Origin of the sequence: Bradyrhizobium sp. HKCCYLRH3099 (genome assembly GCF_051167855.1) — a bacterium.
In the GTDB taxonomy this organism is placed as follows: domain Bacteria; phylum Pseudomonadota; class Alphaproteobacteria; order Rhizobiales; family Xanthobacteraceae; genus Bradyrhizobium.
This window is the reverse complement of the sequence record NZ_JBNPTW010000009.1, coordinates 55244-112761: the sequence shown is the minus strand read 5'-3', so window position 1 is coordinate 112761 and position 57518 is coordinate 55244. Positions and strand designations below refer to the sequence as shown.

General features: G+C 59.7%; 50 protein-coding genes and 3 pseudogenes (1 of these 53 cut by a window edge). 25 read left to right on the top strand and 28 right to left on the bottom strand.

Features of this window, described 5'->3' with window-relative positions:
- The first annotated feature begins 784 nt into the window (after positions 1-784).
- The 5 genes from ACQR1Y_RS18910 (at position 785) to dcd (ending at position 7253) form a co-directional block, all read left to right on the top strand.
- A complete protein-coding gene (locus ACQR1Y_RS18910; RefSeq protein ID WP_434877738.1) occupies positions 785-2506 on the top strand; it encodes a hypothetical protein in 1722 nt (573 codons plus the stop codon).
- Positions 2507-2516: 10 nt separating this feature from the next.
- Positions 2517-3989, top strand: a complete 1473-nt coding sequence (locus ACQR1Y_RS18905) for a lipase family alpha/beta hydrolase (RefSeq protein ID WP_434877739.1) — start codon at positions 2517-2519, stop codon at positions 3987-3989.
- A 390-nt stretch (positions 3990-4379) separates the two neighbouring features.
- Positions 4380-4778 carry a hypothetical protein gene (locus tag ACQR1Y_RS18900; RefSeq protein WP_434877740.1) on the top strand — a complete coding sequence of 133 codons (399 nt, stop codon included), beginning with the start codon at positions 4380-4382 and terminating at the stop codon, positions 4776-4778.
- Between the two features lie 161 nt (positions 4779-4939).
- Positions 4940-6262 (top strand): hypothetical protein, encoded by a 1323-nt coding sequence (locus ACQR1Y_RS18895; RefSeq protein ID WP_434877741.1) that lies wholly within the window; start codon positions 4940-4942, stop codon positions 6260-6262.
- Positions 6240-7253, top strand: a complete 1014-nt coding sequence (gene dcd / locus ACQR1Y_RS18890; RefSeq protein ID WP_434877742.1) for a dCTP deaminase — start codon at positions 6240-6242, stop codon at positions 7251-7253. Before ACQR1Y_RS18895 ends, dcd begins: the two co-directional genes overlap by 23 nt.
- Before the next feature lie 126 nt (positions 7254-7379).
- Here the strand turns inward: dcd and ACQR1Y_RS18885 are convergent.
- The 7 genes and pseudogenes from ACQR1Y_RS18885 to ACQR1Y_RS18855 form a co-directional block, all read right to left on the bottom strand.
- A pseudogene (locus tag ACQR1Y_RS18885) lies at positions 7380-7601 on the bottom strand (transposase domain-containing protein); the annotation flags it as partial.
- 14 nt (positions 7602-7615) lie between these two features.
- Positions 7616-8796: pseudogene (locus tag ACQR1Y_RS18880) on the bottom strand (IS3 family transposase).
- 436 nt (positions 8797-9232) lie between these two features.
- Entirely contained in the window at positions 9233-10423 is a 1191-nt protein-coding gene (locus ACQR1Y_RS18875; RefSeq protein ID WP_434877743.1) for a radical SAM protein, read from the bottom strand.
- Positions 10420-10755, bottom strand: a complete 336-nt coding sequence (locus ACQR1Y_RS18870) for a DUF1843 domain-containing protein (protein WP_434877744.1) — start codon at positions 10753-10755, stop codon at positions 10420-10422. The genes ACQR1Y_RS18875 and ACQR1Y_RS18870 overlap by 4 nt, the downstream gene beginning before the upstream one ends.
- Position 10756: 1 nt before the next feature.
- Positions 10757-12205, bottom strand: coding sequence for a S8 family peptidase (locus ACQR1Y_RS18865; RefSeq protein WP_434877745.1), 1449 nt, complete (start codon positions 12203-12205; stop codon positions 10757-10759).
- A 383-nt stretch (positions 12206-12588) separates the two neighbouring features.
- The gene (locus ACQR1Y_RS18860) at positions 12589-12789 is read right to left on the bottom strand and encodes a hypothetical protein (RefSeq protein WP_434877746.1); all 201 of its coding nucleotides are present in this window, start codon (positions 12787-12789) and stop codon (positions 12589-12591) included.
- A 1088-nt stretch (positions 12790-13877) separates the two neighbouring features.
- A complete protein-coding gene (locus ACQR1Y_RS18855) occupies positions 13878-16298 on the bottom strand; it encodes an SIR2 family protein (protein ID WP_434877747.1) in 2421 nt (806 codons plus the stop codon).
- 300 nt (positions 16299-16598) lie between these two features.
- Here ACQR1Y_RS18855 and ACQR1Y_RS18850 point away from each other — a divergent pair, with 300 nt between their 5' ends.
- The gene (locus tag ACQR1Y_RS18850; RefSeq protein ID WP_434877748.1) at positions 16599-17252 is read left to right on the top strand and encodes a recombinase family protein; all 654 of its coding nucleotides are present in this window, start codon (positions 16599-16601) and stop codon (positions 17250-17252) included.
- A 22-nt stretch (positions 17253-17274) separates the two neighbouring features.
- Here the strand turns inward: ACQR1Y_RS18850 and ACQR1Y_RS18845 are convergent, their stop codons facing one another.
- Positions 17275-17934, bottom strand: coding sequence for a hypothetical protein (locus ACQR1Y_RS18845; RefSeq protein ID WP_434877749.1), 660 nt, complete (start codon positions 17932-17934; stop codon positions 17275-17277).
- On the bottom strand, positions 17925-18662 hold the full coding sequence (locus tag ACQR1Y_RS18840) for a hypothetical protein (protein ID WP_434877750.1): 738 nt from the start codon (positions 18660-18662) through the stop codon (positions 17925-17927). Before ACQR1Y_RS18840 ends, ACQR1Y_RS18845 begins: the two co-directional genes overlap by 10 nt.
- Before the next feature lie 220 nt (positions 18663-18882).
- On the opposite strand from ACQR1Y_RS18840, the gene ACQR1Y_RS18835 reads away from it, so the two are divergent.
- Genes ACQR1Y_RS18835 through ACQR1Y_RS18825 form a run of 3 tightly spaced genes read left to right on the top strand, consistent with a single transcriptional unit; the run spans position 18883 to position 21719 of the window.
- On the top strand, positions 18883-19851 hold the full coding sequence (locus ACQR1Y_RS18835; RefSeq protein WP_434877751.1) for an HNH endonuclease: 969 nt from the start codon (positions 18883-18885) through the stop codon (positions 19849-19851).
- Positions 19852-19869: 18 nt separating this feature from the next.
- A complete protein-coding gene (locus ACQR1Y_RS18830) occupies positions 19870-20976 on the top strand; it encodes a restriction endonuclease (protein WP_434877752.1) in 1107 nt (368 codons plus the stop codon).
- Positions 20973-21719, top strand: coding sequence for a hypothetical protein (locus tag ACQR1Y_RS18825; protein ID WP_434877753.1), 747 nt, complete (start codon positions 20973-20975; stop codon positions 21717-21719). Before ACQR1Y_RS18830 ends, ACQR1Y_RS18825 begins: the two co-directional genes overlap by 4 nt.
- Positions 21720-21850: 131 nt before the next feature.
- On the opposite strand, the gene ACQR1Y_RS18820 is transcribed toward ACQR1Y_RS18825, so the two are convergent.
- Positions 21851-23551 (bottom strand): recombinase family protein, encoded by a 1701-nt coding sequence (locus tag ACQR1Y_RS18820; RefSeq protein ID WP_434877754.1) that lies wholly within the window; start codon positions 23549-23551, stop codon positions 21851-21853.
- Between the two features lie 77 nt (positions 23552-23628).
- Here ACQR1Y_RS18820 and ACQR1Y_RS18815 point away from each other — a divergent pair.
- A pseudogene (locus tag ACQR1Y_RS18815) lies at positions 23629-24537 on the top strand (YifB family Mg chelatase-like AAA ATPase); the annotation flags it as partial.
- Between the two features lie 13 nt (positions 24538-24550).
- Here ACQR1Y_RS18815 and ACQR1Y_RS18810 read toward each other — a convergent pair.
- Positions 24551-25570 carry a hypothetical protein gene (locus ACQR1Y_RS18810; RefSeq protein ID WP_434877755.1) on the bottom strand — a complete coding sequence of 340 codons (1020 nt, stop codon included), beginning with the start codon at positions 25568-25570 and terminating at the stop codon, positions 24551-24553.
- Between the two features lie 386 nt (positions 25571-25956).
- Here ACQR1Y_RS18810 and ACQR1Y_RS18805 point away from each other — a divergent pair, with 386 nt between their 5' ends.
- Together ACQR1Y_RS18805 and ACQR1Y_RS18800 are read left to right on the top strand one after the other, a co-directional pair.
- On the top strand, positions 25957-26436 hold the full coding sequence (locus ACQR1Y_RS18805; protein ID WP_434877756.1) for a hypothetical protein: 480 nt from the start codon (positions 25957-25959) through the stop codon (positions 26434-26436).
- A 135-nt stretch (positions 26437-26571) separates the two neighbouring features.
- Positions 26572-28812, top strand: coding sequence for an ATP-binding protein (locus ACQR1Y_RS18800; protein ID WP_434877757.1), 2241 nt, complete (start codon positions 26572-26574; stop codon positions 28810-28812).
- Between the two features lie 513 nt (positions 28813-29325).
- Here the strand turns inward: ACQR1Y_RS18800 and coaA are convergent.
- From coaA to hisB, 7 genes are all read right to left on the bottom strand, one after another.
- Complete coding sequence (coaA, locus tag ACQR1Y_RS18795; RefSeq protein ID WP_434857931.1) at positions 29326-30282, bottom strand: type I pantothenate kinase; 957 nt, start codon at positions 30280-30282, stop codon at positions 29326-29328.
- A gap of 34 nt (positions 30283-30316) precedes the next feature.
- A complete protein-coding gene (locus ACQR1Y_RS18790; RefSeq protein ID WP_434877758.1) occupies positions 30317-30640 on the bottom strand; it encodes a phosphoribosyl-ATP diphosphatase in 324 nt (107 codons plus the stop codon).
- 77 nt (positions 30641-30717) lie between these two features.
- Positions 30718-31494 carry an imidazole glycerol phosphate synthase subunit HisF gene (hisF, locus tag ACQR1Y_RS18785; RefSeq protein WP_434877759.1) on the bottom strand — a complete coding sequence of 259 codons (777 nt, stop codon included), beginning with the start codon at positions 31492-31494 and terminating at the stop codon, positions 30718-30720.
- Positions 31495-31505: 11 nt separating this feature from the next.
- Entirely contained in the window at positions 31506-32240 is a 735-nt protein-coding gene (hisA, locus tag ACQR1Y_RS18780; protein ID WP_434877760.1) for a 1-(5-phosphoribosyl)-5-[(5-phosphoribosylamino)methylideneamino]imidazole-4-carboxamide isomerase, read from the bottom strand.
- 60 nt (positions 32241-32300) lie between these two features.
- Entirely contained in the window at positions 32301-32951 is a 651-nt protein-coding gene (hisH, locus tag ACQR1Y_RS18775) for an imidazole glycerol phosphate synthase subunit HisH (protein ID WP_434877761.1), read from the bottom strand.
- Positions 32948-33472, bottom strand: a complete 525-nt coding sequence (locus tag ACQR1Y_RS18770) for a DUF2628 domain-containing protein (protein WP_434877762.1) — start codon at positions 33470-33472, stop codon at positions 32948-32950. The genes hisH and ACQR1Y_RS18770 overlap by 4 nt, the downstream gene beginning before the upstream one ends.
- Positions 33473-33499: 27 nt before the next feature.
- A complete protein-coding gene (gene hisB / locus ACQR1Y_RS18765) occupies positions 33500-34093 on the bottom strand; it encodes an imidazoleglycerol-phosphate dehydratase HisB (protein ID WP_434877763.1) in 594 nt (197 codons plus the stop codon).
- 195 nt (positions 34094-34288) lie between these two features.
- Between hisB and hslV the strand changes: the two genes are divergently transcribed.
- From hslV to ACQR1Y_RS18740, 5 genes are all read left to right on the top strand, one after another.
- Positions 34289-34849 (top strand): ATP-dependent protease subunit HslV, encoded by a 561-nt coding sequence (gene hslV, locus ACQR1Y_RS18760; RefSeq protein WP_006612664.1) that lies wholly within the window; start codon positions 34289-34291, stop codon positions 34847-34849.
- Between the two features lie 3 nt (positions 34850-34852).
- Positions 34853-35452, top strand: a complete 600-nt coding sequence (locus tag ACQR1Y_RS18755) for a DUF2585 domain-containing protein (RefSeq protein WP_434877764.1) — start codon at positions 34853-34855, stop codon at positions 35450-35452.
- Between the two features lie 13 nt (positions 35453-35465).
- On the top strand, positions 35466-35978 hold the full coding sequence (locus ACQR1Y_RS18750) for a GNAT family N-acetyltransferase (protein WP_434877765.1): 513 nt from the start codon (positions 35466-35468) through the stop codon (positions 35976-35978).
- A 6-nt stretch (positions 35979-35984) separates the two neighbouring features.
- The gene (hslU, locus tag ACQR1Y_RS18745) at positions 35985-37289 is read left to right on the top strand and encodes an ATP-dependent protease ATPase subunit HslU (protein WP_434857939.1); all 1305 of its coding nucleotides are present in this window, start codon (positions 35985-35987) and stop codon (positions 37287-37289) included.
- Positions 37290-37524: 235 nt separating this feature from the next.
- Entirely contained in the window at positions 37525-38646 is a 1122-nt protein-coding gene (locus ACQR1Y_RS18740; RefSeq protein WP_434877766.1) for a hypothetical protein, read from the top strand.
- A 3-nt stretch (positions 38647-38649) separates the two neighbouring features.
- Here the strand turns inward: ACQR1Y_RS18740 and ACQR1Y_RS18735 are convergent, their stop codons facing one another.
- The 3 genes from ACQR1Y_RS18735 to ACQR1Y_RS18725 all read right to left on the bottom strand — a co-directional run bounded on the left by ACQR1Y_RS18735 (position 38650) and on the right by ACQR1Y_RS18725 (position 41723).
- Positions 38650-39225, bottom strand: coding sequence for a Smr/MutS family protein (locus ACQR1Y_RS18735; protein WP_434877767.1), 576 nt, complete (start codon positions 39223-39225; stop codon positions 38650-38652).
- 12 nt (positions 39226-39237) lie between these two features.
- Positions 39238-40866 carry a murein transglycosylase A gene (mltA, locus tag ACQR1Y_RS18730; protein ID WP_434877768.1) on the bottom strand — a complete coding sequence of 543 codons (1629 nt, stop codon included), beginning with the start codon at positions 40864-40866 and terminating at the stop codon, positions 39238-39240.
- A gap of 155 nt (positions 40867-41021) precedes the next feature.
- On the bottom strand, positions 41022-41723 hold the full coding sequence (locus tag ACQR1Y_RS18725; protein WP_434877769.1) for a Tim44/TimA family putative adaptor protein: 702 nt from the start codon (positions 41721-41723) through the stop codon (positions 41022-41024).
- A 381-nt stretch (positions 41724-42104) separates the two neighbouring features.
- On the opposite strand from ACQR1Y_RS18725, the gene secB reads away from it, so the two are divergent.
- Positions 42105-42593, top strand: a complete 489-nt coding sequence (gene secB / locus ACQR1Y_RS18720; protein WP_434857944.1) for a protein-export chaperone SecB — start codon at positions 42105-42107, stop codon at positions 42591-42593.
- A gap of 63 nt (positions 42594-42656) precedes the next feature.
- On the opposite strand, the gene dnaQ is transcribed toward secB, so the two are convergent.
- Genes dnaQ through ACQR1Y_RS18700 form a run of 4 tightly spaced genes read right to left on the bottom strand, consistent with a single transcriptional unit; the run spans position 42657 to position 45491 of the window.
- Positions 42657-43355, bottom strand: coding sequence for a DNA polymerase III subunit epsilon (gene dnaQ / locus ACQR1Y_RS18715; RefSeq protein ID WP_434877770.1), 699 nt, complete (start codon positions 43353-43355; stop codon positions 42657-42659).
- Positions 43356-43399: 44 nt separating this feature from the next.
- Positions 43400-43999, bottom strand: coding sequence for a dephospho-CoA kinase (gene coaE / locus ACQR1Y_RS18710; RefSeq protein WP_434857946.1), 600 nt, complete (start codon positions 43997-43999; stop codon positions 43400-43402).
- A gap of 32 nt (positions 44000-44031) precedes the next feature.
- A complete protein-coding gene (locus tag ACQR1Y_RS18705; protein ID WP_434857947.1) occupies positions 44032-44640 on the bottom strand; it encodes a Maf family protein in 609 nt (202 codons plus the stop codon).
- A gap of 11 nt (positions 44641-44651) precedes the next feature.
- Positions 44652-45491, bottom strand: a complete 840-nt coding sequence (locus tag ACQR1Y_RS18700; RefSeq protein WP_434857948.1) for a pyruvate, water dikinase regulatory protein — start codon at positions 45489-45491, stop codon at positions 44652-44654.
- Positions 45492-45905: 414 nt separating this feature from the next.
- On the opposite strand from ACQR1Y_RS18700, the gene hemJ reads away from it, so the two are divergent.
- From hemJ to ACQR1Y_RS18665, 7 genes are all read left to right on the top strand, one after another.
- Complete coding sequence (gene hemJ / locus ACQR1Y_RS18695; RefSeq protein ID WP_434857949.1) at positions 45906-46328, top strand: protoporphyrinogen oxidase HemJ; 423 nt, start codon at positions 45906-45908, stop codon at positions 46326-46328.
- A 241-nt stretch (positions 46329-46569) separates the two neighbouring features.
- Complete coding sequence (rho, locus tag ACQR1Y_RS18690) at positions 46570-47835, top strand: transcription termination factor Rho (RefSeq protein WP_434857950.1); 1266 nt, start codon at positions 46570-46572, stop codon at positions 47833-47835.
- Between the two features lie 655 nt (positions 47836-48490).
- Positions 48491-49825, top strand: coding sequence for a tRNA uridine-5-carboxymethylaminomethyl(34) synthesis GTPase MnmE (gene mnmE, locus ACQR1Y_RS18685; RefSeq protein ID WP_434877814.1), 1335 nt, complete (start codon positions 48491-48493; stop codon positions 49823-49825).
- A 231-nt stretch (positions 49826-50056) separates the two neighbouring features.
- Positions 50057-51931 carry a tRNA uridine-5-carboxymethylaminomethyl(34) synthesis enzyme MnmG gene (gene mnmG, locus ACQR1Y_RS18680; RefSeq protein ID WP_434877815.1) on the top strand — a complete coding sequence of 625 codons (1875 nt, stop codon included), beginning with the start codon at positions 50057-50059 and terminating at the stop codon, positions 51929-51931.
- A 10-nt stretch (positions 51932-51941) separates the two neighbouring features.
- The gene (gene rsmG, locus ACQR1Y_RS18675) at positions 51942-52610 is read left to right on the top strand and encodes a 16S rRNA (guanine(527)-N(7))-methyltransferase RsmG (RefSeq protein ID WP_434857952.1); all 669 of its coding nucleotides are present in this window, start codon (positions 51942-51944) and stop codon (positions 52608-52610) included.
- Between the two features lie 30 nt (positions 52611-52640).
- Positions 52641-53492, top strand: a complete 852-nt coding sequence (locus ACQR1Y_RS18670) for a ParA family protein (RefSeq protein ID WP_434877771.1) — start codon at positions 52641-52643, stop codon at positions 53490-53492.
- A 161-nt stretch (positions 53493-53653) separates the two neighbouring features.
- Entirely contained in the window at positions 53654-54550 is an 897-nt protein-coding gene (locus tag ACQR1Y_RS18665) for a ParB/RepB/Spo0J family partition protein (protein ID WP_434877772.1), read from the top strand.
- Between the two features lie 457 nt (positions 54551-55007).
- Here ACQR1Y_RS18665 and holA read toward each other — a convergent pair whose 3' ends face one another.
- The 3 genes in view from holA to leuS are tightly spaced (at most 18 nt apart) and all read right to left on the bottom strand, a layout consistent with a single transcriptional unit that may run on beyond the window.
- On the bottom strand, positions 55008-56036 hold the full coding sequence (gene holA, locus ACQR1Y_RS18660) for a DNA polymerase III subunit delta (RefSeq protein WP_434857954.1): 1029 nt from the start codon (positions 56034-56036) through the stop codon (positions 55008-55010).
- Between the two features lie 18 nt (positions 56037-56054).
- Positions 56055-56606, bottom strand: coding sequence for an LPS assembly lipoprotein LptE (lptE, locus tag ACQR1Y_RS18655; RefSeq protein WP_434857955.1), 552 nt, complete (start codon positions 56604-56606; stop codon positions 56055-56057).
- A protein-coding gene (gene leuS, locus ACQR1Y_RS18650; protein ID WP_434877773.1) for a leucine--tRNA ligase crosses the window boundary here: on the bottom strand, positions 56593-57518 show its final stretch. Its footprint extends 1699 nt past the window's final position; the window shows 926 of its 2625 coding nt (coding positions 1700-2625); its start codon lies off the right edge, out of view; the stop codon is at positions 56593-56595. Before leuS ends, lptE begins: the two co-directional genes overlap by 14 nt.

Here is a 57518-nt window from a genome sequence, read left to right as displayed (position 1 = left end):
GGCGAACCTCGGTGCATGCCAAGATTACAACCTGATTGCGGTCATGCTCCGCTCTAGTGTAGGTTGATGGCTCTTCAAGCGCACTGCACTTGCATTGTTGTGCACGTGGGCAATCCATCATCGGATCTAGCACGTGTTGCAACGCACAATCTATGTTAAGACCAGCGATCCGGACATTTTCATCGCGTGGGACTTCAATCCGACCACGAACAAATACGATTTAAATCCCCGCGAAGTACCGCGCTCGCAGGTCCCAAAGCGATTTTTAGGTGGCTCATCGTCTGGCTCCTCAGAGGGCCGACACAGAACGCCTGCTAGTCGTTCATATTCAAAGCAGGTTGGATCGGCCAGCCGGACTCAGCCTAAAAAGAAGCCCACCGCGCGATCAGGAGTCGCCAGGCTGAAGCCCAATGAGCCGGCAAGCGAGTCGTCGGCAAAAAAAAAGTCCAAAGGCTCGACGCCGGGTCCCGTGAGGGTCCCCGCCCCGAGGACGAGGTCTTCAGAACATAACACGAGGATTTCTCGATCTAAGGGGTTCACGTCGCGAACTGAAGCGGGCTTTCGGAAAGGGCATGAAGCTGCCCAGCACTCCGGTGAATTTCTAGCCGAAGCATTTGAACGAATGCACGTGCCTCCGCCGCAGACTAACGCAGCTGAATTGGGTTCTAGATCTTTTGTGCCCCCAACGGAGCGACAAGTAAACATTTGGATCCCCGGCAACACCCAAAAGACGCCGCTAGAACTGGGTCAGGCCTATCCGCTATCTTTCATGGTCGGAAAACCTTTGAGCGATAGCATTACGCAAGGCATCGAAGCAGCTATAGGCTCGAACGACGTCCCAAAAGGCGGCTTACAAACCGAGTGGTTGGTGGTCGCCCGCGGCGCTGAACTTGCTCCAGGAACGCCCGGTACTCAGGTCGCTCTTTCAAATCCCGACAACATGCTCACTTGGAGCTGTCGGTTCAGGCTCCTGATTCCGGAAACTGGCGATAGTCATTCCGTTCAACTCAAAGTTACACCGACGGAAACCTCTCCAGCGATCGACGTCATCGTTTACGCACTCAACCAGCGCGGCAGTTCTGAACTTGCAGAGCTCTATCGACAGTTTAAGATTGTTTTGAATACACGCCAGACAATCGGCGCCACCGCTGTCGAACCAGCTCGAATTGTTGATGAGCAAATGCCTACGGCAACTGCTCACGTGGGCATCCGACCCGCCCACGAGTGGACTACTCCTGTAGAAGTTCTGGACATTGTAGTAATCGGCTCTCAAGCCGCGGTAATAGGCGTTGCTGGTAATAAGCACATTAATTCAATCGAGCCCTGGTGGGGCGTTCCAGCTCAAGTAGGCGGCTCGATCGATAACATTCGTAAAGCTGCGGAGGTCTTGCGTGCCAGATTTGAGCGTCACTTGGACGACATTGATCCAGGCGATCTAACTGATCGTCTCAAACGATGGGCAAAGCGCGAAGGTGGTCCAGAATATAATTGGTCGTTGCTAGGCAACTACGCCGATCCCTCGCATCAGACGGAATGGGAGCGCATAGCTGTTAGCCAGGAGCTTCGCATGCTGGCTTATTGCGGTCGACGACTTTTTCAAGCCTTTTTCCCGGGCCAATCGAATCTTTCTCGCTGGCTTACAGCACTACGAGCTGGCTCGCGCCTGAACATCTCGTGGACCGCACAGGCCGGCGCTGGATTTGTGCCACATGTACCATGGGGGCTGATGTATACGGGCGACGTTCCTGCTGAGGGCAGACCTGTCGACCCAATGGGATTTCTGGGCCTTCGTTGTCGGATTGCATATACAGCCCATGCGACTGAATCCGCTTCGCGCGCACTAGGATCGCTAGATGGCACACATCGGGCTCACTTTCTTTATTGGGGTGATGATTTGAAAGACGTCACCGCGAAGGAAGCGCGCTGGCAACGTGAACGATGGTGCGCTTTGAACAATCAGGTCTTTGTTCCCCACGATTTCTCCGATCCTAAAGCCGAGCTTCTTTATCTCTTAAACGATCCGCAACCTTCTCCGACTTCTGTGTTGTACTTTTTTTGTCAATGCAACATTGGCGACGGTAGCAATCCAATTCTACGTTTTGGCAGCACGAACGACCCGGCGAACATTGTTGTTCAATCTGATGTGGGTACGAGCGCTCTAGTAGATCGACCACTGGTATTCGCGAACGCGTGCACGACTGTGGCTGCGGATCCATTTATGGCCAACGATTTAGAGAACGCGTTTTTTGAGCGCGGCTGCCGAGCCTTCATAGGTACTGAGACAAAGGTCCCGATAGTCTTCGCCAGCCGCTTTGCTGAGATTTTCTTTCAGTTCTTTTATCGATTGCTCGATCCGTCGCCGATGGCCGCGGGAGAAGCAATCGCTCAGACTCGGCTATTCCTTTGGACGCATTACCGCAATCTCGGCGGTCTCTTTTATGGGTGTATCAACCAGTTCGATCTGTTTATCGCAAACGAAGACGAAATTGTCGCTCTTAGAGGATGATTGAAGGACAATGGATATTTATGAGGCTTTTCTGAAGGCTAGCACACTCGAGCGTCTAGCTCTGGTTCGAGATGATGCTAACAGCTTGGTTCTCTCACGCTTACTTGGCGCGGCTGCTTATCGCGAAATGCGGCAACTTGCCAGACATTCCCACGACACCAGTCACTTAGCTCCCGGCGATGCAAAGAACGTTGTCTTCGTACCAGGTGTAATGGGCTCACTGTTGATGAACAGCACCAAAGGCGGGATCTGGTGGATAGACGTGCGCACCCGGAACTATATCGATAATCTCGGCCTCTCGCCCGATGGCTCGTCTGACGCCGATCCGACCGACAGAGTTGTTCCAGCTACCGCCGATCCAAGTTACACACCCTTCCTGTCCGCCGCGATTCAAGAGGACGGTATCAGTCACGAGATCTTTTCGTATGATTGGCGCAAGCCGTTACTCCTCAGCGCCGATGCACTACGTGATCTAATAGTTCGGATGTACCAGAGTAACGGACAGAAGAAAGTCCATCTCGTCGCCCACAGCATGGGCGGCTTAATGGTACGCACCGCACTTATGCAGCATGCCTCTGTCCTATGGCCGATAATAGGAAAGGTTATTTTTATTGGCACACCACATTACGGCTCTCCGGCTATTGCGGGGTATTTAAAGAATCATTTGTGGGGCTTTGAACTAATGGCGCTGCTCGGTCGATATCTCAGTCGCTCTACTCTGCGATCATTGTGGGGGGTACTAAGTATGTTGCCGGCTCCGCGCGGGATATACCCTGGAACGCGGGAACACGATCCCTGCCCTTGGACGTCTGCCGAACCTCACGACCCTTTCATCCATCCTTGTGCTAATTTTGATCTGCATAAGGCAGACGCCTGGAAGCTTGATCTAGATCCGACGAGTGCCGTCAGGCTGCAACGCGTCCTCGATGGAGCCATGGATTTTCATCGGCGGCTTTACGAGGCTCACCGCAATCTCGACCAACAACAGCGAGATCAGATGGTGGTTATCGCTGGGGTCGGTCAGCGAACGTTGTTTCGACTGGCAAACCAGCCGGGATTCGCGGGATTGTGGGACAAAACCGACAAGGTGCTCGACCGGGTCCTTGATAACCCACATCGAGAAGGTGACGGCCGGGTATCTCTCGCTTCGGCTCTCCTAGAGAACGTCGGAGAGACCCGCTACGTCTTTGGCGTACATGGCGGTCTAACGAACATAGAGGCGGTGTATTCAGATGTGTTTCGGTGTCTTAAAGACCTCCCGTTGCAATTGCCCTCGACCGTGGCTGACGCTCTCAGCAGCCACCTAGCAGGTCCGTCGACCAGCAGCGCACCACACCTCGACGGTACCCACATAGTTGAATCAGGGAGCGAGGAAGAAGGAATATGGAACCTCACCCCTCCGTCAACTGATCGGATGGATGAATTGGACTCTATGCTCGCGGTTGGACAGCTTCCGGATTTTGCGCGCCTCCACTTGCTTTGATCTCTGCCAGTCTTTTGGACTACCGCACGTAATCCTTATTGGACCAGCGATCACCCGAGTAATGTGTGAATTGGAAATTGATGCGATCAGCTTCTCTAATTGTGCCATCGCAGCGTCAACAAGTGCGCTTGTCGCACTACACAATCTACGGTTTTCTGAGATAATCACCCAGAAAGCGGCAGAGCGACTTTCGAACGTTGAAGCTTCTCACCATTGCGGGAACATCCTTCTTCCAGAATATGGCCTACCTCAGGAACTAGCTCTCGCCCGCTAGGATCAGTGTCGCATCTATATATTTGCCGGCCCGCAACGGCATCTACCATATATTGATTCGGAGTTGTTTCGAATAGATATTCATGTTATGTTCTCTTGATGAAAATGGAGGTTGCCATGCGAAGGAATACCATAGGGGTCAGACATCTGCTTGAAGGTGGCATCCAAATACTAGAAGGTGAACCAATTGATTATGCAAGCAGAACTCACATTCTCGCCGCGATTCACCGCTTTCTAGAACAAGTTGAGAAGGGCGCAACATTCGCGCACGATCGAGCCTGCGTCGTCCCGCCTTCCGAGAAGTCGTCATTCGCGTCATATTCGTTCCTGGATCGCTATTTTCCCGATACAGCAGACCTGGGCACGACCATTCCGATCGTCAGAGAGTCAATCGAATGCTTGCAGCGGAATCAGACTGTGGTGTCGGAAAAAGCGTCGTTGACGCATGAGTTTTTGAAGAAGCTATTGAGCTCGCTACGGGCCGAGCGCCTGCTGCTTGCAGAAAACCCCAAATAGGCAGAGTGAAGCGATTGGCTGCTGACTGGTCGATCCAACGATCTGCGCTTGCTCTCCGAGCTACGCTTCAACGTTTAAGGGCTCAAGTTCGGCAAGCAAACGCAGTGCGATTCCCTGGTGATCATGCCGGGCCACGCCTCTTTCTTGCGTTGATTGGAGGTATGATCGACACCGCCTTCGGGTACCTGGACGATCTCAACGATCGTTCCATCGGACAGACACCTCAAGAGGTATTGATGGAGGTAGCCGAGATCATCAATGATGCATATAAGCATCTCTCAGACATGGCCGGGGTAGGCCAACAAGATCTCGCGTACCAGTTAGTACCAGCACTTCAGAGATGGTTCACGAGTGTCGGCGCAGCTAATACAATTTTCTTTCGCGCCAAACTTGAAGAGAATTACGAGATTTATTGGTACGATCCAGACGACCTACCTCATAAAAAACGATCGCAGACTCTTGAACGTGCAATTGCAGATATAACGTGGGATTTTGCGCGAGTTACCGTTCCAAGTAAGGCATTTTCCTATCTCCCCCACATGGCCATTGTTGCTCATGAGATCGGTCATGCAATCTACAAATCGATTCCCGTCTCGGTGCCGGACATCGCGCAAGAACGTATGATCGGTGCCGTTCGCAGGCGCCTATCCAAAAACGGAATGCCTTTCACCACTGAAACAGAAAAGCTGATAGGTGAAATCAGAGATGATTGGCTCGAAGAGCTTACTGCCGATGCGGTCAGTTACTTCCTTGCGGGTCCCGCAGCCTTCTTCGCTCTATCTGAGTTTCTCGGGTTCTTTGGTAAGGAGTATGGGTTCAATCAGAAGTATCCGCCACACAGCGTACGACGGGGGATACTCTTCCGACAGCTGCAAACGGACGGATTTGTTGCCGTATTCGAAGAACATACCTCGCAGGTCATAACTGAGGATTTCAATAGCGCTCTAATGAAGGTTACTCCCACCGCTGACGCACTCTTTGAAGCAGAAAAAGAGTTCTTTGGAACGCGCAGCGCTGAGCGAGCAGCAATCTTCTCTGAGCTGCCAACTCAAATCTTAGACTTGGTTCCATGGATTTACGAGAATGTAGGACAGCATCTAACCCGAGTTGCTCCGAAGCAACTCTATACTGCGAGTCGACTGGACGATGATCTCGATAAGCACTTGCAGCCTCTTCTTATGGCTCTTCCTCCTATTGAAACCGATGGACCGCGATCTCCGAAACGAGTCGTGACCGAACGTGAAATCGATTTGAAGCTCACTAACAAGGTACCAGTAGAGTTCGCAAGCATACTCAATATTGGGTGGGCCGCTCTGCTTACAAAGCATACCGAGCTAAAAATTAAGCCGTCCGGTTCGAGCGACGAAGACTGTGAGCGGTTGGAAAGCATTCATGGGCTTCTTTTGAAGGCAGTCGAGCTATCTGAGGCTCTACGAAGCTGGAAACATTTTGAGGTCGACGATGGGAGTACTGTCGGGATATGAGCTTCGGCGGCGGCTCGCCTTGAAAGGGGAGGATAGCCTTGTTGTTAGTCCCCTACTAGACGTCGACGAGCAAGTAAAAAAGGATCAAGCTTCCATCGACATTAGGCTCGGCTTTAGTTTTGCTCTAGTCGTACCATCCGCCTACGGCGCCATAGACGAATTTCAGTCCGCCTCTCGTGACCAGATACGAGCCAATATAGCTGCACACTACGAGACCGAGTATGTACCTTTCGGTGGGAAACTTGTTATTCATCCGCATCAATTTATACTTGCTTCGTCGCTTGAGTACCTACGCCTGCCTGCCGATATAACCGCCCAAGTAATTGGAAGGTCGACCTGGGGGCGGCTTGGCCTTATTGTTGCGACGGCGATCGGTGTCCATCCGAACTTCGCGGGCACATTAACGCTAGAACTCCGCAACCTGGGTGAAACACCTTTGGTGATGTACCCAGGACAATCTATCGCGCAGATTTTCTTCCATACCGTCGAAACACCGAGTGAGATCGGCGACGGTGTGGGTCAGTACTCCGGGTCGGTCGATTTACTTCCGCGTCATATGTCGTCAAGAAAAACGTACCGTAGGATTCGGCACTATATTGAGTCTCGGTACGTTCGAGACGTGATGCACCGAGGTCAAGCAGTTCCGCGGGTACTTTCAGGCACATCGATAGGCGATGCGCTGAACGAAATGACTATTAAACAGTTTGACGCCGTGTTCGTTGTCTCAAGCCAAAACCGGTTGGTTGGCGTTTTGACCGACAGCGATTTGCGTGGCCATATGGAGGCCGATCTTATCTCTCGCCCAGTGGAACACGTGATGGCGCGAACGCCTAAGGGTATCGAGCCCAATCAGCTCATTAGCGAAGCGCGTGAACTTCACTGGAAGTATAACACGTCGCTCTTACCAGTCGTCGAGAAAGGACGGTTGATAGGCGTCGTTCGTCTTCGAGATATACTTGGGCCACAGGGAGACGAACGTCCTAAAGACTAAGTTAGGTCTTTTGAACCGCCAATCGCGGCCCCCCGAAAAGACCGTGTAAGCGCAGCTCTACGGTACGCATCCGGCGAAGACCACAGGTGGGAGTAGCCCGCGCGGATGGACGATCGATCGGAGCGATCAGGCAGCGGCAGGGATGGCGGTGTGGTTCCAGCTCCAGGGCAGCAGGTCTGCTATCCTGTTGGCCGAATGATCGGACAGCCTGGCGAGGACGTCGGCGAGCCAGGCCTGCGGGTCGATGTTACTGAGATTTGCCGTCTGGATCAGGGAGTAGATCGCGGCCGCGCGGCGGCCGCCGTCATCGGAGCCGGCGGAGGTGCAGTTCTTGCGCCCGACGGTGACCTTGCCCCCAAGTTCTATCCAGACCTGAGTTCGTTCGGGCGGTTGGATGTTTCTACCCGGGCGGCGGAAGCTGGCGCGGAGCCCTCGGCATACCGCAGCGCCAGATCCCGACGCGGATTGCAGGTGGCGGCGAATTCGGATGGCGTCTTCCAACCGAGCTGGGAGTGCGGTCGAGCGTCGTTATAGTCGTCCTGCCAGCAGCGGAGCCTGACGCGGGCCTTGGCGAGCGAGGTGAACAGCGTCTCGTTCAGTAGTTCATCCCGCGGGCGCCCGTTGAAGCTCCCGATGAAGGCGTTCTGCATGGGCTTGCCAGGCGCGATGTAGTGCCGGGCGACACGGCTCTGATCCGTCCATGTCAGATGGCATTGCTCGTGAGCTCGCTGCCGTTGTCGCTCACCACCATCTTGGGCTTGCCGCGATCGGCGAGCAGCCGGTCCAGCTCCCGAACGACCCGGGCGCCCGAAAGTGAGGTGTCGGCCACCAGCGCCAGGCACTCGCGGGTGCAATCGTCGACCACGGTCAGGATGCGGAAGCGCCGGCTGTCGGTCATCTGATCCGACACCAAGTCGAGCGACCAGCGATCATTCGGGAGCAGCGGCACCGTAATCGGTACTCGTGTGCCGATAGCGCGCTTGCGGCCATCTCAGCGGCGCACCGTGAGCCGTTCCTCCCGGTACGGCCGGAACAGCTTCTTGTGATTGACCTCATAGGCCTCCCTCTTGAGCAGGACGTGCAGGCGACGATAACCGAAGCGGCGGCGCTCATGGGAGATCGCCCGCATGCGCTGCCACAGCCCGGCACCATCGGCCCGGCTCGTCTGATATCTGACAGTCATACGGCAACAACCGATGGCCTTTACACGCCCGCCGTCCGCTCATCCCGTGAAGGCCTACGAGATGTGCGGCAGCTTTCCGCTTGCCGGCGGGCGTCACCACTTCTTTCCCAGCAGATCCCTCAGGGCGGCGTTGTCCAGTATGGCGTCCGCCAGTAGCCGCTTGAGCCCTGTGTTCTCGTCCTCCAGCGTCTTCAGCCGCTTGACCTCCGAGACATCCATTCTGCCGAACTTGGCCTTCCACTTGAAAATGCTGGCATCTCTCACGCCACGCTTGCGGCACAAATCGGCGACCGGAACGCTGGCCTCGTGCTCCTTCAAAATCCCGATCATCTGCTTTTCCGTAAAGCGGCTACGCTTCATGCTCTGGTCCTCGTCGGGGACAGAACGCACTTCACACGGGATTATGCTCGAGAGTTACGGTCAGACGGTTTCTTAGCGCAGAGACAATTCGAAAGTTGCGATCGACTCAAAGCGAAGTCCAAGCCGCCTTTTAACTAGCCGCCGAGTGATGTCCACGAGCAAACATCTGAAAATTTTCATGCCGGCGAGGCATTGGCCAATTCGGCATAAGTCGCAAAATGATAGTCTCAAGCGCAGCATCGTTTAAGTCGGTAGGCGCGTTTGCATGTTGCGTTGCTTCTGAAATGTCCTTATCGCCTTAACTAGGCGTTGAATGGCTTCCTTTTGCCTATAGTGTAGACTTATATAGTCGGCGCCTTCGATAGTCGGGTCTTGTCCACAAAAACTGCAGATCGTTTCAGACGTCTTAATATAGCACAAGCAGCGCTTACAGAGTTTAAGCCTGTTCATTCCATTCTTCTTGCACTATTGAGAATTTACCAGTTGCGAAAGAAGCATTCTCGGCTTCGGTTACCTTTACAACCTTTTCGCGTATGTTTTGCTTTTTTAACTCGAGCACTCGGTAGTAGCAGTAGGGATTGTTACCCGCTTCTCCGAACAACGAATCGGATGTCCAGACGCAGCCGCTGCGACAAGAGTCTCTGTAGTAGCATTCGGAGCAATATCCGGAGTATGTTCGAGGATCGGTTCGGTTGAGACTGAACTTACCTTGGCCGTGCCAAAGCTTGCCTATATCAACTTTTCGCAAATTTCCTTCCGAATACCTCGCGGTTGCAAGTGATGGACATCCTTTTACTGTGCCATCCGCTTCGATCCCCATTCCATCAATTCCGGCGCGACAACCGTCGTAGACATCACTGGAAAAGTCGGGGCCCCTCAAAAGGTGCTCATAAGGACCAAAGTATCCTATGTTGTTGCCCGGAATAATGCGTATTCCATCGGCTGAGCCCCGCCTAGTGAGTGAAGCAATCATCGGCATCAGTTCGGACAATTCATACGGCTGAATTAGAATGTTGCTGTTGTCGGCGGCATTTCCCATTGCAACCGTTAGCTGTAGCTGCCAAGCCCTGATTCCACACGTTCGCAGTAATTCGTACAGCTCTGGCAGTTCCGCTGCGCTCTTGCTGTTGATTTGAGTGTTGGCGCTTGTTTCTATACCTACTTTATGCGCGAACTCTAAGGCAGTGAGAGCAGATCGATAGCTGCCAATCCGTCCTCGCAGTATATCATGCGTTGTTTCCAACCCATCGACTGACACGCCTACTCCTGAAAGACCGGCTGATTGTGCTCGTCGGATTAGTTCCTCGCCTAGTCCATAGCCGCCGGTCTGCAATGTGCAAAGGATGCCACGTCGTGCTATCCGTTGTACGATTTCGAGCCAATCTCTTCGGAGGAACGCCTCACCTCCAATGAGCGTAATTTCTCTAGTTCCGAGCTCCGCTAAGCGATCAACGAGGGCTAGGCACTCGTCGGTCGATAGCTCGCTGATTCGACTCTCGCCTGCTCGTGATCCGCAATGAGTACAGCGCAAATTGCATGCAAGAGTGAGCTCCCAAACCACATATACGGGCACACGCCGTTTTAGGTCGACGGTGTCGAAGTTACGTGGATGGGAGCTAACCGTCATTTCCAACCAATCTTCAGCTCACAATAGAACCCCTCTTCGTCGCTATCGAGTGCCGCCTTTAGAGCCCGCGCCAATTGGATGCTGTCCAGAACAACGATCCCATCGTGAATGGCAACGATGGCGTTTTTCGAGAGCTTCACTGACTCTTTCTCTGCAATCGCCGTAAGGAGCTCCTTGTGGGCTGCTTCCCATTCCTTCGACTCTTCGGTGCCGGCTTCAGCATCGTCTCGTTGCGCGAGCAGCACCTCGCTGGCAGCAAGCATCTTTTTCATTTGATCGAGGTTGCCGGATGCAATTGAATCCAAAATTGGCCGTCCATACATCTTGAACATATCAAGCTCCTCCTTGTGGACTTTTGAACTTGGAGATCTGTTTTAGTGAAACGATCCCTTCGCCTAAAGGATGGTCTGGCTGCTTCGAGTAGGGTCGCGCAAGCCCCTTCTTGGCGAACTCGATGATTTCGTCACTTGTTGCGTCGAGGTTTCTTGACCAAAGCGCGGCTATGGTGCCCGCGACACACGGGCTCGCAAATGAGGTGCCCCAAAAATAAGTGTATGTGTTTGGCTCGCACGCGAGGAGCATATCATCCTCATCACTAGGGTCCCCCGTCCCACCTGGAGCTGACAGGTCAACTCGATTACCCCAGTTGGAGAACGTTGATCGCTCTTCATTCTTCCCAATACTGGCAACCGAGATATTTCGACCATAATCGGACGGAAAATGTTCGTCCCCGGTGTGATCGTTGCCGGCAGAGCACACACAAACGGCTCCACTGCGCTCAAGCGATTGAAAAGATCTGCGTACAGAGGCGAGATCGACTGATGCGCGCAGCTGCCAACTGCAATTCACGACCAACCTCTTTATTTCCTGTCTGGACTGGTTGGACAGTGTTAATTCCTTTCTAGCAGCCACCTCTGCTAGAAAGTTTATTGCGGTGGCTCGAGCTGGATAGCTTTTCGTTCCTACAGTATCGATCGCGATCGGCAGTAGCGATGCAGCAGGCGCAATTCCAAGCGGTTTTCCGTTGGATAGCTTAGAGCGACCTACTGCAACACTTGCGACTGCAAGCCCGTGTGGACGAGCAACGAGGCCCTCTGCGAATCTTATATCTAACTTCGGGTCTACCAAGGCGTCGACGATTGCAGGGTGGCGATGATCAAACAGGCCGTCAACTACTGCTATCGTGACGTGCTTGCCATCGTCTATACGCCCACCTTCCCCGGACTCAATAACAGAGTGGCTCCAAAGCGGAGTGGAAACGTCATTCAACGAAATGCCGCTTTCCGCATCATTCAGTTCGAAGACTTCGTCTTCGATGCCGTCCAACACGTTCAGCTCTGCGAATTCGACTCTGTCATCACCACTTAGCGTCTCAAACAGCCGGAACGACTCGCCAGCTAGTGTTCTGTAAACGCCGAACTGGCCCCGGTAATCAAATCGTACGAGAGACAAACCATATTGTTGAGCGAAACGTGCGCGAGTCTCGGCGCCGACGGGTCGAAATCCGATAACGATCTCGTTGGGTCGAAAAAGGATATGTTGAGATTTGCCAACTTGGACAGCCGACGACAGGAACTGGCCTTCAAGGAGATCGGCTATCAGCGTGCCGTTGGGTTGGCTGAGCCCCTCAATTATCGTTAAGCGCTTGACTTCCGATGGATGAACTGGGAACGGCAAACTTAGAGTGCCAGCCGGATTACGTATCTCGAACACTTGAGCCGCTGGCGCGATAACAAACGATGGTCCTGCTTTCTGCCTATCTACAAACTGAAAATCAGCCATCTCAGACTAGTCTCTCATCGTGGAAACGTAGGCACACTTGTGACAAATGGATTCACCTGCCTGATGGAACCACCGACAGGCCCCCCTAATCCCACAGGATGGAAGCTCCTTTGATTTCTTAGGCTCTGGAAGAACCATCTCCAGATGCGCGGTAAGTCCACATTCTGCACCCTTCCATTGGCTGCAGTTCGTTGTCTTACAGCTGTCAGCGAAACGGAATCGCTTTTCTGGAGCTCTCCCCCGTTTCGCAATTGCAACGAAATCCTCATCAACCTTGAGAGGCTTCCCTAAAAAGGACGCTTCGCCTGCTTTTCCAATTGTACCCAGGAGAAGAACACCGCTCTGGCACTCCGAGCTGGGACAGAGTTTGGGCGGCTTCAAATTCAAAGCGCCCTAAAACCGGCAATCCCGCCGCCCAACGGTCCCCCGCTAAACCCTTCGGCATCATCGATCCCAGCGAGCGAGCGCTTGACTGCTTTTTGGATGGCAGTGTCGATTTTCACCAGAGCTTCTTGCGACAATCGTAGATTTTGCAAGTCAACGATAAACAAACCTGTCAGGTCGGAAGCAGCTGGCTTAGACATTAGTCCCCCCTTTTTTAACAACTATATCTCGAGGCCCCAGACGTGCAAGGAATTTTTACTAGAGGTTGAACGTTCTTGAGCGCACGCTCGGCGTATGAGCCGTCGCGCAGCGTACGGCCTGCCTCCCAGGATCACGCTGGCTTGACTCACATCCGCTGCAACGCGGTACGAACACAACGTGTTTGCATCCGCGCGACAAGCTGACCTAACGTGGGCAAGCCGGTTGGACCGGTCATGTAGCGGGTCAGGTTCGTCTTTCTGGTGCGGGTTTCGCAACACTTAAACGCCGTCCCTGCTACCAAGACTATGTCAGGACGCGGCCGTCCTCCGCAACGCCTTGATGAAGCGCCTCGAAAGTCGGCGACTATTGGGTTGCGAGAGGCAGGATGAGATTGGACGCACGCGAAGTGCGATCGAATCGTCGACTTGAACGGCTCGCATTTCGAAACGAGATTGACCGCACAGGCTACTGTACAACTACGCCAGAAGTTGCGGCGAGCTACCAAGCAGGCGTCGAGCACGATTTCGAATCGTATACTTCCACCGCGATACTCGTGTCCGACGTGGAGAGCTGTGTGGCTATATATGTCCCGACGGTACCCGCACCGATCATTCAGCTCACTTTGTTCTGGTCGACACCACAATGTCTTTTGGCAAGAAGCAGCTTGCTGCGTCTCTAACCAGAATTTCGTCGTTCGCAGCGCCCCGAAATTGTTCGCCAATGGATTAGGTGGACTGACAGTATTGTCTCGCAGAGGAAAACGGCGTCGGTAGGGAATCGCAATAGAGTGATAGCAGGGGGTCCTATCGAACTCCCTCGTCTCAAGGAACGGGCACGATTTGCTTCAGTGGCAACTGTTAGCTCCAAGCTGGCTTAGAGGATAGGAACATCTGTTACCCTGTTAGAAGAGTCGGTAGCGGTACCCAGCGCCGTCAAACATAAACGCTGGTTTTAATTTGAAACTCCGACATCGACATGACGTCTTTTCATCTGCGACTTTCCGAAACACGTCTGCTCGCTCTGGCATCGACACCGCGCGCTCGGCGATCGACGCCCAATGGATCGGGCTCCCTTGCAGATGCGAGGCTCAACCGTTGTCGATGTCTTCGAACGGCTTGCCCGCCAAGCGACGTTCGAACCGCAGAATGATTTTGCTTATATCCGGGTCACCGATACGATCTTCTGCCAACTTCAATTTCTTGATCGCATCATCATAGAATTCGTAGCGGCCTGTTCGTCGGTAATATTCAATTCCCAAGTCCGCGTAAGCGGAGAGCATGTTCTTGTTGTTGGGGTACCGATCGCAACCTGCGACGGCTAGTTCCCTAGCCTGCTCAAGTATCGTAATTCGATCCTCGTCCATAATTCCCTGGGTTCGCACTGCGCGTGCGACCATCAGCGTGACTTTATATCTATGTACAGGCCCGTCGGGCCCAAAGTCCTTGTTAAAAATCCTTATCTCGGTCTCGGCCTTCTCAAATTCACCTTGCTCTATGAGATTTCTTATCAGGCGATGCCGAGGGACACGCTCGCCTGGAGCTATGGACATCATTTTTCGAAGAAGACGATTTTGCTCCGATTTCTCTGCAATGCTTGGCAGACCCGTTTCTATGTTGCAAAGCTCCCGTATTGTTCTGACTTCAATATCGTAAGTTGGATTGATGCCATCAATGACTTTATCAAATAGATCGATGGTCTTTCTCTTGTCTGAGAATTTGTACTTCGTAATGATACTCGCGATCACAGGATGTCTTGTCCGCCAGATAAAGATTCCGTCTATAACATCGACATCGTCTTCGTGAACAACATCTAATAGATTCTGAAGAACTGCCGGAATGCTCGAGATCGGAAGTCCCAGCAGGCGAACGACTAGCTGTCGATGCACCCTTATACCGGCACTCTCCATGGCCGCAACGTATCGATAGATATCCTGATCAATCGGGCCGAGGTCGGCGAACTCACGAAGAACGATATCGTCGAGGCTCTCCGACGCAAAGATATTCCGCAAGCAGACAAAGAAGTCCTTTTCGCATCGTTCGACGAGACGTCGTCGACGCTCGTGCCTTGAGAAGCCACTAAACTGCGGTTCAACTAGCTTACGAATGATCTCGTTAGAATCTACTAGTTGGAGAAGCCTCTCGACTTCCTCTAAAGTTAACTTCGACAGAACCCATTCACGACTATATTTGTAAAGATTCGGCGTTTTGACCCTGGGATACCAGTGATTACGATTTGATGCGAGAACCAGCTTTAGGTGTGCATTGTCGGTAGCCACCGCATGGTCGATGAGCTCATTGAGCTCGTGAAGATACATATGCGCATTGTCGATGAATAAGAATCCTTGCTGCTTGCGCTGTCGCAGGAGTTCCATCATCTTGCCCCACAGATCTACAGAGAGCGGCTGATCTTGGCGGTGCTCCCAGCATAAATTGTCCTTAGAGAGAAAGCGGAGTTGCAGCTGTCTTGCTGCAGTGGTCTTCCCGACTCCGCTCGCACCAACAATGACCGCCGCTAACACACCACTACCATCGAGGTACGTTTCTAGCTCGTCAGAGAGCGATCGTTGAAACGTCAGATTCTGTTCAATTTCTGCATAAGTGGCTGGCCACCCGGCGAACATATTCGCGAAGTTTGACAGACCGAGATCCACCGAATGTCTTACATCGACAGTCACGGGATGAAGTCCCGGAATCTGATCGAGAGGATCCTCTGAGCTAATCATTCTGACTGAAGGCGCCTGCTGCCGTAACAGCTCAGCGAAGAAGTCATCAATACCGCAGAAACACACTTCTATTCCACGCTTCTCATAAAGCACAGCGCGGGTTTCATCTCTGGTGTACAACAGCAGAGTGATCCGGCCTGAGCCATCGACCTCGCTATTGAGATCTACCGCTCGGGCTACTTCATCCTTGATATTCGGATCGCTGAGCGAATGCCCTATTATTATAAGATGCGCACCGGCGACATCGCTACGGAGTCGATCATACAGTCGTTGCCTATAGTCTTGTGTATGGTCGTAATCAGTATCAGTAATTATCAATCGGCCAACATAACCATCCGATATATCCTTCTCTACAGTTCCGTGAAGCTTAAACAGCTTCGTCGAAGCCGACTGATCGTGCATAGTGAAGTCAAAATTGGAACTGTATACGTTGAGATCCTCCGACGCCTTCTTATACACTTCTTCGATCAGCTGATCGTAGTTCGTGGTGAACAAGCTTTTCCATGGATAGTTTGGCAAATTGACCAGCCCGCCAGTCGGCCGCAATCTACCTAGGTTTGCTCTAATCACGTTGATCAGGGCTTTTCTGTCTCGTTTGCCTTCATACAATGCAGCCAATTCACTTAAGGAGTATTGCGCCGCATCCAAGCCAATCGGCTCGCCGAGTTTTGTCGCGAGATCTTTAGCCGAGCAGGCGCCCGAGGGAATTGAGGACCCAGATCCAAAAAAAAGCACGGTATTCCTAGGACGAATTCTGCCGACTAGCTCTTTCAATGCGATCGGCATTTGGCAAATCCTGGTTCGAAACTGTTGAGTCGATGCACGACCGGTCGCCTAAACGAACACGCAGCACTGGCGAATGCCGCTCGCGCTCTTTGCGACTATTGGTATATCCAATCGCAACCGGAGCGAGAATTCAAGTTGGGATTCACTATATTGAGCCACCGTTGTACGGCCAAGTCACATACGCCTTCCGTCAGAGCCGTACTCTAGGCGTTCGGAAGGAGGAGACTAGGCGGTTCCTATTCGCTGTTGTCTGATCGATTTGTACCGGCGAATCCTGTCACTGTTGGATTGGAGAATGCTGTGCCTAGGTTTATCGCCTACTTTCGTGTTTCGACCGAACGCCAGGGCAGATCCGGACTTGGTCTGGCAGCTCAGCATCGCAAGATTTCCGAATTCGTTGCTGGAGCCGGAACGTTGATAGCCGAGTTCTACGACGTTCAATCTGGTAAGGACGATTCTCGTCCTGAATTGCATAAAGCTATTCAGCTGGCGAAAAGGGAAAACGCAAAGATCGTTATCGCTCGTCTCGACCGCTTTTCTCGCCGGGTTAGCTTTATCGCCAGCATTCTTGAACAAGGGATTGGGCTGGTCTGCGCAGAGATGCCCAATGCAACGGACTTTCAGCTCCACATATTCGCGGCTCTTGCACAGGAGGAGCGCCGGCTGATTTCCGAAAGAACCAAGGCGGCATTGGCCGAGGCCAAACGGCGAGGCAAGATTCTCGGTTCAAATGGAAGGAATTTGGCCGCAATCAACCGCAAGGCAGCCGACGAATTCGCAGCCGGGCTCAGGGCGAAACTGGATGCGGATGTATTGCGGCTTTCATACAGTGAGATAGCACGGCACCTGAATGAGGCGGGGATTATGACCAAGACTGGACGACGGTTCTTCCCGCAAACTGTGAAGAACTACTTGGCCCGTTCGGACACGACGGCAACAGTGCACCTGAAATGAGCACGCCCAAGGACATTATTGCTCAGACGGCCACCTCCTGGGGATCCTCCGGAAAGCCACACGTAGCGCCGCCGGCTGTGAAGGCGTCTTCGGGATAACCAGATAGCACCTTCCAAAATGGTTCTGAGACTTGAGACCGAAAGTCTTGCGGAAGTTGGATAGCCTCTAACGGAACCGTAAACAACCAAGAGCGCTCGTGCCAATGCGTGGCGCTTTTGCCTTCCGTCGGGTGTTCGAGTAACCGTCCACCGGCGTGACGCACGAAGGAACCAGAATAGATTGGCCATCCATCTGAAGTGAACTTCAAGTAGTCTACATCGTACGTCTCTTCACTAACTTGCCTACCCGCTATAAAGCAGCAGGTCAAAAGGGACATCTCGGCGTGCGCAAGCTTTTCGCGCTGCACTAAGGGAGCTCGATCACGATATAGATCAGTGCATAGAATCACTCGGCCGATGACCTTGAGGCCGCGCTGTCCATCTTTCAAAACGTCAGCTCCGAGCGAAGCCCACCGGCATAACCATTTTCCTAAACCGCCCCATTCCTCATGTTTGTTCCAGGAGAACGCAGCCAGCGACATCCCGGATCGGGATCCGAACAGCTCTCGCCCCGACTGCGGAAGGTGCTCCAGCTCTTCAGTGACCCTAACGATATTGAAGTACGAGTCGAAGATTACGGACATTTTTTCTCCTGGGCCGTCGCAAACCTAGGGGTTATGAGATCGACACTTCGAAGGTCTGCCCACTTAAAGCGCCTCAACGACAAGTCGACATGCCGACACGCAGTCGCTCTCATTCGAATAGTAGAGAGACCCTCGAAAGCTCCGATCCCGAGTTTGCGCAGGAGTAGCGCCGCATCGTGGCACCATTCCGCCACTACATTCGAGATTTCTGGCCGAGCGCGACCAGCCTCCTGCAGGTCTCGCAGAACACTCGACCATTGCCGCACATGGCTCGACTGGTAGCGCAATGCGTCAGGGGTCGCAAATTTTACAAGCGAAATGTGGCGCAGCACACTCGTGGCAGGCATCGCAATAAGGCTGCTGACGACCTGAGCCTTTTGCTGGCTCACGTCCAGCACTGCGTCCCACTTGATTTCAAAGACCAGCAATTCGTTCAGTGTTCCGTATTGCAAATTAACAATCAGGTCTGGTTCTACGTATCTAGAAGATGGTTTGATCTGAGAACGTGGCAGTTGAGGCCATAGATTGACCTGACAGCAATCTGCCACCCGGCGGTCGCTCGCTCCTAGGATGATCGTTACGATTTGACCCACATTCGCAGGCGACATGAAGCGAAGCGGAGTAAACAGCGTCGACGTAATCGCGTCCTCAATCACCCGGCGACTGCCGATTTCCGCTTTCAGTTCGGTTGGGAGCTGAGCTCCTTTGCGCAAATAGGCGTCCAGCACGTTCGTGACCGAAACTGATTGGAACCCGCAATATCATCTGCGTCCGCCGGCCAACGGTCATTCCGTACAGCCAATCGACAATCAAAGATTGCATTAAGCAGATAGATTTGCAATCAAATTGGCAGCACAGGCACACCTATTTCAAACATTGATCGTCTGATGCGATCACCGCTTACAGATGACAAAATCTTTTCTCTAACCTTAAGACCATGGACGATTCATGAGATTCTGGTGGGTAAATCAAAATCAAACGGGTCGGCACGAGATCTCTGGCGGCTACATGTGGTCACCCAAGCGACGCCAAGATGGAGGCTTCAATCGCTTTTATGAGAATATGCGCTTGGTTGACACAGGCGACCTCGTTTTCTCGTATATCAATCAGCTTATCCCCTATATCGGAATCATTCAGGGGCCAGCCGTATCGGCAGATCGACCAATTGAGCTCGCTAATAGACCTTGGAATAGCGATGGCTGGTTAGTTTCTGTCGAGTGGCACCGGCCTCCGCAAATCGTGCGGCCCAAGGATTTGATGGATATCTTACGCCCCCTGCTTCCCGCGAAGTACTCTCCAATACGAGCCGACACAGGAGATGGTCTCCAGAGTGTCTACCTAGCGGCCGTTCCGAAACTGATGGCTGAAGAATTACTTCGTCCCCTTGGTGCCTGGAGACCTGCCGCGGACTCGACGATTCCGGATTTGGATCGATCTGAAAGCGTCATTGATCGGCTTGATGACGAGCTAGAGCTTAGGATCAGGAACGACACATCGATCGATACGACGGAACGTCAAGCGATCGTGCTTGCTCGCCGCGGTCAGGGACGCTTTCGGACCAACCTGATTGGGATAGAGAACTCGTGCCGAATAACAGGGATTGGTGACCAACGATTGTTGAGAGCCAGCCACATTAAGCCTTGGCGTGCATGTGACAACAATCATGAGAGATTAGACGGCAACAACGGTTTACTATTGTCGCCGCACGTAGATCTACTTTTCGACCGCGGCTACATCTCTTTTGAGAATGATGGAACCCTGCTTCGTTCGCCTCGAATTGCTCTTGCTGATTTCGGACGACTTGGCATATCGACCGACACGGGATTTGCCGTGCAACCCTTCAGCGCCAACCAAGCGAACTACCTCGACTATCATCGGCGTACAGTATTTTTACAGAGCACGCTCGAGGGGGAGTAGTCGTACGGAGCTCATTCAATGAATGTCCTGCAAAGAACTGCTCTAGAATTCGAACGCTTGTGCACCTCGCTGCTAGTCGCTTCTGGATACAGTATCGAGCAAGGTGTCGACTTCGCCTCATCCGATGGTGGCCGGTTTGACGTGGTTGCCAAAAGAGGACCGGAAACGTGTGTAATTAAGATCAAGTGGACCAGGAACAATCCCGTCACGCTTCGCCAACTCCGTGATTGGTCCGCCACCCTCGCGGCCTCCATTCGACTATACTCGGCAGACTTGATGTCCGACTCGCTTAATTCATCAGCTGACTCGGCTCCCATATGTTTACTGATTGTCTCCGGGACTGTTGATCGCGCTCACCGGGATTGGCTCCAGTCGGAATTCTTGGTGCGAATTTGGGATCGAGCAGATCTAGAGGAGTTGGTCCATTCACATTCGGAGCTTAGCGAGAAGTTCGTCGAAGCGTTCGCTAAGCTAGATCGGCTGCGAGCTGAAATGTTGGCGGAACGTACGGGCGAGCACGGCCTCGTTACTGGATTTGCCGAATCTGCTGCCCCCATGGCTGGCTACTGTCGGGGAGCTGAGTTGGCCACTCGGCTTCGCTCGCTTGCTGCGGGCGTCGATACTGCGCACGACTACGAACGTGTGTGTGTTGAGATAATCGATTATCTTTTTGGAGAGAGTCTCTTAGACGCGAGACCGCAGTCGAGAACTGAGGATGGCCTGAACGTCCTTGACCTCATTTACAGGATAAATCCGGCCCACTTATTTTGGGAGACGCTCACGCGTGACTTCCGATCACGCGTCGTCATATTCGAGTGTAAGAATTATTCAGCACCCGTCGGGCCTCACCAAGTCTACACCACCGAACGATATCTAAGCGTTAGTGCACTTAGATCCGTCTGTTTTCTACTAAGTCGGTTTGGACCACACGAACATGCCGAACTTGCTGCTTTCGGGGCTATGCGGGATTCGGGAAAGCTCATTGTGTTCCTGGATGATCGCGATCTGATCGAGATGCTCAATGTGAGAGACGCCCAGAATTCTGGCACTGAGGCATCGGACAATGACCCAACCATCATCCTGGATCAGAAGATCTACGATTTTATAGCTAGGTTGCCGCGATGATCGATGAGGCAACACCGTATTTGTCGAGCTGCCGTCCCTCCCACGAACCGCAACAGTATCGCATGAAGACCGTTATAGAAGCGGAGCGATTGCAACTTCTTGAGCATTGGACGACGGTGTTGGAGCGTAATCCAGATTGGATTGCGAACCGGTTCACGCAGGTTGAACGTCTTCTTGCGGCAAGCCGAGGTGCTCCAGCAACTTTACGTGCTCTATCGTCGTGTATCCGTCAGGTTCATGATAAGCTTGGCTTTAAAGCCAAGGACTCTCTGGCGAGGGGGGGATTGTGCGCCGGAGCAATTTTCAGAACACAGGCGTTTATCGACACTCATACTCGTGTTGGGAGCAAGCTTGGAAAGACGATTCACATCGAACACACATTCCCTGTTCGGCAGCTGGTGCTAGAGATCGTTAAGCGTCCCTTTCCCGACTATCAAGCCATGATCATATGGCTCCTGACGCATTCGGTTGCGACAGCGTTCCATCAGAGCGAGACGGTCCACTTGTTTGGACAATTAAGCACATCTGACGCTCTGAATTCTAAGTCGGCAAAGTATCTGAAGCCCTTCTCACGGTATCAGCCTTTGTATGCGGCTGGTGGTAAGGTGTGGAATGTGTTTGATGGGACGATAGTAGATATCAATCAGTTTACATTTCAGGATCACCTGGACGTTTTTAGGAGGCTGCTCTCGGAGTCAGGGGCGGCGCCCTCGTTAGTGACGGCTCTCCAAAGCAGCCGTTAGGACGCGGGACAGAGATCAAATGGTGCGTTCAGATGTTGGGATCCTTGGACCCCATGCCATGCCTTTTACCAGTGGGATCAATCCAGGTCGCTCAGTGACCTTTCCGAGACATATCTTGTCACTGATCAGCACTAGTCGGGCGGCAGTGTGTCTATTGTGCCATCAGCTAATGATACTCGATAATCGCGCTCAATCCCGCTGACCTTTTGGACGAACTTTGCGGGGTCTTCAGGGTCGACGAATAGCATCATCGCTTGTCCATCGCGGAACACCACTTCGAAGTGTTGGGCATCTGGATCAACAGTGAGTCGGAGCTCGCTTATCAAGGATTGTAGCCTTGACGCGATCTGAGCGCGAAGCTTGTAGATATCACCTGCTCTCGCAGATCGCACTTTCTCAATCAGTGCCGTAACTTGCTCCGGCTCACGATAGTACGTCAGTGCTGTCTGGTCGAGAACGGCAAGTTCATGACGCAAGTGCTGTACTCGCTTACGCGCATCCGTCAGTTCTTGCTCGCCTTTGCGTATTCTGGTGGCAAGGAAGTCGCTGTTGAAGTCGGTCAGTTTGACGCTTGTCTCGAATGCCTTTGCGAGTTCGTCCTCGACAAACTTGATTCTTCCCTCGGTAGCCTCCAACTGGAACGCCAGCTCGGCTCGCTTAGTCGAGTGCTCACTCGTCTGCACTAGGGAGGCGAGGTCAAGCTGCTCAACGAATTGCAGAAACGTGGACTCGAACTGGTCATATCGCCAACGACCGTTCATTTTGCATCCGAGCCTACGGTTCGCGTTCGAGCAAATAAGGTAAGCTTGGCCCTTGGGTCGAACTCCCTTATCCTGATGCTGCATCGGGCTGCGGCAGTACTCGCAGACGGCGAGTTTTGTGAAGATATTCGTGAAATACTTGCCCTTCGGCCCTCCGCTTCCCCGCTTCCCATTCTCCGGCATAGTTTTTCGCTCGAGGCGGCCGCGCTGAGCTGCTTCGAATACAGCCACATCAACAATACGGGGGAAATAGTCTCGTATCGGCTCGCCGTCTGGAGTTCGTTTGCCGTTCTCCATTCGATTCGGCTGGAATGTTCCTATCGCCGCTTGGCTGCTGAGAATCTTGTTTACCGTCGAGTTCTGCCAGCCTCCCTTTCCCATGAACGTGGGGACACCCTCCTGGTTCAGGCGCCGTACAATCGTGAACGTTCCAAGGCCGGATGCAGCATCGTCGAAAATTCGGCGTACAATCGCTGCGCGATCCTCATTCACGTCAAACCCGCTACGATCGGGTCGTAGAGCGAGCCAGCTGGGAGCTCGGGCGGTAAGCTTCTTCTCACCGATCGCCGCTCGCTTCGCTTTCCACGCCTGCGACAAACGGTCACTTTTCCGAGCGGACTCTTCGTTTGCTCGGCTCATCTTTGCGATCGAGATGATCAGGTCTTCGAATGAAATCTTGCCGCGGAAGATGCGCTCATCGTCCAGAGTGACGAGCACCAGTCCGGCATCGACGATTTCCATGAACGGCTTCAAGGCAACCATCGGCTCCTGACGGCTCATTCGGTCGAATGACTCCACCAGGAGGTACGATCCCTTCGCGATTTTTCCGTCGCGTACAGCGGTCAGGAACCGTCCAAAGTTGCCCGATGCGATATTCCGTCCCGAATATGCTGAAACACCGATGTCGTGAAGATCGACGTCCTCGATGAGTTCGAGACCATGCTTTTGGGCATATGTTCGCGAAGCCTCGCGCTGGCGACGCAGGCTATCGCCCTTCAGCTGAAGGTCGGTCGACATACGAACGTACGAATACGCCTTCGGTCGGGCTGGGATCGTGGGCGCCTGAGCCATGGGGAAACGGTACAAAATCCCGATTTAATTGTCCACAATATCCTTAAGTGATGGCCTTTTAAAAATGATTTATTAGACACCATATTTTGATGATCGGAAGTCCAGGTGCCGGCAAGTCGATGCTGGCGGCGCGGCTGCCGTCGATCCTGCCGCCGCTGTCGCCGGCCGAGCTGCTGGAAGTCTCGATGATCGCCTCGGTCGCCGGCGAGATCGAAGGCGGCGCGCTGACCAACCGGCGGCCGTTCCGCAGCCCGCATCATTCGGCCAGCATGGCGGCGCTGACCGGCGGCGGCCTGCGCGCGCGGCCGGGCGAGATCTCGCTGGCGCATCAGGGCGTGCTGTTCCTCGACGAGCTGCCGGAGTTCGATCCGCGCGTGCTGGATTCACTGCGCCAGCCCTTGGAGAACGGCGAGGTCTCGATCTCGCGCGCCAATCACCGCGTCACCTACCCTGCCCGCTTCATGCTGGTCGCCGCGATGAACCCCTGTCGCTGCGGCAATGCTTTCGAGCCCGGCTATGCCTGCAAGCGCGGCCGCATCGACCGCTGTACCGCCGACTACCAGACCCGTATCTCCGGCCCGCTGATGGACCGCATCGACCTGCGCATCGAGGTGCCCGCCGTCACCGCCGCCGACCTGATCCTGCCGCCGTCCAAGGAAGGCTCCGCCGAGGTCGCGGCCCGCGTCGCCGCCGCGCGCGACCTGCAACGCGCCCGCTACGCCAAGGCCGGCCTGCCGCACATCCGGACCAACGCCGAGGCCCCCGCCGCCGTACTCGACGACATCGCCAAGCTCGATGCACCTGGCCAGAAGCTGCTGCGCGAAGCCGCCGAGACGATGCGGCTGTCCGCGCGCGGCTATCACCGCGTGCTGCGCGTCGCGCGTACGCTGGCCGATCTCGATCACGCTGAGGCGATCGGCCGGCTGCATCTGGCCGAGGCGCTGTCGTATCGCGCGCTGGCTGAAAACAGCCGGCATGCAGCGTGATCGCCTAAGATGATCAGTGATCGGCCCGCGAGATCGCTTTCGGAAGCGAATCTACGATTATCTTCGCGGTGTTCGGCATGTCTTCCGAGCTACCAACAAGGCCCGATGTACCAAATGTTGAAACAGTGTCGATAAGCTTGGCTAGCACAACATCTCTCTGCTCGTCAGTCCGTGCCGCATCGATGAAGCTTTCGATACTATTCGTGAGCTGCTGTCGATGAAGTGTATGGTAATACATATGGAGATTTGAACGAAATATCTTCAAAGCGAAAGAAACTACAGCAGCCATGGACGCGAGCAACGTAACGCGCACAGCGCTAGTATAGACCGCCTCTGGCAAGGTTCTTAGATCTGGCTGATGATAGGCTAGCCAAACGACGTATAGAACGAATGTTATAAACGCCAAAGCGGCAGCAGAACCGCTTCCAATCAAACCTAAGCGAAGGTTATTTATTAAATCGGAGAATCGGACACTGGTCTGAAGCAGAGATACACCCGATGCAGTACTACGTGCGGTAGCCTGGATTTCAGACGCTTTTGACTTCGCTTCCAATAGGACACTCTCTGCTTCGGCCCTTACTCGCTTTAGGATTTCATCTGCCTCTGCGCTTATGGCACGACGAGCCTGGTCCAGGTCTCTATCATCTCCACCGAGTAGCTTTTCTACCCGGCTTCCGTATTTGGCCAGGTCAAAGGGGAGTATCGATGCTTCAATCTGATCAATCCGATCAGATATCGTATTTATATATGATTGCCGCTGTTGAATGAATGAAGCAGGATCGGTGTCGATCATCGCGTTTATTATTTGAATGAGAGATTTTATGCTCTCAATGAACGGATAAACCTGAAGTTTGCTTATTCTCGGCACATAATCACGCGCCGAATTGCATCTTTCTACGACCTGAGTAATACGGTCTCTTATTACAGCAGGAATTGCTACATCGCCCAAATTCGATTTCAAGCCTGCATCTAAGTTCATGCTGTTTAGCTTCGAAAGCACAGCATCGAAGTCCCTAAAAACGTCATCGTCCATAGTTCGACCTCCAGGTCTCCGCGAGATTCACTTCGTTGGAAACTTACCTTACGCGAGTACTGAGGACCGAACGCACGACTAGGCAGTCCAGCTTACGGCTGGCAAGTCACGCCCCCGGCAACCGATCGGTCTATAGATCTTCAATCAACGACGACGGCGCTGTGTCTGCCGCGTCAAGATGAACTTGAACTCCCCCCCGCTGGACTCTTGATCTATTGCGGACAATTCCTTCGTCCTACCCTTCTGTCCCAGCAAGTGGAGATGCAGGCTCCGCAACGTAAACTGCCCTTTCCCGTTATCAACCCTCTGGTAACGACTTCTCTTTACGCTCCGACAACCATAAGGCCCGCGTTTCCGCCCCTAGGCCTGTTGCGTCGGTGCGTGTCATGTTGCGTTTCAAGGTCATCGTGTCGGCCGTGCCGCTGATCGCGGCCGCGGTCTTTGCCAAGATTGAGTTGGCGCCCTCCGCCCAGCCCTGCATTGCCATCGGCGCCGACAGCGTCCTGCTCGGCTCGGGCCCGTTCCACGCCGATCTCCATGTCGACTTCACCGACGATCCCGCACGCGCGACGGTGCGCGTGGCGCTGGCCGACAGTCCGGAGACGGCCGATTTCGTGGTCGTGGATGATGCGCCTGGCCGGGAGGATCAGGGCTGCAGCATGAGCGCCGCCACCCAGGTCGTCGCGATCGCCGCCGATCCGCATCCGGACGCGACGCTGATCTATCTCGCCCGTGACGATGCGGCGGATGGCCGCGCCGACTATCGCATCTATGTGCGCTCCAGCCGCACCAGCGCGCGCGAAGCGGCGGCGCTGATCGTCGCGGCACGCAGTCACTCGCCTTCCCCGGTCAATCCGGTTCTGTGACCCGGACTAACGTCCGGTTCACCATCTCTGCACGGGCGTTGCACGTGTGGAGCAGCCTTCAAAGTCTCGGCAAGACCGACGTCGCATGGTGCGGGTCGGCAACGACATTGGAATCGAGATCGTCGGGGACGAGCGATGGGACGGATGTTTCATATCAGGCTGCAGCTGCGCCGCTTCATGCGCCGTCACCGCACCATCTTCGCGATCCTGCGCTCGCTGATGATCTTCTCCGCCGGGTTCGGCGGCGCCTATGGCTTCATCAAGGCCAGCATCTCCGAGAATTCCGGCTACAACCCGCACGCCTTCGCGATCGGCGCCAGCTTCCTGTTCGCGCTCGCCTGCGTCGGCCTGGCCACGCTCAGCATGCGGCTGCGCTTCGTGAAGAAGAAGCTGCACAAGATCGCGCTTCACAACGAAGTTCTGGCCGACCGGAACTGGGAGCTGCAGGAGGCCGAGCAGCGGGCGCGGCATCTGTTCGAGCAGCAGGGCGATCTCATCGTCATGCGCGAGCAGGACGGCAGGATCGTGTTCGTCAACGACGCGTTCTGCCAGATGGCCGGTCTCGACCGCGAGAACCTGGTCGGCAGCCGCTTCGCCTTCGGGCTGATCGAGCAGGGCGACAGCGCGCTCGAGCCCAGCGGCACGCGCGTGCACGACCAGCGCATCGACAGCGCGATCGGGCCGCGCTGGATCGCATGGCGCGAGGCGCTGGTGCGCTCCGATGCCGGCCACCCTGCCCTGCTGCAATGTGTCGGCCGCGACGTCACCGACCGCACCGAGACCGAGCGCGCGCTGGCCGATGCGCGCGACCAGGCCAACGCCGCCAACCGCGCCAAGTCGCGCTTCCTGGCGATGGCCAGCCACGAGATCCGCACGCCGCTGAACGGCATCCTCGGCATGAGCGGGCTGCTGCTCGAGACACAGCTGACGCCGGAGCAGACGACCTACGCCAAGGCGGTGCGCACGTCAGGCGAAGCGCTGATGTCGCTGATCAATGAGCTGCTCGACTATTCCAAGATCGAGGCCGGCAAGCTGGCGCTGGAGGCGCAGCCGTTCTCGCTGGCCGCGCTGATCGAGGAGATCACCGAGCTTCTGGCACCGCGGGCGCAGGCCAAGCAGCTTGAGATCGCGGCCTACATGGATGAACGGCTGCCGACCTTCGTGACGGGCGACGCCGCGCGGCTGCGCCAGGTGCTGCTCAATCTGGCCGGCAACGCCATCAAGTTCACCGCCAAAGGCGGCGTCGCCATCATCGCCGAGCCTGGCATCTGGCCGAACGAAATCAGCTTCCAGGTCCGCGACACCGGCATCGGCATCGCCGCCGATGCGCAGGAGCGCATCTTCCGCGAATTCGAGCAGGCCGACGACAGCGTCGCCCGCAGCTTCGGCGGCACCGGCCTGGGGCTGGCGATCTCCGACCGCATCGTCAAGCGGATGGGCGGCCGGATCAATCTGCAGAGCGAACTCGGCGCCGGCTCGACCTTCGAGGTCTCCGTCCCGCTGCCGGCCGCGCTCGAGCGCGGCGAGCAGAACAGTTTTCGCGGACCCGATCTCACCGGACAGTCGATCATGCTGATCGCGCCGCCCGGCCTGCAAGCCGAGCTGATCGAGCGGCGGCTGCAGAACTGGGGCGCGCAGACCTGTCTCGTCGCCGAGACCGAGGTCGCCGAAGCGCTGCTGCCGGAGCGCGCCTGGCATGCCGTTCTCGTGGATGACGCCATCGGCAGCGAGACGGCGCGTCGCCTCGGTGAAGCCGCGCAGCGTCACACGACGCGGCTGATCGTGCTCGTCACGCCGGTGAGCCGCCACGAGCTGGCGCCGGCCGCGCCGTTCAACGGCTATCTGGTGAAACCGCTGCGCGCCGCATCGCTCGCCGCGCGCGTCGGCTTCAACGTCGACGGCGCGGCCGCGACGCTGATCGACGATCCCGTTCCGATGATCGCGCCGCCGATTGCCGCGCGCGCCGGCGCCGGCCTGTCGATTCTCGTGGCCGAGGACAACGACATCAATGCGCTCTTGATGCGCTCGCTGCTCACCAAGCTCGGGCATCATGCCGATATCGCCGTGCACGGCGAGGCCGCGCTCGATTCCTGGCTCGCGGCACGCTCGGCGGGCACGCCCTATGACCTGATCCTGATGGACGTGCAGATGCCCCGCCTCGACGGCATCGCCGCGGCGAAGCGCATCCGCGCGCTCGAAGCCGCCGAGCCCGGCCGCCGCACGCCGATCCTGGCGCTCACGGCGAACACGCTGGTCGAGGACCGCTACGCCTGCTTCGAGGCGGGCATGGATGGATTTTTGGTCAAGCCGATCGATCGTGACAAGCTGGACGAGGCCCTCGCCAATCTGGCCGCTGCGCGACAGGTGGCCGCATAATGATGAGTTTGTAGTACGGGAGGTGTTTGCGCTCCCTCTCCCCGTCTTCACGGGGAGAGGGTCGGGGTGAGGGGCAGCCACACGGGTGGTGATAATTCTCTGCCTCTCAGAGCCGCCCTGCTCGTCCGTCAGACCTGCAACTCGGCTGCGTATGTGCCATGCCCCCGGATTGCTGCGCAATCCGACCTCTCCCCACAAAGGGCGGAGAGAGGTTACACCGCGCAAGCGGTCATAGCCGCGACGAACCACTAACCAGGACAAGCCACAGCACACGGCAGACTCTCTCTGCGTCATTCCGGGGCATTCACGCGCAAAATGGCGCAGCCATTTTGAAGCCGCGCGAATGAACCCGGAATCCATAGCCACAGGCCGCTATTTATCAAGGGACAATAGCCACGAGCATCTCGGTCGACATGACCGGTCGTGGTTATGGATTCCGGGCTCGCGCTTCGCGCGCCCCGGAATGACGGAGAGCTTAGTTGCCGACCAGTCTGTCTAAGCGCGACAGCGAGCTCACAACCGTCGCAGCGCCACGGATTCGATCTCGTGATCCGCGCCCTTCTTGAGGATCAGGGTCGCGCGCGGTCTCGTGGGCAGAATGTTGTCCTCGAGATTGGCGAGGTTGGTGCGTTCCCAGATCGCGATCGCGGTGGCGGTGGCCTCTTCGTCCGACAGCAGCGCGTAGCGGTTGAAGTAGGAGCGCGGGTCGTGGAACGCGGTGTCGCGCAGCGACAGGAAGCGCTTCACATACCATTTGCGCAGCACCGCCTCGTCGGCATCGATATAGACCGAGAAGTCGAAGAAGTCGGAGACGACGGGCACCGCCTTGCCGTCACGCGGCAAGGGGCCGGTCTGCAGCACGTTGACACCTTCGACGATCAGGATGTCCGGCTGGTCGATCTCGGTCCACTGGTTGGGCACGATGTCGTAGCTGAGATGCGAGTACACCGGCGCGCGCACCGGATGGCGGCCGGCCTTGATGTCGGAGAGGAAGGCGAGCAGCCGTGCCTTGTCGTAGCTCTCCGGAAAGCCCTTCTTCTGCATCAGGCCCTGCCGTTCGAGCACGGCGTTCGGAAACAGAAAACCGTCGGTGGTGATGAGATCGACCTTCGGCCGCGGCGACCAGCGCGTCAGCAGCGCCTGCAGAACGCGCGCGGTGGTCGACTTGCCGACTGACACCGAGCCGGCGACGCCGATGATGTAGGGCATCTTGCGGTCGCGGATGCCGAGGAATTGGCGTTGCGCGTAATACAGCCGTTGCGCCGCATCGACATACATCGACAGCAATCGCGACAGCGGCAGGTAGATGTCCTCGACCTCCTGAAGATCGAGGCGGTCGTGCATCGAGCGCAGCTTCGAGAACTCGCCGGGCTCCAAGGTCATCGGCGTGTCATTGCGCAGCTCGGCCCATTGCTGGCGGGTGAAGACGCGGTACGGATTATATTGTTGTTCGGTGGTGCGCATATCCATGACGCTGCCCTTCGTTTCCCCCGGCCGTCGCGCCCTACTCCGTCTTGCGCGACGCCTTTTCTTCCAGCCCCGATTGGCCGGTCCGCTTGCCGAGCGCCGCCTCGACCTCGTCGAGCCCTATGTCGCGCGACTTCAGCAACACCAACAGATGAAACAGCAGATCGGCGCTTTCGGAGATCAGATGCTCGCGGTCCGTACCGACGCCGGCGATGACGGTTTCGACCGCCTCCTCGCCCATCTTCTTGGCGCACTGCGCCGGGCCCTTGTCGAGCAGCTTGCGCGTATAGGACGCCTCGCCGCCCGCCGCGGCGCGCGCGTCGATGATGGCAGCCAGGTCGTGAAGCGTGAAGCGGGACATCAGCCAGTTCTCAGAACGCCGGTCCGCCCAGAGTGGCCGGACAAGCGTTCATCTAACATTTTTGCGGCGCAATGTCGTCAGGGATCGAGCCGCATCGGCAAGCCTTGGCGCACCATGTGCTCCTTGGCCTGACGGATGGTAAATTCCCCGAAATGGAAGATCGACGCGGCGAGCACGGCGGTCGCCCTGCCCTGACGGATGCCGTCGACCAGGTGATCGAGATTGCCGACGCCGCCGGAGGCGATCACCGGCACGGGCACGCTGTCAGCCACCGCCCGGGTCAGCGGCAGGTCAAACCCCTGGCGGGTGCCGTCGCGGTCCATCGAGGTGAGCAGGATCTCGCCGGCGCCGAGCGCGACGACCTCCTGCGCATATTCCAGCGTATCGATGCCGGTCGACTTGCGGCCGCCATGGGTGAAGATCTCCCAGCGCGAGCCGCCGCCGGGACGCGACACCGACTTGGCATCGATCGCGACCACGATGCACTGCTCGCCGAACTTTTCGGCCGCTTCCTTCACGAATTCGCGACGCGCGACTGCGGCCGAATTGATCGAGACCTTGTCGGCGCCGGAGCGCAGCAGGGTCTTGATATCGTCGATGGTGCGGACGCCACCGCCGACCGTGACCGGCATGAAGCAGGCTTCCGCCGTGCGGCGGACGACGTCGAGCATGATGCCGCGATTCTCGTGGGTCGCGGTGATGTCGAGGAAGCAGAGCTCGTCGGCGCCGGCGGCGTCATAGGCAATCGCCGCTTCCACGGGATCGCCGGCGTCGCGCAGATTGACGAAGTTGACGCCCTTGACGACCCGTCCGTCCTTGACGTCGAGGCAGGGAATGACGCGGACCTTGAACATATTGTTCTCCCCTACCCGCTGATCGCGCGGATCAGCGCCAAGGCTTCGGCCGGATCGAGCCGCCCGTCATACAGCGCGCGGCCAGCGATGGCGCCTTCGAGTTTCTTCGCACGCGGCGTCAGCATCGCCTTGACGTCCTCGATCGAGGCGAGGCCGCCGGAGGCGATCACGGGGATCGAGATGGCGTCGCCGAGCGCGATGGTGGCGTCGAGATTCAAACCCTTCAGCAAACCGTCGCGGGCGATGTCGGTGAAGATGATCGCGGCGACGCCGGCGTCCTCGAAACGTTTGGCGATGTCGAGTGCTGTCACTTCGGAGGTCTCGGCCCAGCCTTCCACCGCGACCTTGCCGTCGCGCGCATCGAGGCCAACGGCCACGCGGCCAGGAAAGGCCTTGGCGGCGGTCTTCACCAGCTCGGGATCGCGCACTGCGGCGGTGCCGATGATGACCCGGGTGATGCCCTTGCCGAGCCAGGCCTCGACCGTCTTGAGATCGCGGATGCCGCCGCCGAGCTGCACCGGCATCTTGGCGACTTTCAGCATCGCCTCGACGGCCTGCGCATTCATCGGCTTGCCGGCGAAGGCGCCGTCGAGATCGACGACGTGGAGATATTCAAAGCCCTGGTCGGCGAAGCTCTTCGCTTGCGCGGCGGGATCGAGGTTGAACACGGTGGCGCGCGCCATGTCGCCCTGCTCCAGGCGCACGCATTGGCCGTTCTTCAGATCGATGGCGGGAAACAGGATCATATCTGATGTCTCTCAAGAGCGTGCCCTGCCCGCCTCCATAGGCGAACAGGACGACAGCGCTCACGGCTTCCATTTCAGGAAGTTGGAAATCAAGGCGAGACCGAACCGCTGGCTCTTCTCGGGATGGAATTGCGTGCCGATGGCCGTGTCCTTGCCGACGATGGCGGTGATCGGCCCGCCGTAATCGGCGCGCGCCAGCACCTCGTTCTCGTTGACCGCATTGAGGTGATAGGAGTGCACGAAATAGGCGTGCAGCCCCTTCGGCCCGAGCGGCAGCTTTTCCAGCACGGGATGCTCTTGAAGAACATCGAGCGTGTTCCAGCCCATATGCGGGATCTTCAGGCTCTCGTCGCGCGGCGTGATCTTCTCGACATCGCCGGAGACCCAGTCGAAGCCGTCGGTCGTGACGTGCTCCTTGCCGCGCGTCGCCATCAGCTGCATGCCGACGCAGATGCCGAAGAACGGCCGCGCCTTGTGGCGCACGGCCTCGGTCATTGCTTCCAGCATGCCGTCGACGGCGTCGAGGCCGCGGCGGCAATCGGCGAAGGCGCCGACGCCGGGCAGCACGATGCGATCGGCGCGATACACCGTGTCCGGATCGCGGGTGACGACGACCTTTTGCGGATCCTCCATGCTGCGCGCGGCGCGCTCGAAGGCCTTCGCGGCGGAATGCAGATTGCCGGAGCCGTAATCGATGATTGCGACGCTCATCGTCCACCTCCGGGTTCAGGGAACAAGCCAATGATGCTGGCATGAGGCAGCGGCGGCGGCCGCTGGCCGTTGCCGTTGTCACGCGTCGGCGGCGCGGCGCCGCGATCGACGGTGTTGTTGTCGTAGCCGAGATCGCTGCGGCGGGCAGCCCAGCGCTCGAAGAACCGGCGCTCTGCGGCATCGACATCGTCGGCGACGACGACATCGAGCTGGCGCCATTTGTTGCGCGAATAGCTCCAGCGCTTGAGGGTCGATGCTTCCAAGCCGAGCAGGATCGCCATCAAGAGATCGACCGAGGCAATCGCGCCAGCGCCGACGCCGATCCGCGCCAGCACGACATCCACCACGATGACCAGCACGATCCAGCCGAGCGCGGCGAGCCACAGCCGGTGCCAGGCCAGCCAGACGGCGCCGAGCACGGCGGCCCAGAGATGGAAGCCGTCGCGGATGAAAACGAAGCGATCCGTCGAACGCAGATCGGCTCCAGCGGCGAGGGGCGCGTGAACCGTATAGACGGGCATGTCAAAAATTCCCTTGGAGGAGGGAGGTCAGCCGCCGAGCTGACCCTTGGTGGATGGCACTTCGCCCTTGTTGCGCGGATCGATGGCGAGCGCTGTCCGCAACGCCCGCGCCAGACCCTTGAAGCAGGATTCGGCGATATGATGGGCGTTCTCGCCGTACAGCGTCTCGACATGCAGGGTGATGCCGGCGTTCATCGCGAAGGCGTTGAACCATTCGCGCACCAGCTCGGTGTCGAACTCGCCGATCTTATCGCGCGCGAAATTCGTGCGGAACACCAGCATCGGCCGGCCTGAGACGTCGATCACGACGCGGGTCAAGGTCTCGTCCATCGGCATGTGGATCGAGGCGTAACGGGTGATGCCGGCCATGTCGCCGAGCGCCTGGCGCACGGCTTGGCCGAGCGCGATGCCGACATCCTCGGTGGTGTGGTGGAAATCGATATGCAGGTCGCCGACCGCCTTGACGGTCATGTCGATGCGGGAATGGCGGGCGAGCAGGTCCAGCATGTGATCGAAGAAGCCGATACCGGTCGCGATCTCGACGACGCCGGTGCCGTCGAGGTTCACGGACACCTCGATGTCGGTCTCTTTGGTCTTGCGCTTGATGGTCGCGCTACGCATGGGGTCAGCTTTCCTTTGAAAACGCGGCCCTTTTATCAGGCGGATGACACCTTAGCTACCGCGGGATGACGCGCTCTTGGCCTGATCTCGGGCCATGGTGAGCGGATTTCAAGGCCCGCCAGGGCAGGGCAGGGACCCGGTAATTGTATCCCCCGGCCTGAGGCCCTAAATGAGGGCACCAACCAAGGACGTCCCATGCACGCATCTTCCCATGAGCCCACCGTCTGGCACGGCACCACGATCCTGACCGTCCGCAAGGGGGGCAGGGTGGTCGTGGGCGGCGACGGCCAAGTCTCGATCGGCCAGACCGTGATCAAGTCCAATGCCCGCAAGGTGCGCAAGCTCGGCAAGGGCGACGTCATCGGCGGCTTCGCCGGGGCCACGGCGGATGCGTTTACCCTGTTCGAGCGGCTGGAGAGCAAGCTGGAGCAGTATCCGGGGCAGCTGACCCGTGCCGCCGTCGAGCTCGCCAAGGACTGGCGCACCGACCGCTATCTGCGCCGGCTGGAGGCCATGATGATCGTGGCCGACAAGGAGGTCTCGCTGGTGCTGACCGGGACCGGCGACGTGCTGGAGCCGGAAGCGGGCGTGATGGCGATCGGCTCGGGGGGCAATTACGCTTTGGCGGCGGCGCGGGCGCTGATCGACACCGATAAGGATGCCGAGAGCATCGTACGCAAGTCGCTCGATATCGCCGCCGACATCTGCGTCTACACCAACCGCAACATCACCATCGAAGCGCTCTCGGCCGAGTAGGCGATGACCGCGGACGGAATCAGCGTTTCGTCCCGCCGGTCGCCCGGGCTCTGGCTCGGGCTGGTGCTTGCGTTGTTGGCTCTCCAGGCCGCGATCCTGTTCGCAATGGGCCGGCTGCCGATCTGCGCCTGCGGCACGGTCAAGCTGTGGCACGGCGTAGTGCAAAGCTCGGAGAACTCGCAGCATCTCACCGACTGGTACACTTTCTCGCACATCATCCACGGCTTCCTGTTCTATGCGCTCACCGTGCTGCTGGTGCCGCGACTGCCGTGGCAGGGGCGATTGATCATCGCGATGCTGATCGAGGGCGCCTGGGAGCTGGTCGAGAACTCCAGCATCATCATCGAGCGCTATCGCGCCGCGACGATCTCGCTCGATTATTTCGGCGACAGCATCGTGAACTCGGTCGGCGACACGCTGGCGATGATGACCGGCTTTTTGCTGGCGCGCGTGCTGCCGGTGTGGCTGACCGTGCTGATCGCGATCGTGTTCGAAATCGGCGTCGGCCTGCACATCCGAGACAACCTGACGCTCAATATCCTGATGCTGATCTATCCGACCGAGGCGATCCGGCAGTGGCAGGCCGGGCCGCCTTTGCTGTGAGGGCAGGGCGGTCATGATTGTTGGCTTCCGTCCGATGACCGACGACGATTTGCCGGCCATCCGCGACTGGCTGCAGCAGCCGCATGTGCGGAAATGGTGGGGTGATCCGGACGAGCAATATGCGTTGCTCGATGGCGACCGTCATGAGCCGGCCATGGATCAGTACATCACGCTGATGGATGGCGAAGCGGCCGGCTATCTGCAGTGTTACGCCCTGACCCAATGGAACGACGGCTTCTTGCCGCAGCCGGACGGCACCCGCGGCATCGATCTGTTCATCGTCGGCCCCGAGCGCATCGGCCAGGGTCACGGTCCGCTGGTCCTCCGAACCTTTTGTAACCTGATGTTTCAGCGCGGCGTCCCGCGCGTGATCACCGATCCCTCGCCGGCCAATGTCCGGGCCATTCGCGCCTATGAAAAGGCGGGATTCCGGCGCGAGCGCCTGATCGACACGCCCGATGGTCCCGCGCTGCTGATGTCCTGCGAACCCGCCGACTTGCCTCACCGCCCATCCGAGCCTAGCTAGAGCCCCATGACCGACTTTTCCCCTCGCGAAATCGTCTCCGAACTCGACCGCTTCATCGTCGGCCAGGCCGACGCCAAGCGCGCGGTCTCCATCGCGCTCCGCAACCGCTGGCGGCGGCTGCAGCTCGATACGGGCCTGCGCGAGGAGGTGCTGCCGAAGAACATCCTGATGATCGGCCCGACCGGCGTCGGCAAGACGGAAATCGCGCGGCGGCTGGCCAAGCTCGCGGGCGCGCCGTTCCTCAAAGTGGAGGCGACCAAATTCACCGAGGTCGGCTATGTCGGCCGCGACGTCGAGCAGATCATCCGCGATCTCGTCGAGGTCGCGATTCACCAGGTGCGCGAGCGCAAGCGCAAGGACGTCGCCGCGCGCGCCCAGCTCGCCGCCGAGGAGCGCGTGCTCGATGCTCTGGTCGGCGCCAATTCGAGCGCGGCGACCCGCGACTCGTTCCGCCGCAAGCTGCGCGCCGGCGAGCTGAACGACAAGGAAATCGAGATCGAGACGCAGTCGTCGGGCGGCGGCATGCCGATGTTCGAAATCCCGGGCATGCCGGGCGCGCAGATGGGCGCGATCTCGATCGGCGACATTTTCGGCAAGCTCGGCGGCCGCACCAAGACGCGGCGCGTCACCGTCGAGGCCTCGCACGATATCCTGATCGCGGAAGAATCCGACAAGCTGCTCGACAGCGACCAGCTGGTGCAGGAGGCGATCACCGTCGTCGAGAACAACGGCATCGTGTTCCTCGACGAGATCGACAAGATCTGCGTCCGCGAGAACCGCCATGGCGGCGACGTCTCGCGCGAGGGCGTGCAGCGCGATCTGCTGCCGCTGATCGAGGGCACGACGGTCTCGACCAAGCACGGCGCTGTCAAGACCGACCACATCCTGTTCATCGCGTCGGGCGCATTCCACATCGCCAAGCCGTCCGACCTGCTGCCGGAACTGCAGGGCCGCCTGCCGATCCGCGTGGAGCTGCAGGCGCTGACCCGCGACGACATGCGCCGTATCCTGACCGAGCCGGAGGCGTCGCTGATCAAGCAATATGTGGCACTGATGAAGACCGAGGGCGTCACGCTCGACATCACCGACGATGCGATCGATGCGCTCGCCGACGTCGCTGTCGCGGTCAACTCGACGGTCGAGAACATCGGCGCGCGCCGGCTGCAGACGGTGATGGAGCGCGTCCTCGACGACATCTCCTTCACCGCCTCGGACCGATCAGGCGAGACGATGCGCGTCGACGCCGCCTATGTGCAGCAGCACATCGGCGACCTCGCGAAGAATGCGGATCTGAGCCGGTTTATTCTGTAAGAAGCTGCGCGCTCGTAGCCGACTGGTTTCTTCGCTTCGGCGTCACCTCAAACTCCGCCGTCGTCCCGGCGAACGCCGGGACCCATAACCACCGAAGCTGATTGTCACTCACGATGGCGGCTCCAGCCCTGCCTCATCACGAACAGCGGTGGCTATGGGTCCCGGCTCAAGGCCGGGACGACGACTGTGGGTGTGGCGACGGCCGTCGCAACGTCGCCATTCGATCGGCCGCGGCATGACCGGCGCATATGCGAGACACTGGCGCCTGATGCTCGCCGTCAACGCAGCCGTCATGCTCGGCGTGTTCGTGCACAAGCTGACGCTGCCGCCCTACATTCCCTACATCCATCTGCTGGTCGACTATCACTTCGGCTTCATCAAGCGCGCGCTGATCGGCGCGGTCGTGGGACTGTTCACGACCAAAGTGCCGGTGTGGCTGGTGTTCGCGCTGGCCGGCGGCGTCTGGCTGATCACCTTCGCGTTGTTCATTCAGCTGTTTCGACGGACGTTCGGTTTCGACCGCGCGCAGCTGCCGCTGCTCGTGTTTACCGCCGGCTCGCCGTTCGTGTTCAAGAATTTCCTGTTCACGCTCGGTCATTTCGACATCTATGGCTGCCTCGGCGCGATCATCCTGCTGCTGGTGCCGGCGAGCTCGCTGGCTTACGTGCTGCTCGCGGCGGTGATCTCGGCGGTGCTTGTGCTGATCCACCACATCCATCTCTTGATGTACGTGCCGACCATCACCGCCATCGTCGTGCTGCGCTACTACCTCGCCCGTGCCACCACGCGACGCGATGTCATCGTGGGCGTGACTATGTTGTTCGGCCTCGGCGCACTTTTTCTAGCGGCGCAATTCCTCGGCACGATGCCGCTGCCCGAAGCGGACTTCGTCGCCTATTTGAAGACGCGCATGCTCGATCCGTCGCGCACCGAGCTGCTGCAATTCGCTTATGTCTGGTATCAGCCATTGTCGAAGGAAGTGCAGGACACCTGGGCGCGGCTGCCATCGAATCTGCTTGGCGTCCCCGTCTACGCGCTGCTGATCTTGCTGCACCTGCCGCTATGGCGGACCCTGCACGACCTCGTCCGTGCGCTCGAGCGACCGCACGACCGGCACATGGTCATCACTGCGCTTGGCGTGATCAGCCTCGCCTATTTCGTGATGTTCGCGATGGTGTTCGACTATTCGCGCTGGATCTCGAGCTGGGTCGTCTGTCAGGTGCTGATGCTGCACGCAGTGAAGACGCTTCCCGCAAGCAAACAGATCGCTGCCATCGACGCCGATGACCGCAAGACCACCATCCTCGGCTGGATCATCACGGTCATCCCGCGCGTCGGCATCATCCGGCCGTTCTGAGCCTCAGCCGCGCGGCCGCCGGATCCGGACATAGAGCGCGCCGGCGCCGCCATGGCCGACATGGGCCTCCTCGAAACCGACGATCAGGGTCCTGAATTCCGGCAGGCTCAGCCAATGCGGCACCTGGCGGCGGAGCACGCCGCGTTCGGGATCGGCGCCGATCGTGCCTTTACCGGTGATGACGAGCACGAAGGTCAGGCCGTCATGCTGGGCCCGGTGCAAAAAATGATGCAGCGCCTGGTGCGCGCGGCTCTGGGTCATGCCGTGCAGGTCGAGCCGGGCATCGATCTCGCTGCGGCCGCGCGACAGTTTCGAGCGCTCCTTGCGGCCGAGCGACACCAGCGGCGGGATCGCTGGCCTGGCCGGCTTGGGGATGACGACAGGCGCGACCGGGCGCGGCGTCGTCAACGGCTTGTCCGGCTGCGGCTCGGCGGTCGCCATCGGCGGATGCGGCCGCACCGGACGCGGCGTCTTGCGCAGCGGCTTGACCTGTCGCGCCACCGTCTCCCAGAGCGTGCGCTCGTCCTCGGAAAGGCCGCGCCTGCGTCGGGTCCGCGGCGGCTCGGGATCTTCAGGCATGGAGACGACGGTTCATGGGTGATTGCGATGACGTCTGCCATAACGCAATCGGCGGATATTGCGATCACTTTCGAGGCGGGGCCGGGCCGCGGGCAAGGGCACCGGCTGCGGGGCGGCGACGTTCTGCGCCACCGTCGTTCCCGGGCTCGCGCTCGGGGCAGGGGCAGGGGCCTTCGTCTCACTGGCGGAAGCTGCAGTCGTGGTCGGCTTCGCGGCATCGGCACCCTTGTCGAGCCCCTTGGCGGGTTCACTGGCCGCCGCCTCCTTCGGCAGGCCTTGCGGAAACAGCTTTGCGATCTTCTCCGAGGGACGTGCATCCGGCAGCGGCATCTTGCGGCCGCGCGCGACCGGATCGAGGCTCCGCGGCACCAGCATCACGAACTGGATGCTGTGCTTGAGCCGGCCGGAGACTTTCCCCGCTTCCTGTCCAGCGCCGAAATAGAGATCGGCGCGCGCCGGGCCGACGATGGCCGAGCCCGTGTCCTGCGCGATCATCAGCCGGTGGAACGGATTCTTCTGCTTCTCCGACTCGATCGGCAATTCGCCGGTGATGAAGAACGGCGTGCCATAGACGTGCAAGGACTTGTCGACGGCGATCGAGCGGCCCGGCGTGAGCGGAATGCCCTGCGCGCCGACGGCCTCGTCCTTCTCCGAAAGCTGCACCTCTCGGAAGAAGATGTAGGAGCGGTTCATCCGGCGAAGTTCGTTGGCGCCTTCCGGATTCTGCTCCATCCAGTCGCGGATGCGCTGCATCGACATTTGCTCGCGCGGAATGATGCCACGCTCGATCAGGATGCGGCCGACCGGCGTGTAGGGATGACCATTGTAGGCATCGTAGTTGATGCGCACCGTCGAGCCATCGTCGAGGCTGATGCGCGCCGAGCCCTGGATCTGGGCGAACAGCAGATCGGTCTGATTGCGCAGCCAGGCAATCTCGAGCCCGCGGCCCTCGATCGCGCCGTCCTCGATCTCCGCGCGGTCGTAATAGGGCACCAGCTTGCGCCGGCCGATCTTGCGATACACCGGACCCTTGTTGGGCAGGCTGGTCGCATCCTGCTTGAAGCCGCGCACGAACAGGTTCGAGGGCCGGCGATAGACCGGAACGTTGTAGACCTCGTTCTGGGTGCGCGAGCCCTCGATCACGGGTTCGTAGTAGCCGGTGACGAAACCGTCGGCATCGCCCAGCTTGGAGATCTTCAGCGGCTCGAAGTTGCGCTCGAAAAAGGCGCGCGCCGCGGCGTTGTCCGTGAGGTCATTGGCCCGCGCATCGCGGCAGGGATCGCGCAAGGAATCGCCGAGCGCCTTGTCCTCCGGCGAGCCCTCGGGTTTCGCTGCAATCGGCTTGCAGCTGGCGCGGAACGTCCTGTAGGCCGCGAGCTGATCATCGTCGCTCCAGCCGGGCACGTCATTCCAGTTCAGCGGCTGGTACTGGCTGTTGGTGATTTCCAGCGGCCAGTCGAGCTGAGGGTAGGGCAGGTGGCGCATCGGCGGAGCGGCAGGGGCATGCTGCCGATGACGCGCCCGCACGGCCTCGGCCGCGTAAGGCGCGAGCACAACCGCGGCGACGCCAAGGGCGAGCGCCGCCGTCCAGTATCTGAGGCTTCGGGCCGAAAAACCCCGCTTCCAAATTTCGCGAACCATGCTTGCACCGTCAAAGTACCACTCAACGCGAAATTCGGAAAAAACGCGGTTTGAAGTATGGTCGATGTCAAAGCTGCTGCTTGCGCGCGACGTCCTCCTGACGCCGGTTCGTGCCGAGCGGCATCCCCACGCGGATGCCGCTCGTGTTCGATGAACTAATGACTGCCGGTGCCGACCAGCTTCCAGTTCGGGTCACGCGAACCGGTGTCGCGGGCGAAGGTCCAGATGTCGGTGATGTCGGCCACCTTATCCGGATTGCCGTCGACGACGTTGCCCATCTTGTCGCGCGTCACCGAGATCATCTGCGACACGAACCGCACCGTGACCTGCGCCGTGCGGTCGCGCAGGTCGGCGCCGACCAGTTCGGCGGTGTCGATCGAGACGAAGCGCGTCTCGGTCTTCTGCTCGTTCTTCTCGCGGTCCTTGATGACGGACTCGAAGCTCTCATAGACCTCGGCCGACAGGAGGTCGCGCAACGCGCGGCGGTCGCCATTGGCGAAGGCCAGAACGATCATCTCATAGGCGCTGCGCGCGCCGGTAAGGAAATGACGCGGATCGAACGACGCATCATTGGCCACGATCGCATCCAGACCGCGGGCGAGCGGCGTGCCCGGCTCGGTCAGCCCGCGCCAGCGGTCGCCAGGAGCCGGCATCTCGGCACCGGGCGCGGGAGCCGCGGGATCGATCGGCTTGCCGGGAACCGGCATGATCGGATTGTCGGGGGCGCCCTGGACGGCGTTCCGGGCGGCATGGTCGAACGGCGTCCGCTCACTTCCGGTGCGCTGCCCGAGCACGGCGCGCAAGCGCACGAAGATGAAGACCGCCAACGCCAGGAAGATGATGGTATAAATGTCCACGTCGTGTTCGCTTTCTGACTTGTCGAGCCGAACGCGGAGCCCGGCCACCGAGCCCCCGTTCTACAGGATCCAGGTAAAGACCGGTGAATCCCTCGGTCTGCCCGGATGTAGTCATCGAATTGGGCCCGGCCAATGGCACATTGTGGCACGCCGATCCTAACTCTTTTCCGGCCCTAGGGGAAATCCGATCCTAGGCGACAGGGAACGGGTGAGGCAGGTCCCCTGTTCCTTGCTCGTCCAATGCGACAAATAGAGGCACGTCGGCCGGAATAGCCCTATCGGGGCCTTAACGGCGTTGCCGCCTCGTCCTTGTGGAACAAGCTGGCCCTATGGTAGCCACGCGCCGCAACGACCCGCCCTTTGTGCCTGGAGAACACTGCAATGACCAACGGTAACGGCGCCACTTCCGAGGCGGCTCCCCCTCCCCAGCTGAACGTGCTGGCGCAATACATCAAGGATCTGTCGTTCGAGAACCCGAACGCGCCGCAGTCGCTGGCTCCGCAGGGCCAGCCGCCGCAGATCAACATCCAGATCAATGTCGGTGCCAATGCCATCGCCGAGACCGAATATGAAGTGACTTTGACGATCGAGGGCAAGGCCGAGAGCGGCAGCACGGTCATGTTCAGCTTCGAGCTGGTCTATGGCGGCGTCTTCCGGCTGGTCAACGTTCCGCAGGAGCACCTCTCGCCGATGCTGCTGATCGAATGCCCGCGGCTGCTGTTCCCGTTCGCCCGCGAGATCGTCGCCAGTTCGGTGCGTGACGGCGGCTTCCCGCCGCTGATGCTCGACCCCGTCGACTTCGTCAGCCTGTACCGCCAGAACATGGAGCGTCAGGCAGCTGCCCAGGGCGGGCAGATCCTGCAGAGCTGATCGCTTCGTAGAACGTCGTCAGACCAAGTCGGTGTAGGTGATCCGCGGCTTTGCTGGCGCGGATCACGCTCCCGGCAGAAATTCCATCCAGATCGGCTTGTCGCCGAGGGTGGCGATGAAGGCGCGATGCGCCTCGCGTTCGGCGTCCGTCACGCGCGGCGCCAAAGGCTGCTCGCGCTGCCGGCGCGGCGTATCCCCGGCCACGCCGATCCGAATATCCTGGCTGTCCTGCGTCAGGATCAACTGCGACTGCCGCGCCCCCACGAGATCGACATAGACCTCCGCCAGCAGCTCGGCGTCGAGCAGCGCCCCGTGCTTGGTGCGCCGTGAGTTGTCGATCGCATAGCGCGAGCAGAGATCGTCGAGCCGGTTCGACACGCCTGGATGTTTCCGGCGAGCGAGCAGCAGGGTGTCGACCAGGCGCTCGCGGGGAATCGGCGGCCGCTTCGTCCGATCGAGCTCGGCATTGATGAAGCCGATGTCGAAGGACGCATTGTGGATCACCAGCGGCGCATCGCCGATGAACGCCAGGAAGTCCTCGACGATCTCCTGAAACAGCGGCTTGTCCGCCAGGAACTCGCTCGACAGGCCGTGGACCGCGAAGGCCTCGGCCGGCATGTCGCGCTCGGGATTGATGTAGACGTGGAAGACCTGACCGGTCGGCATGCGATTGATGATTTCGACGCAGCCGATCTCGACCAGACGGTCGCCGCGCAGCGCGTCGAGGCCGGTGGTTTCGGTATCGAGAACGATCTCACGCATCTGACTTGATCCGTCGCCAACCCGTCACAGGCCGGGCTGGCGAATCAGCCGCGGCGTTGCGGCATCTTAACGACCTCGGCGAGGATGTCGCGGATGCGCTCCCGTACGGGATCGAGACCGTGCGAGGTATCCACGACGAAATCGGCACGCGCGCGTTTCTCGGCGTCGGGCATCTGCCGGGCCAACAGCGCATCCAGCGCCTCTTCAGTCATCGTGCCGCGCGCAAGGATGCGCTCACGCTGAATCTCCGGCGAGGTCGACACCACGACCACGGCATCGACCCGCTTGTCGCCGCCGGTCTCAAACAGCAAGGGCACGTCGACGACCGCGACCGGCACGCCGGAGCGTTCGGCCTCATCGAGAAACGCCTGGTGATAGGAGCGCAGCATCGGGTGCACGATGGACTCAAGCCGGCGGATGGCGGCGGGGTCTCCAACCACCTTCGCCGACAGTTTGGCGCGATCGACCTTGCCGCCAGCGGTCGCCCCGGGAAATGCGGCCTCGATCGCCGGCGCGGCTTCGCCTTCATAGACCTTATGGACGGTAGCGTCCGCGTCATACACCGGCACGCCAGCTTCGGCGAACAGCTTCGCCGTCGTCGACTTGCCCATGCCCATCGAGCCGGTCAGGCCCAGCACTCTCATCCGTATCTCCCGGCGCGTGGCTGCTGCGGTCATCAGATCCTGAGCAACCGAGCCTCGCGGAAATAGGCGAGCAGCGGCAGCAGAGGCAGACCAAGAATGGTGAAATGATCGCCGTCGATGCGATCGAACAGATGCACCCCGAGCCCTTCGAGCTGGTAGGCGCCGACGCTGGTCGTCACGGCCTCGCCGGCGGCATCGAGATAGGCCGCGACCTCGCTCTCGGTCAGCGCGCGCATCGTCATCCAGGCCACGGCGACATGCGAGAACAGCAGCTCCCCATTGCGGACCACGGCGATCGCCGAATGCAGCGCATGAGTGCGTCCGGCCAGCGCCAGCAATTGATACATCGCCTGCTGCCGGCCGGCCGGCTTGTTGAACATCCGCTCGCCCAGGGCCAGCGTCTGGTCCGCACCGACCACATAGGCATTGGGGTTGCGCGCGGAGACCTCGGCGGCCTTGGCGTTGGCGAGATGCAACGCGATCTCGTACGGCGCCACCAGGCCGGCCTCGGCCTGAATCGCCCGCTCGTCGACCTTGGCCGGGATCGCCTCGCAGGCCAGACCGGCGTTGGCGAGCAGCACGCGCCGCGCACGGCTTTGCGATGCCAACACCAAAGGCTCTTCACTGCACCAGATCGACATCAGCTCGCTCACTAGTCCGGCAGGCGCTGCCGCTGCCGGTCGGTATAGAGTTTCAGGATCGCGGCCGCCGTCTCCTCGATCGAGCGGCGCGTCACGTCGAGCATGACCCAGTTGAACTTCGCACTGAGCTTGCGCGCATAGGCGACCTCGTCGGTCACCGATTGCTTATCGACATAGTTCTCGTTGCCGGATTCCGCACCCATGCTGAGCAAACGATTTTGCCGCACCTGGATCAGCCGCTCCGGCGTCGCGTGCAGGCTGACCACCAGCGGCTTCTTCAGCGTCTCCAGCTGGTGCGGAATCGGGATACCGGGCACAAGCGGCACGTTCGCGGTGCGCACGCCGCGATTGGCGAGATAGATCGAGGTCGGCGTCTTCGACGTCCGGCTGACACCCACCAGGACGACGTCGGCTTCTTCGAGGCCGTCGACCATCTGGCCATCATCATGGAGCATCGTGTAGTTCAGCGCGTCGATGCGCGCGAAATATTCGGCGTTGAGCACGTGCTGCGCGCCGACGCGGCCGGCGGTCGATGCGCCGAGATAGGCCTCGAACAGCTGCATCACCGGGCCGATGATCGACAGGCTCGGGATGTTGATCTGCTGGCACTTGCCTTCGAGCCTGGAGACCAGGTCCTTCTCCAGCAAGGTGAAGAGAACGATGCCCGGCGCTTCCTCGATCTCGTCGAGCACGCGATCCAGCTGCTTCTGGCTGCGCACCAGCGGATAGACGTGCTCCACCGGCGTCACATTGGTGTACTGCGCGGCAACCGCTCGCGCGACCGTGATCAAGGTTTCACCCGTCGAGTCGGAAACCAGATGGAGGTGAAAGTAATTGCCGGTGGTGGGCATCAAATCCTTAACGATCTGTGAATCCCTGTGAAGGACGGGCGCAAAATCCGGCCGCCCGCTGCCCCCTTTGGATAACCCCGATTGTTCTGCACATGGTCGCTGTCCGGGACAACGCGACGTCACAGGGCTGATGATATCGGGACGAGGTTCGTTTGTCTTGGGATAAGCTGTCGATGCAGCCCGACAAGCGATTGAATCAAACTCGACTCTCGAAAGTCCAATCGTCCTCGGCAGGCCTGTTGAAGGATGTGAACAAGCTGCGGGAAATCGGCTGGCAGAATTGCATGAGTCCAATCCACCGCTACCTAGACTCAAACCTTAAGATTCTAAAATTATTTGGTTTGGAAGCGATCGAGCGAGCGGATATGTCTCGCCTCCCAATAGTCACCAGCCGGTTAACGGATCGCGACATCGATGTACGAGTGGATCAAGGCGCTGCACGTCATCGCTGTCATCGCGTGGATGGCCGGCATGCTCTATCTGCCGCGCCTGTTCGTCTATCATTGCGAGGCCGAGATCGGCTCGAAACAGTCCGAGACCTTCAAGGTGATGGAGCGCCGGCTGCTGAAGGCGATCATCAATCCGGCGATGATCGTGACTTGGCTGGCCGGGCTGTACATGGTCTGGGCGGGTCACTGGTATGCCAGTGGCTGGTTTCACGGCAAATTCCTCCTCGTTCTCATTTTGTCCGGCGTGCACGGGCTCTTTACCCGCTGGGTGAAGGACTTTGCTGCTGACCGGAATACGCACACCCAAAAATTCTACCGTTATATCAACGAGGTACCGACGGTGCTGATGATCGGCATCGTGATTCTCGTCATCGTCAAGCCGTTTTGACCCGATCCATGAGAATACCGCTCCGTCCGAGATGCCTTGCAGAGGCCGGCGCGATTTTCTATATTAAGGACATCCCACCCCACGCAGGCGGATGTGGTTGCGTTCCGGCTTGACCGGCCGCCGCATCAGGTCTGGCGCCTTATTGGCGCCAACCTTGCTTAGACCTGCGGACCTCATTTTCGTCCGCCTTCCCACAGCCACCTCGCATCCCTCCCAAGTCGCTTCCACAGGACCACCCCCAATGCGGGAAATCAAACTACAGGACCTCAAGTCAAAGACGCCGGCCGAGCTCGTCTCCTTCGCGGAGGAAAACGGGGTCGAGAACGCCAGCACGATGCGCAAGCAGGAGCTGATGTTCGCCATCCTCAAGCAGCTCGCGATCCAGGAGACCGACATCATCGGCGAGGGTGTCGTCGAGGTTCTCTCCGACGGCTTCGGCTTCCTCCGGTCGCCGGATGCCAACTACCTGCCCGGCCCGGATGACATCTACGTTTCGCCGTCGCAGATCCGCCGCTTCGGCCTGCGCACCGGTGACACGATCGAGGGTCACATCCGCAGCCCGAAGGAAGGCGAACGCTATTTCGCGCTGCTCAAGGTCAACACGCTGAACTTCGAGGATCCCGAGAAGTCCAAGCACAAGGTCAATTTCGACAATTTGACGCCGCTGTTTCCGGACGAGCGCTTCCGGCTCGAACTCGAGGATCCGACCCGCAAGGATCTGTCGCCGCGCGTCATCGACATCGTCGCCCCGATCGGCAAGGGCCAGCGCGCGCTGATCGTCGCGCCGCCGCGCACCGGCAAGACCGTGCTGATGCAGAACATCGCGCACTCGATCACCGCCAATCATCCCGAGTGCTATCTGATCGTGCTGCTGATCGATGAGCGCCCCGAGGAAGTCACGGACATGCAGCGCTCGGTGAAGGGCGAGGTGGTGTCCTCGACCTTCGACGAGCCGGCGGCCCGTCACGTCCAGGTCGCGGAGATGGTGATCGAGAAGGCCAAGCGCCTGGTCGAGCACGGCCGCGACGTCGTCATTCTGCTGGACTCGATCACCCGCCTCGGCCGCGCCTACAACACCGTCGTGCCGTCCTCCGGCAAGGTGCTGACCGGCGGTGTCGATGCGAACGCGCTGCAGCGGCCGAAGCGCTTCTTCGGTGCCGCCCGCAACATCGAGGAAGGCGGCTCGCTGACCATCATCGCCACCGCTCTGGTCGACACCGGCAGCCGCATGGACGAAGTCATCTTCGAAGAGTTCAAGGGCACCGGCAACTCCGAGCTCATTCTCGACCGCAAGGTCGCCGACAAGCGGACTTTCCCGGCGATCGACATCGCCCGCTCCGGCACCCGCAAGGAAGAGCTCATCACCGAGGCGCAGAACCTCAAGAAGATGTACGTCCTCCGCCGCATCCTCAATCCGATGGGCACCATGGACGCGATCGACTTCCTGCTCGACAAGCTCCGCAGCACCAAGAGCAACTCGGAGTTCTTCGAGTCGATGAACACCTGATCGGGATACGATCAGTCAGTTTGGAAAGGGCGCTCTTCGGAGCGCCCTTTTTGTTTGGGAGCGTCGCACGGATCTGATGCCTTGCGGCGTCACTTCGAGATCAACGCCGGGATCACCCTCCCCTGGAGGGGCAGGGCAATCGCATGTGGAAATTCCGGGCTGTCGCGACGAACGATCCTGCAAGCTAGTAACTCCGTCATGCCCGGGCTTGTCCCGGGCATCCACGTCGTTCTCAGAATGCCGGCCGACGTGGATGGCCGGGACAAGCCCGGCCATGACGACGTGGAGAGAGACGAGCCCAAAACGGCGATCGCCACACGCGATTGCCCTGCCTGGAGGGGGAGGGTCGGTCATATGCCGAAGTGCATGTGAGCCGGGGTGGGGTGTTCTCTCCACTTGCACCGGTGTCTGCGGAGACATCACCCAACCCCGCTCGCCCGCTTCGCGCGCGATCGACCCTCCGCCTTCAGGGGAGGGTGAGACTGAGAGCGCCGCGCCGTCCGTCGCCGTCATCGACACGTTGACGATGAAAGCATCATGCCTTTCGCCGTCATCGCATCATGCTCGGGTTGGTCACGCGGCTCTCGCCATCTGGCGTAAAGCATGCCGGTGTAAACCGATTGTCTTTCTGGATCGCCGAGCCCAATTGAACATCATGCATCCGCACGACCAGACCATCTTCGCACTGTCCTCGGGACGGCTGCCAAGCGCGATTGCGATCGTCCGGATGTCTGGTCCGCACGCCGGCGCAGCTCTTCAGATGTTGGCGGGCAAGATGCCGACGCCGCGGGTGGCGACGCGGGTGCTGCTTCGCGATGCCAGCGGCGATCCGATCGATGACGCGGTCGTGCTGTGGTTTCAGGCCCCAGCCAGCGCCACCGGCGAGGATGTCGCCGAGCTGCATGTCCATGGCAGCCGCGCGGTGATCGCGACGCTGTTCGCGGTGCTCTCGGCGATGCCGGAGCTGCGTCCAGCGGAGCCGGGCGAGTTCACCCGGCGCGCCTTCGAGAACGGCAAGATCGATCTGACCGAGGCTGAGGGACTCGACGATCTCATCCATGCCGACACCGACCGCCAGAGGCGCCAAGCGCTGCGGCAGCTCCAGGGTCTGCTGGGCGACAAGGCGCGGAGCTGGCGCGAGCAGATCATCGAGGCCGGCGCGCTGATCGAAGCCGGGATCAACTTCTCGGATGAGGGCGATGTGCCGGATGAGCTGATGGCGCCGGCGCTCGCGCGGATCAGACAGCTCCTGGGCGAGATCGAGGCCGTGCTCTCGGCGCAAGGCCGGGCCGAGCGGCTTCGCGAAGGTCTGACCGTGGTGATCGCGGGTCCGCCGAATGCCGGCAAGTCGACCTTGATGAACCAGCTCGCCCGCCGCGAGGTCGCTATCGTGTCGCCGCATGCCGGCACCACGCGCGATCTCATTGAGGTTCAGCTCGACCTCGACGGCTATCCGGTGACGTTGATCGATACGGCGGGCATCCGGGAGACCGAGGATCCGGTGGAGCAGGAGGGTGTCCGCCGTGCGCGGGATCGCGCATCGCAGGCCGATCTCGTGTTGTGGATGTCCGAAGATGATCGGCCGCAAGCGATGCCGCGGGGGGAGACGCCCGTCTGGCTGGTTCGCAACAAGATCGATCTGCTCGCATCGGACCAGATGTCGACCTCCGGCGGGGGTGTCAGCCGGGCGTTTGGCATCTCGGCGCAGAGCGGGGCGGGGATGCCGGCTCTGCTGGAAGCCTTGGTCGGCTTCGCTCGCGACTATTTCGGCGCGACCGAGAGCGGGCTGATCACACGGGAACGCCAGAAGCAGTCATTGCAGCAGACCGCGGAGGCACTGCGGCGGAGTCTGAACGCTGTGGGGAGGGGCGAAGAGCTCGTGGCCGAGGAGCTGCGCATTGCGGCGCTCGCACTGGGGCGGCTGCTGGGGCGAGTCGATGTCGAGGATTTGCTCGACGTCATCTTTCGCGAGTTCTGCATCGGAAAGTAGGGGCACCCCGATCGGAGACTCCGCCAGTATACTTAATGAGAGGTGAGTTGGTTAACCGATCGTCAAATGTTTCACGTGAAACAAGATCGGGGAACTTCGCCGAAGTGTTTCACGTGAAACAGTGAGTCGGTCGGAGCGCTTTGTTTCACGTGAAACGGCTCCGGCTGCTCCACGGCCGTGTTTCACGTGAAACGTCTTTCAGGTGACGTGGGCAAACGCTACATAACGACGATGATCCAACACCTGACATCCTTCGACGTCATCGTCATCGGCGGTGGCCACGCCGGCTGTGAAGGCGCCGCCGCCTCGGCGCGGATGGGCGCACGCACTGCTCTGGTCACCCACCAGTTCGCAACCATCGGCGCGATGTCCTGCAATCCGGCGATCGGCGGATTGGGCAAGGGGCATCTCGTCCGTGAAGTCGATGCGCTCGACGGTCTCATGGGCCGCGTCGCCGACGCCGGTGGTATCCAGTTTCGTGTCCTGAACCGCCGGAAGGGTCCGGCTGTCCGCGGTCCTCGTGCTCAGGCCGATCGAAAGCTCTACGCCACGGCGATGCAAGCGGCGATCCGCGACACTGCGAACCTCGTCGTGATCGAGGGCGAGGCGGACGAACTTGTCACCACGAATGGCCGCATCGCCGGCCTGAAGCTGGCAGACGGGCGGACTTTCACGTGCGGTGCGGTGGTGATCACCACCGGCACCTTTCTGCGCGGTCTGATCCATCTGGGCGAGAGGACCTGGCCGGCGGGACGAGTCGATGAAGCGCCGGCGCTCGGGCTCTCGCAGTCTCTCGAAGCCATTGGCTTCAAGCTCGGACGCCTCAAGACCGGCACACCTCCGCGTCTCGATGGGACGACGATTGATTGGTCCGCAGTCGAGATGCAGCCGGGCGACGATCCGCCTGAGCCGTTCTCAGTCCTGACCGACCGGATCACCACGCCCCAGATCCAATGCGGCATCACCCGCACGACGACCGCGACCCACGACGTGATCCGCGCCAATGTCCATCGCTCGCCGATGTACTCCGGGCAGATCAAGTCGACCGGCCCGCGTTACTGCCCGTCAGTTGAGGACAAGATCGTCCGGTTCGGAGACCGCGACGGTCATCAGATCTTTCTGGAACCGGAAGGCCTCGACGACACGACCGTCTATCCCAACGGCATCTCGACCTCGCTGCCGGAGGAGGTTCAGCTCGCGCTGCTGCCGACCATTCCGGGCCTCGAACGAGTCCGGATGATCCGGCCGGGCTATGCGATCGAGTACGACCACGTCGATCCCCGCGAGCTCGAGCCGACGCTGCAGACCAAGCGGATGCGAGGGTTGTTTCTGGCGGGCCAGATCAACGGTACGACGGGATATGAAGAGGCAGCCGCGCAGGGGCTGGTGGCCGGGCTGAATGCCGCGTTGGCGGCGGGAGGCGGGGAGCCGATCGTGTTCGACCGGGCAGACGGTTATCTCGGCGTGATGATCGATGATCTCGTGACCCGCGGGATTACAGAACCGTACCGGATGTTCACCTCCCGCGCCGAGTATCGGCTGACCTTGCGTGCGGACAATGCCGACCAGCGGCTGACTGACAAGGGTATCGCCCTGGGCTGTGTCGGGACCCATCGCGCACGTTTCCATCGTGCCAAGATGGATGCGCTTGAAGCGGCGCGTGGGCTGGCCCGGTCGCTGTCGATCACGCCGAATGAAGCAGCCAAGCATGGGCTGACGCTGAACCGGGACGGCCAGCGCCGTTCGGCGTTCGAGCTGATGGCCTATCCGGAGATCAGCTTCGCCGAAGTGCGGGCGATCTGGCCGGAGCTGGGTACGATCGACGCGACCATCGCTACGCATCTCGAGATCGATGCCAAATACGATGTCTACGTCCGCCGCCAGAGCGATGACGTCGATGCCTTCCGGCGCGATGAGGGTCTCGTGCTAGGAGACATCGACTACGCCGTGGTCCCCGGTCTGTCGAATGAGGCGAGGGCGAAGCTGACCGCGACGAAGCCGTGGACGATCGGGCAGGCGGGCCGGATCGACGGCATGACACCTGCGGCGCTCGGTATCCTCGCAGCCTACCTCCGCCGTGAGGCGCGACGTCACAAGGCGGGCTGAGGCGTTTCACGTGAAACGGACATCGATGACGGTCGCTCCAAACATCGTCGAGGCCGACAAGGCAGCGGCGCTCGCGCTCACGCCCGTTTCACGTGAAACAGAGCAGCGCCTGGACCGCTATGTCGCGCTGCTGTTGGAGTGGCAGGCCAAGACCAACCTGGTCGCGCCGTCGACGCTGGCGCATCTCTGGACGCGACACATTTCGGATTCACTGCAGCTCCTCGATCTCGCGCCCGACGCCAAGATCTGGGTCGATCTCGGCAGCGGAGGCGGCTTCCCCGGCGTCGTTCTCGCTTGCGCCCTGGCTGAGCGGCCGGGCGCGCAGGTGCATCTGGTCGAGCGCATCGCCAAGAAGGCGGCGTTCTTGCGCGAAGCAATTCGCGTCACCGGCGCACCTGGGATCGTGCATTTGTCAGAGATCGGGGATATCGTGGAGAAGTGGAGCGGGCGAGTCGATTGCGTGACCGCACGCGCGCTGGCTCCGCTACACCAACTCATCGGCTTTGCGGAGCCCCTGGTGAAAAAAGGCGCGAAAGCGCTGTTTCTCAAGGGTCAAGATGTAGATGCGGAATTGACCGAATCTACCAAGTATTGGAAAATTGAGCCGAAACTTCATTCCAGCCGGACGGGCGGGCAGGGCTGGATCGTCGCAATCGATTGCATCGAGCGACAAGGCTGAACTCCCGCACAACAACCATGGCGATCGCGCATGTCCGTAATTGATCAAATTTATCAAGAAGATAGAGCCCCTCACCCGGACGGGCATCCGCGCATCCTGGCGCTCGCCAACCAGAAGGGCGGGGTCGGCAAGACCACGACCGCGATCAACCTGGGAACGGCGCTGGCCGCCATCGGCGAGCGCGTGCTGATCGTCGATCTCGATCCCCAGGGCAACGCCTCGACCGGCCTCGGCATCGATCGCGGCAGCCGCAACTGCTCGACCTATGACGTGCTCATTGGTGAAGCCTCGTTGCGCGACGCCGTGGTCGCGACCGCCGTGCCGCGGCTGCACATCGCGTCCTCGACGATGGACCTGTCGGGCCTCGAGCTCGAACTCGGCAACAGCGCCAACCGCGCCTTCCGTCTGCGCGACGCGATCGCCGGCCTCAACAACAACGTCTCGCCGGAGAGCGACTACACCTATGTGCTGGTCGATTGCCCGCCGTCGCTGAACCTGCTCACCGTCAACGCGATGGCCGCGTCGGACGCGATCCTGGTGCCGCTGCAGTGCGAGTTCTTCGCGCTCGAAGGTCTGTCGCAACTCTTGCAGACCGTGGAACAGGTGCGTTCGACCCTGAATCCGAACCTGTCGATCCACGGCATCGTGCTGACCATGTTCGACTCGCGCAACAATCTGTCCAACCAGGTCGTCGCCGACGTTCGCCAGTTCATGGGCTCGAAGGTCTACAACACGATGATCCCGCGCAATGTGCGCATCTCGGAGGCGCCGTCCTACGGCAAGCCGGTGCTGGTCTATGACCTCAAGTGCGTCGGCAGCGAAGCCTATCTGAAGCTCGCGACCGAGGTCATCCAGCGCGAGCGCGATCTGCGCGCCAACTGATCAGTTGCCATGTCTCCGGCTGACCTCGCGTCAGCCGGTCTTCATTCAAGGATCACGGCGACTTCCGGCGGCGGAATTCGCGATCCCTTTATATTGCGCCGAAGCTGCGGATCGGCAGCAGGCCGCGAGCGGAGCTTGATGTGAATCCAAAGGAGAAGGCGATGGCGGACGAGTCGCGATCGCGGTTGGGCCGGGGTCTTGCTAGTCTGATCGGTGACGTCGGCCGCGAGGCGGGCGCGCCGCCGGAGCGGCCGCGCAATCAGCGCAAGGTGCCGATCGAGTTTCTCAAGCCGAACCCGCGCAACCCGCGCAAGACGTTCTCCGACGGCGAGCTCGCCGAGCTCTCGGCTTCGATCAAGCAGCACGGCGTGATCCAGCCGATCGTGGTGCGTCCGATCAAGGGCCAGCAGGACCGCTACGAGATCATCGCCGGCGAGCGGCGCTGGCGCGCCTCGCAGGCCGCCGGCCTGCACGAGGTGCCGATCGTCCCGGTCGACGTCAGCGACAGCGATGCGCTGGAGCTCGCGATCATCGAGAACGTGCAGCGCGAGGACTTGAACCCGATGGAGGAGGCGCAGGGCTATCACGCGCTCGCCAACGAGTTCAAACGCAATCAGGAAGAGATCGCCAAGATCGTCGGCAAGAGCCGCAGCCACGTCGCCAACATGATGCGGCTGACCAAGCTGCCGGCCGAGGTGCAGGGCTTCATCGCGACCGGCGCGATCTCGGCCGGCCACGCGCGCGCGCTGATCAACCTGCCCGATCCGCTGAGCGCGGCGAAGAAGATCATCGCGGAAGGGCTGAACGTCCGGCAGACCGAGGCGCTGGCCCATGAGGAGGGCGTGCCGGAACGCAAGCCGCAGAAGCCGCGCAGCAGCGGCGGTGGTGAAGCGCCGGAGAAGAAGGACGCCGACACGCTGGCCCTGGAGAAGCGCGTCGGTGACGCGCTCGGCCTCACCCTCTCGATCAGCCACCGCGATCCCGGCGGCACTGTGCAAATCACCTACCGCAGCCTCGAACAGCTCGACGAGGTGATGCGCAGGTTGGAGCAGGGTTAGGTGTGAGGTCAGTGGTGCCGCGCGCGCTGCCGTAGCCGCGCCTAGCACCCGCGTCATCCTCTGTTAGTTTGTTGCTCCACTCTCACCTCTCGTCATGGCCGGACTTGACCCGGCCATCCATTTTTTGAGGCGACCTCGGCGAAGAGGATGGATGCCCGGGTCAAGCCCGGGCATGACGAGCAAATAGCGGGGAAGAGCTACTCAACTAACGACACGTGTGCGAACGTCTGTCCTGGTCGCGACTGTTCAAGGTGAGCCTCGCTCTCTCCTCCGTCATTCCGGGGCGTGCGCAGCACGAGCCCGGAATCCATTTTTCGGCGGATGCTGTGGCCCGATGGATTCCGGGCTCGCCCTTCGGGCGCCCCGGAATGACCGCGGAGATAATAGTGCGATCTCTGGTGTCCACTGGGACTGCGATTGTCGGCGCCGCTTGAGCGCGTCAGCGTCCCGAACCCCATCACCCCTTGCGCCGCGCCGCCACCGCGATCGACAGCAGCGTCCGCTGCGCGATCGCCGCCGCCAATCCCGGCTGCTTGCGCATGTCGAGCGCGGCCGTCGCGAGCTGGTCGATGATCGGCAGCAGCCGGGCAGGGGAGAAGTTGCGCAGCGCGGTTTCTGCGCTCGGCTTGCGCGAGAAGTGCAGCCGCGGGAAGCCGCCTTCCAGAATGCTGGAGATCGATGCGCCCGAGGCGACGGCCAGGGCTGATTTGTGCAGCCATGCAGCATGCCGCTGCGCCGCGGAGATGATGACCCCGGGATAGGTGCCGGCGATCATCGCCTTACCGAACTCGGTCTCGACCACATCGGGCTTGCCACCGAAGGCGCCGTCGACGATCGGGTCGAGCTTCATCTCCGAGGCGTCGGCGACCACGGCCATGACGTGGTCGAGCGTCACCTCGCCTTCGCCATGTGCGAACAAGGTCAGCTTGCGCACTTCGTTGCGGGACGCCTGGCGGTCGCCGCCGAGCAGCGCCATCAGATAGGCGCGCGCGTCCTGCGAGATGCGCAAGCTCGCGATGCGCAATTCGTCATCGATCAGCTTGGCGAGATCACGCTCGGTGTCCGGATAGCAGCCGATCGCCACCGCACTCGCGGCCTTTTCGCAAATCTTGCGCAAGGGCGAATCCGGCCGTATGTCGCCGGCCTCGATGACGATACGGCAGTCGCGCACGCTCATCTGCGTGAGCGTCTCGACCCCGCTGGCAAAGGTCCGAGAGCCGGCCCGCACCCGAATGGCGCGGCGGCCGCCGAACAGCGGCACGGTCATGGCCTCGTCGACCAGCCGCGACGGCTCGGCGGCGAGCTCGTCGCCGTCGAGCCGGACCACGGAAAACGGATCGTCGGGATTGTCGACGGCGGAGGCGATCAGCGCCTCGGCCCGCTCGCGGACCAAGCCGGCATCCGGGCCATACAGCAGGATCAGCGGACGGGCCGCGTCCGGCCTGGCGAGGAAGGCGTCGATGTCTCGTCCGCGCAGCGCGACCACGGCGGTGTCAGCCGTGCGTCAGGTGCCCGCGGTGAAGAAGGCCGCGAGCCGGGTCTTGATGTTCTCGGCAATCTGCTCGGCCGCCCGGTCCTCGGCGTCGTTGAACGCGCGCTGGCGGGCGAAGCGCTGGTAAGAGCCGGGGATGTCGTAGGACGTCCGGGCGAAGGTCGTTCCGGTCATCACCGACTTGTTGGTGGCGAGATCGACCAGATTGTACTGCGCGTCGATGCCGACATTTTCCGTGGTTGGCAGGCCGGTCGTCTGCGACACGATCAGCGACGACCGGCTGGTCTGGAACTTCAGCACCAGCTTGTGCGTCGGCGCCGTCCCCGTGGCAGTGCCATAGAGCTTGAAGGCAAGCGCGTTGCGGATGCCCACGCCGATGCGCGCCTCGGGCGAGGCGTTCGGCTTGTCGACCGGCGGCAGCTCGATGCCCATCAGCTTGTCGCGCAGGGCAGGGGTGCCGTCGGCATGCTCGGCATACATCGGCTGGAAGCAGCCAGCCGTCAGCCCAGCCAACGCGGCCACGGCGAGAAGGCGTGCAGCGATCCGAAACCTAGCCGACGACATTCACGATCCTCTTGGGAACAATGATCACCTTGCGGACGGGCTTGCCATCCAGCGCGAGTTTTACTGCATCAAGGGCCAAAACGGCAGACTCAATTTCCGGATTCTGCGCGTTGCTGGCGACTGTGACTTCTCCGCGCTTCTTGCCGTTGACCTGCACGACCAGGGTCATGCTGTCCTCAACCAGCAAATCTCGTTCGATTTGCGGCCAGGAGGCCTCCGAGATCAGCCCTTTCTGGCCCAGCACCTGCCAGCATTCCTCGGCCAGATGCGGCATCATCGGCGAGAACAGCTGCACCAGGATGCCCGCCGCCTCGCGAATCGCGAACGCCAGGTCCGGCGCCGGCTTGGCCGCCTTCGCCAGCACGTCGGCCAGCGCATTGGCGAATTCGCGGATATGCGCCAGGCAGACATTGAAGTGCAGCCGCTCGATGCCGCCGGTCACCTTGTCCAGCGCGCCATGCGCGGCCTTGCGCAGCGCCAGCGCGTCGGGGCCAAAGGTCGCCGGACGGGAGGAGGGGGCCTCCGCCGCCGCCGCAACCGATTCGTTGACCAGCCGCCACAGGCGCTGGACGAAACGCGCCGCGCCCTGAACGCGCTCGTCGCTCCAGATCACGTCGCGATCCGGCGGCGAGTCCGACAGCATGAACCAGCGGGCGACGTCGGCGCCGTAGCTCTCGATGATGTCGTCGGGGTCGACCGTGTTCTTCTTCGACTTCGACATCTTCTCGATCGGGCCGATCGTGATGTCTTCGCCGGTCGCAGTCAGCACCGCGCGGCGGCCATTGCCGCCGATCTCGATCTTGACCTCGGCCGGGTTGACGAAGGTGCCATCGGCCTTCTGGTAGGTCTCGTGCACCACCATGCCCTGCGTGAACATGCCGGCGAACGGCTCGTCCATCGCGACATGCCCGG

Bases quoted from the DNA above. Each gene is read 5' to 3' on its own strand.
- ACQR1Y_RS18870 (WP_434877744.1), bottom strand. From the start codon at position 10,755: ATGTTCAAGATGTATGGACGGCCAATTTTGGATTCAATTGCATCCGGC.
- ACQR1Y_RS18865 (WP_434877745.1), bottom strand. From the start codon at position 12,205: ATGGCTGATTTTCAGTTTGTAGATAGGCAGAAAGCAGGACCATCGTTT.
- mnmG (WP_434877815.1), top strand. From the start codon at position 50,057: ATGATCCAACACCTGACATCCTTCGACGTCATCGTCATCGGCGGTGGC.
- ACQR1Y_RS18830 (WP_434877752.1), top strand. From the start codon at position 19,870: ATGAATGTCCTGCAAAGAACTGCTCTAGAATTCGAACGCTTGTGCACC.
- ACQR1Y_RS18750 (WP_434877765.1), top strand. From the start codon at position 35,466: ATGATTGTTGGCTTCCGTCCGATGACCGACGACGATTTGCCGGCCATC.
- lptE (WP_434857955.1), bottom strand. From the start codon at position 56,606: ATGTCGTCGGCTAGGTTTCGGATCGCTGCACGCCTTCTCGCCGTGGCC.
- ACQR1Y_RS18735 (WP_434877767.1), bottom strand. From the start codon at position 39,225: ATGCCTGAAGATCCCGAGCCGCCGCGGACCCGACGCAGGCGCGGCCTT.
- ACQR1Y_RS18800 (WP_434877757.1), top strand. From the start codon at position 26,572: ATGGGACGGATGTTTCATATCAGGCTGCAGCTGCGCCGCTTCATGCGC.
- hisA (WP_434877760.1), bottom strand. From the start codon at position 32,240: ATGATCCTGTTTCCCGCCATCGATCTGAAGAACGGCCAATGCGTGCGC.
- ACQR1Y_RS18895 (WP_434877741.1), top strand. From the start codon at position 4,940: ATGATCGACACCGCCTTCGGGTACCTGGACGATCTCAACGATCGTTCC.
- dcd (WP_434877742.1), top strand. From the start codon at position 6,240: ATGGGAGTACTGTCGGGATATGAGCTTCGGCGGCGGCTCGCCTTGAAA.
- hisH (WP_434877761.1), bottom strand. From the start codon at position 32,951: ATGAGCGTCGCAATCATCGATTACGGCTCCGGCAATCTGCATTCCGCC.
- ACQR1Y_RS18825 (WP_434877753.1), top strand. From the start codon at position 20,973: ATGATCGATGAGGCAACACCGTATTTGTCGAGCTGCCGTCCCTCCCAC.
- ACQR1Y_RS18835 (WP_434877751.1), top strand. From the start codon at position 18,883: ATGAGATTCTGGTGGGTAAATCAAAATCAAACGGGTCGGCACGAGATC.
- coaA (WP_434857931.1), bottom strand. From the start codon at position 30,282: ATGGATATGCGCACCACCGAACAACAATATAATCCGTACCGCGTCTTC.
- hisB (WP_434877763.1), bottom strand. From the start codon at position 34,093: ATGCGTAGCGCGACCATCAAGCGCAAGACCAAAGAGACCGACATCGAG.
- ACQR1Y_RS18855 (WP_434877747.1), bottom strand. From the start codon at position 16,298: ATGCCGATCGCATTGAAAGAGCTAGTCGGCAGAATTCGTCCTAGGAAT.
- secB (WP_434857944.1), top strand. From the start codon at position 42,105: ATGACCAACGGTAACGGCGCCACTTCCGAGGCGGCTCCCCCTCCCCAG.
- ACQR1Y_RS18770 (WP_434877762.1), bottom strand. From the start codon at position 33,472: ATGCCCGTCTATACGGTTCACGCGCCCCTCGCCGCTGGAGCCGATCTG.
- hslU (WP_434857939.1), top strand. From the start codon at position 35,985: ATGACCGACTTTTCCCCTCGCGAAATCGTCTCCGAACTCGACCGCTTC.
- ACQR1Y_RS18845 (WP_434877749.1), bottom strand. From the start codon at position 17,934: ATGTCCGTAATCTTCGACTCGTACTTCAATATCGTTAGGGTCACTGAA.
- coaE (WP_434857946.1), bottom strand. From the start codon at position 43,999: ATGAGAGTGCTGGGCCTGACCGGCTCGATGGGCATGGGCAAGTCGACG.
- ACQR1Y_RS18810 (WP_434877755.1), bottom strand. From the start codon at position 25,570: ATGGACGATGACGTTTTTAGGGACTTCGATGCTGTGCTTTCGAAGCTA.
- ACQR1Y_RS18790 (WP_434877758.1), bottom strand. From the start codon at position 30,640: ATGTCCCGCTTCACGCTTCACGACCTGGCTGCCATCATCGACGCGCGC.
- ACQR1Y_RS18805 (WP_434877756.1), top strand. From the start codon at position 25,957: ATGTTGCGTTTCAAGGTCATCGTGTCGGCCGTGCCGCTGATCGCGGCC.
- ACQR1Y_RS18665 (WP_434877772.1), top strand. From the start codon at position 53,654: ATGGCGGACGAGTCGCGATCGCGGTTGGGCCGGGGTCTTGCTAGTCTG.
- ACQR1Y_RS18860 (WP_434877746.1), bottom strand. From the start codon at position 12,789: ATGTCTAAGCCAGCTGCTTCCGACCTGACAGGTTTGTTTATCGTTGAC.
- dnaQ (WP_434877770.1), bottom strand. From the start codon at position 43,355: ATGCGTGAGATCGTTCTCGATACCGAAACCACCGGCCTCGACGCGCTG.
- ACQR1Y_RS18705 (WP_434857947.1), bottom strand. From the start codon at position 44,640: ATGTCGATCTGGTGCAGTGAAGAGCCTTTGGTGTTGGCATCGCAAAGC.
- ACQR1Y_RS18875 (WP_434877743.1), bottom strand. From the start codon at position 10,423: ATGACGGTTAGCTCCCATCCACGTAACTTCGACACCGTCGACCTAAAA.
- hisF (WP_434877759.1), bottom strand. From the start codon at position 31,494: ATGTTCAAGGTCCGCGTCATTCCCTGCCTCGACGTCAAGGACGGACGG.
- mnmE (WP_434877814.1), top strand. From the start codon at position 48,491: ATGCATCCGCACGACCAGACCATCTTCGCACTGTCCTCGGGACGGCTG.
- rho (WP_434857950.1), top strand. From the start codon at position 46,570: ATGCGGGAAATCAAACTACAGGACCTCAAGTCAAAGACGCCGGCCGAG.
- ACQR1Y_RS18740 (WP_434877766.1), top strand. From the start codon at position 37,525: ATGACCGGCGCATATGCGAGACACTGGCGCCTGATGCTCGCCGTCAAC.
- hslV (WP_006612664.1), top strand. From the start codon at position 34,289: ATGCACGCATCTTCCCATGAGCCCACCGTCTGGCACGGCACCACGATC.
- hemJ (WP_434857949.1), top strand. From the start codon at position 45,906: ATGTACGAGTGGATCAAGGCGCTGCACGTCATCGCTGTCATCGCGTGG.
- ACQR1Y_RS18820 (WP_434877754.1), bottom strand. From the start codon at position 23,551: ATGGCTCAGGCGCCCACGATCCCAGCCCGACCGAAGGCGTATTCGTAC.
- ACQR1Y_RS18700 (WP_434857948.1), bottom strand. From the start codon at position 45,491: ATGCCCACCACCGGCAATTACTTTCACCTCCATCTGGTTTCCGACTCG.
- ACQR1Y_RS18900 (WP_434877740.1), top strand. From the start codon at position 4,380: ATGCGAAGGAATACCATAGGGGTCAGACATCTGCTTGAAGGTGGCATC.
- ACQR1Y_RS18670 (WP_434877771.1), top strand. From the start codon at position 52,641: ATGTCCGTAATTGATCAAATTTATCAAGAAGATAGAGCCCCTCACCCG.
- mltA (WP_434877768.1), bottom strand. From the start codon at position 40,866: ATGGTTCGCGAAATTTGGAAGCGGGGTTTTTCGGCCCGAAGCCTCAGA.
- ACQR1Y_RS18905 (WP_434877739.1), top strand. From the start codon at position 2,517: ATGGATATTTATGAGGCTTTTCTGAAGGCTAGCACACTCGAGCGTCTA.
- ACQR1Y_RS18755 (WP_434877764.1), top strand. From the start codon at position 34,853: ATGACCGCGGACGGAATCAGCGTTTCGTCCCGCCGGTCGCCCGGGCTC.